This window comes from Streptomyces sp. NPDC000348, from assembly GCF_042898795.1.
GTDB lineage: Bacteria > Actinomycetota > Actinomycetes > Streptomycetales > Streptomycetaceae > Streptomyces.
In genome coordinates this window covers 169109-226231 of the sequence record NZ_JBIAZD010000005.1, presented here as the reverse complement: position 1 = coordinate 226231, position 57123 = coordinate 169109, and the positions used below count along the sequence as shown (strand labels likewise).

The 57123-nt window shown below is 72.0% G+C and carries 45 protein-coding genes, 1 tRNA gene and 3 pseudogenes (1 of these 49 running past the window's edge); 22 read left to right on the top strand and 27 right to left on the bottom strand.

The annotated features are described in order from the left end of the window. Window positions 1-173: 173 nt before the first annotated feature. The 3 genes and pseudogenes from ACFY3N_RS12815 to ACFY3N_RS12805 form a co-directional block, all read right to left on the bottom strand. Window positions 174-347: pseudogene (locus ACFY3N_RS12815) on the bottom strand (amidohydrolase); the annotation flags it as partial. 4 nt (window positions 348-351) lie between these two features. Then, window positions 352-2202 carry an FUSC family protein gene (locus ACFY3N_RS12810; RefSeq protein ID WP_390816660.1) on the bottom strand — a complete coding sequence of 617 codons (1851 nt, stop codon included), beginning with the start codon at window positions 2200-2202 and terminating at the stop codon, window positions 352-354. Continuing rightward, a pseudogene (locus ACFY3N_RS12805) lies at window positions 2199-2567 on the bottom strand (DUF397 domain-containing protein); the annotation flags it as partial. The pseudogene ACFY3N_RS12805 and the gene ACFY3N_RS12810, both read right to left, overlap by 4 nt. 252 nt (window positions 2568-2819) lie before the next feature. Between ACFY3N_RS12805 and ACFY3N_RS12800 the strand changes: the two are divergent. Continuing rightward, entirely contained in the window at window positions 2820-3782 is a 963-nt protein-coding gene (locus ACFY3N_RS12800; RefSeq protein ID WP_390816659.1) for an expansin EXLX1 family cellulose-binding protein, read from the top strand. Window positions 3783-4490: 708 nt separating this feature from the next. Continuing rightward, on the top strand, window positions 4491-6122 hold the full coding sequence (locus ACFY3N_RS12795; RefSeq protein WP_390816658.1) for a right-handed parallel beta-helix repeat-containing protein: 1632 nt from the start codon (window positions 4491-4493) through the stop codon (window positions 6120-6122). Here the strand turns inward: ACFY3N_RS12795 and ACFY3N_RS12790 are convergent. From ACFY3N_RS12790 to ACFY3N_RS12775, 4 genes are all read right to left on the bottom strand, one after another. Then, window positions 6056-7483, bottom strand: coding sequence for a UDP-glucose dehydrogenase family protein (locus tag ACFY3N_RS12790; protein WP_390816657.1), 1428 nt, complete (start codon window positions 7481-7483; stop codon window positions 6056-6058). The two genes, ACFY3N_RS12795 and ACFY3N_RS12790, sit on opposite strands and share 67 nt — an antisense overlap. Window positions 7484-7521: 38 nt before the next feature. Beyond that, complete coding sequence (gene galE / locus ACFY3N_RS12785) at window positions 7522-8544, bottom strand: UDP-glucose 4-epimerase GalE (protein ID WP_390816656.1); 1023 nt, start codon at window positions 8542-8544, stop codon at window positions 7522-7524. 80 nt (window positions 8545-8624) lie between these two features. Beyond that, on the bottom strand, window positions 8625-10496 hold the full coding sequence (locus tag ACFY3N_RS12780; RefSeq protein ID WP_390816655.1) for a glycosyltransferase family 2 protein: 1872 nt from the start codon (window positions 10494-10496) through the stop codon (window positions 8625-8627). Further along, a complete protein-coding gene (locus tag ACFY3N_RS12775; protein ID WP_390816866.1) occupies window positions 10493-11518 on the bottom strand; it encodes a UDP-glucuronic acid decarboxylase family protein in 1026 nt (341 codons plus the stop codon). The genes ACFY3N_RS12780 and ACFY3N_RS12775 overlap by 4 nt, the downstream gene beginning before the upstream one ends. 417 nt (window positions 11519-11935) lie before the next feature. Between ACFY3N_RS12775 and ACFY3N_RS12770 the strand changes: the two genes are divergently transcribed. Together ACFY3N_RS12770 and ACFY3N_RS12765 are read left to right on the top strand one after the other, a co-directional pair. Then, window positions 11936-12349: a RidA family protein gene (locus ACFY3N_RS12770; RefSeq protein ID WP_390816654.1), complete on the top strand. Its 414-nt coding sequence runs from the start codon at window positions 11936-11938 to the stop codon at window positions 12347-12349. Beyond that, window positions 12346-12846 (top strand): GNAT family N-acetyltransferase, encoded by a 501-nt coding sequence (locus tag ACFY3N_RS12765; RefSeq protein ID WP_390816653.1) that lies wholly within the window; start codon window positions 12346-12348, stop codon window positions 12844-12846. Before ACFY3N_RS12770 ends, ACFY3N_RS12765 begins: the two co-directional genes overlap by 4 nt. Here the strand turns inward: ACFY3N_RS12765 and ACFY3N_RS12760 are convergent. Beyond that, complete coding sequence (locus ACFY3N_RS12760; protein WP_390816652.1) at window positions 12819-13952, bottom strand: glutathione-independent formaldehyde dehydrogenase; 1134 nt, start codon at window positions 13950-13952, stop codon at window positions 12819-12821. The two genes, ACFY3N_RS12765 and ACFY3N_RS12760, sit on opposite strands and share 28 nt — an antisense overlap. A 133-nt stretch (window positions 13953-14085) precedes the next feature. On the opposite strand from ACFY3N_RS12760, the gene ACFY3N_RS12755 reads away from it, so the two are divergent. Then, entirely contained in the window at window positions 14086-14277 is a 192-nt protein-coding gene (locus ACFY3N_RS12755; protein WP_390816651.1) for a hypothetical protein, read from the top strand. A gap of 21 nt (window positions 14278-14298) precedes the next feature. Here ACFY3N_RS12755 and glpK read toward each other — a convergent pair whose 3' ends face one another. The 4 genes from glpK to ACFY3N_RS12735 all read right to left on the bottom strand — a co-directional run bounded on the left by glpK (window position 14299) and on the right by ACFY3N_RS12735 (window position 18566). Next, the gene (gene glpK / locus ACFY3N_RS12750) at window positions 14299-15816 is read right to left on the bottom strand and encodes a glycerol kinase GlpK (protein ID WP_390816650.1); all 1518 of its coding nucleotides are present in this window, start codon (window positions 15814-15816) and stop codon (window positions 14299-14301) included. Window positions 15817-15837: 21 nt separating this feature from the next. After that, entirely contained in the window at window positions 15838-16671 is an 834-nt protein-coding gene (locus ACFY3N_RS12745) for an MIP/aquaporin family protein (protein ID WP_390816865.1), read from the bottom strand. 173 nt (window positions 16672-16844) lie between these two features. Next, complete coding sequence (gene pip, locus ACFY3N_RS12740) at window positions 16845-17813, bottom strand: prolyl aminopeptidase (protein WP_390816649.1); 969 nt, start codon at window positions 17811-17813, stop codon at window positions 16845-16847. A gap of 36 nt (window positions 17814-17849) precedes the next feature. Beyond that, on the bottom strand, window positions 17850-18566 hold the full coding sequence (locus ACFY3N_RS12735) for a uracil-DNA glycosylase (RefSeq protein WP_390816648.1): 717 nt from the start codon (window positions 18564-18566) through the stop codon (window positions 17850-17852). Window positions 18567-18640: 74 nt separating this feature from the next. Here ACFY3N_RS12735 and ACFY3N_RS12730 point away from each other — a divergent pair, with 74 nt between their 5' ends. Next, complete coding sequence (locus ACFY3N_RS12730) at window positions 18641-19246, top strand: RNA-binding S4 domain-containing protein (RefSeq protein ID WP_390816647.1); 606 nt, start codon at window positions 18641-18643, stop codon at window positions 19244-19246. Between the two features lie 15 nt (window positions 19247-19261). Here the strand turns inward: ACFY3N_RS12730 and ACFY3N_RS12725 are convergent, their stop codons facing one another. Beyond that, the gene (locus ACFY3N_RS12725) at window positions 19262-19948 is read right to left on the bottom strand and encodes a class I SAM-dependent methyltransferase (RefSeq protein ID WP_390816646.1); all 687 of its coding nucleotides are present in this window, start codon (window positions 19946-19948) and stop codon (window positions 19262-19264) included. Between the two features lie 147 nt (window positions 19949-20095). On the opposite strand from ACFY3N_RS12725, the gene ACFY3N_RS12720 reads away from it, so the two are divergent. Further along, window positions 20096-20359 (top strand): DUF6343 family protein, encoded by a 264-nt coding sequence (locus ACFY3N_RS12720; protein WP_390816645.1) that lies wholly within the window; start codon window positions 20096-20098, stop codon window positions 20357-20359. Window positions 20360-20368: 9 nt separating this feature from the next. Here the strand turns inward: ACFY3N_RS12720 and ACFY3N_RS12715 are convergent, their stop codons facing one another. The 4 genes from ACFY3N_RS12715 to rpsA all read right to left on the bottom strand — a co-directional run bounded on the left by ACFY3N_RS12715 (window position 20369) and on the right by rpsA (window position 24097). After that, on the bottom strand, window positions 20369-20749 hold the full coding sequence (locus ACFY3N_RS12715) for a M48 family metallopeptidase (RefSeq protein WP_004932551.1): 381 nt from the start codon (window positions 20747-20749) through the stop codon (window positions 20369-20371). Between the two features lie 50 nt (window positions 20750-20799). Next, window positions 20800-21411: a dephospho-CoA kinase gene (gene coaE, locus ACFY3N_RS12710; protein ID WP_390816644.1), complete on the bottom strand. Its 612-nt coding sequence runs from the start codon at window positions 21409-21411 to the stop codon at window positions 20800-20802. 18 nt (window positions 21412-21429) lie between these two features. Next, entirely contained in the window at window positions 21430-22368 is a 939-nt protein-coding gene (locus ACFY3N_RS12705; protein ID WP_390816643.1) for a PAC2 family protein, read from the bottom strand. A 235-nt stretch (window positions 22369-22603) separates the two neighbouring features. Further along, on the bottom strand, window positions 22604-24097 hold the full coding sequence (rpsA, locus tag ACFY3N_RS12700; protein WP_030228486.1) for a 30S ribosomal protein S1: 1494 nt from the start codon (window positions 24095-24097) through the stop codon (window positions 22604-22606). Window positions 24098-24323: 226 nt separating this feature from the next. Here rpsA and ACFY3N_RS12695 point away from each other — a divergent pair, with 226 nt between their 5' ends. Next, window positions 24324-25277 carry a class I SAM-dependent methyltransferase gene (locus ACFY3N_RS12695; RefSeq protein WP_390816642.1) on the top strand — a complete coding sequence of 318 codons (954 nt, stop codon included), beginning with the start codon at window positions 24324-24326 and terminating at the stop codon, window positions 25275-25277. A 4-nt stretch (window positions 25278-25281) separates the two neighbouring features. Continuing rightward, window positions 25282-27987 (top strand): ATP-dependent RNA helicase, encoded by a 2706-nt coding sequence (locus ACFY3N_RS12690; protein ID WP_390816641.1) that lies wholly within the window; start codon window positions 25282-25284, stop codon window positions 27985-27987. 16 nt (window positions 27988-28003) lie between these two features. Here the strand turns inward: ACFY3N_RS12690 and ACFY3N_RS12685 are convergent, their stop codons facing one another. Continuing rightward, window positions 28004-29740, bottom strand: coding sequence for a lytic transglycosylase domain-containing protein (locus tag ACFY3N_RS12685; RefSeq protein WP_390816640.1), 1737 nt, complete (start codon window positions 29738-29740; stop codon window positions 28004-28006). Between the two features lie 287 nt (window positions 29741-30027). Between ACFY3N_RS12685 and ACFY3N_RS12680 the strand changes: the two genes are divergently transcribed. Continuing rightward, window positions 30028-30882 carry a DUF4184 family protein gene (locus ACFY3N_RS12680; protein WP_390816639.1) on the top strand — a complete coding sequence of 285 codons (855 nt, stop codon included), beginning with the start codon at window positions 30028-30030 and terminating at the stop codon, window positions 30880-30882. On the opposite strand, the gene ACFY3N_RS12675 is transcribed toward ACFY3N_RS12680, so the two are convergent. Then, complete coding sequence (locus ACFY3N_RS12675; RefSeq protein ID WP_390816638.1) at window positions 30806-31159, bottom strand: hypothetical protein; 354 nt, start codon at window positions 31157-31159, stop codon at window positions 30806-30808. The two genes, ACFY3N_RS12680 and ACFY3N_RS12675, sit on opposite strands and share 77 nt — an antisense overlap. A gap of 453 nt (window positions 31160-31612) precedes the next feature. After that, entirely contained in the window at window positions 31613-34339 is a 2727-nt protein-coding gene (polA, locus tag ACFY3N_RS12670) for a DNA polymerase I (RefSeq protein WP_390816637.1), read from the bottom strand. A 153-nt stretch (window positions 34340-34492) separates the two neighbouring features. Between polA and ACFY3N_RS12665 the strand changes: the two genes are divergently transcribed. The 7 genes from ACFY3N_RS12665 to ACFY3N_RS12635 all read left to right on the top strand — a co-directional run bounded on the left by ACFY3N_RS12665 (window position 34493) and on the right by ACFY3N_RS12635 (window position 44093). Next, a complete protein-coding gene (locus ACFY3N_RS12665) occupies window positions 34493-36772 on the top strand; it encodes an FdhF/YdeP family oxidoreductase (protein WP_390816636.1) in 2280 nt (759 codons plus the stop codon). 51 nt (window positions 36773-36823) lie between these two features. Then, window positions 36824-37306, top strand: a complete 483-nt coding sequence (locus tag ACFY3N_RS12660; RefSeq protein ID WP_390816635.1) for a PaaI family thioesterase — start codon at window positions 36824-36826, stop codon at window positions 37304-37306. A gap of 1096 nt (window positions 37307-38402) precedes the next feature. Continuing rightward, window positions 38403-39635 (top strand): branched-chain amino acid ABC transporter substrate-binding protein, encoded by a 1233-nt coding sequence (locus ACFY3N_RS12655; RefSeq protein ID WP_390816634.1) that lies wholly within the window; start codon window positions 38403-38405, stop codon window positions 39633-39635. A 117-nt stretch (window positions 39636-39752) separates the two neighbouring features. Beyond that, a complete protein-coding gene (locus ACFY3N_RS12650; protein WP_390816633.1) occupies window positions 39753-40682 on the top strand; it encodes a branched-chain amino acid ABC transporter permease in 930 nt (309 codons plus the stop codon). A 5-nt stretch (window positions 40683-40687) separates the two neighbouring features. Continuing rightward, on the top strand, window positions 40688-42514 hold the full coding sequence (locus tag ACFY3N_RS12645) for a branched-chain amino acid ABC transporter permease (protein WP_390816632.1): 1827 nt from the start codon (window positions 40688-40690) through the stop codon (window positions 42512-42514). A gap of 5 nt (window positions 42515-42519) precedes the next feature. After that, window positions 42520-43380, top strand: a complete 861-nt coding sequence (locus tag ACFY3N_RS12640) for an ABC transporter ATP-binding protein (protein WP_390816631.1) — start codon at window positions 42520-42522, stop codon at window positions 43378-43380. Beyond that, window positions 43377-44093, top strand: coding sequence for an ABC transporter ATP-binding protein (locus ACFY3N_RS12635; RefSeq protein WP_390816630.1), 717 nt, complete (start codon window positions 43377-43379; stop codon window positions 44091-44093). Before ACFY3N_RS12640 ends, ACFY3N_RS12635 begins: the two co-directional genes overlap by 4 nt. Window positions 44094-44159: 66 nt before the next feature. On the opposite strand, the gene ACFY3N_RS12630 is transcribed toward ACFY3N_RS12635, so the two are convergent. Further along, the gene (locus ACFY3N_RS12630) at window positions 44160-44816 is read right to left on the bottom strand and encodes an ANTAR domain-containing response regulator (RefSeq protein WP_085574833.1); all 657 of its coding nucleotides are present in this window, start codon (window positions 44814-44816) and stop codon (window positions 44160-44162) included. A 105-nt stretch (window positions 44817-44921) separates the two neighbouring features. On the opposite strand from ACFY3N_RS12630, the gene ACFY3N_RS12625 reads away from it, so the two are divergent. Together ACFY3N_RS12625 and ACFY3N_RS12620 are read left to right on the top strand one after the other, a co-directional pair. Then, window positions 44922-44994: transfer RNA gene (locus tag ACFY3N_RS12625), tRNA-Leu, on the top strand. Between the two features lie 106 nt (window positions 44995-45100). Next, window positions 45101-45873, top strand: a pseudogene (locus ACFY3N_RS12620) (transcriptional regulator). A gap of 21 nt (window positions 45874-45894) precedes the next feature. Here the strand turns inward: ACFY3N_RS12620 and pyk are convergent. Beyond that, complete coding sequence (gene pyk, locus ACFY3N_RS12615; RefSeq protein WP_390816629.1) at window positions 45895-47331, bottom strand: pyruvate kinase; 1437 nt, start codon at window positions 47329-47331, stop codon at window positions 45895-45897. Window positions 47332-47465: 134 nt separating this feature from the next. Further along, the gene (locus ACFY3N_RS12610) at window positions 47466-48137 is read right to left on the bottom strand and encodes an SIMPL domain-containing protein (RefSeq protein WP_390816628.1); all 672 of its coding nucleotides are present in this window, start codon (window positions 48135-48137) and stop codon (window positions 47466-47468) included. Between the two features lie 153 nt (window positions 48138-48290). Between ACFY3N_RS12610 and ACFY3N_RS12605 the strand changes: the two genes are divergently transcribed. Then, the gene (locus tag ACFY3N_RS12605; RefSeq protein WP_390816627.1) at window positions 48291-50096 is read left to right on the top strand and encodes a bifunctional metallophosphatase/5'-nucleotidase; all 1806 of its coding nucleotides are present in this window, start codon (window positions 48291-48293) and stop codon (window positions 50094-50096) included. Window positions 50097-50122: 26 nt separating this feature from the next. Here ACFY3N_RS12605 and ACFY3N_RS12600 read toward each other — a convergent pair whose 3' ends face one another. Next, window positions 50123-51526, bottom strand: a complete 1404-nt coding sequence (locus ACFY3N_RS12600; RefSeq protein ID WP_390816626.1) for a lysine N(6)-hydroxylase/L-ornithine N(5)-oxygenase family protein — start codon at window positions 51524-51526, stop codon at window positions 50123-50125. 174 nt (window positions 51527-51700) lie between these two features. On the opposite strand from ACFY3N_RS12600, the gene ACFY3N_RS12595 reads away from it, so the two are divergent. Next, window positions 51701-52165, top strand: coding sequence for a hypothetical protein (locus ACFY3N_RS12595; protein WP_390816625.1), 465 nt, complete (start codon window positions 51701-51703; stop codon window positions 52163-52165). Here ACFY3N_RS12595 and ACFY3N_RS12590 read toward each other — a convergent pair. Continuing rightward, complete coding sequence (locus ACFY3N_RS12590; protein WP_390816624.1) at window positions 52162-53685, bottom strand: FAD-dependent monooxygenase; 1524 nt, start codon at window positions 53683-53685, stop codon at window positions 52162-52164. The two genes, ACFY3N_RS12595 and ACFY3N_RS12590, sit on opposite strands and share 4 nt — an antisense overlap. Before the next feature lie 57 nt (window positions 53686-53742). Here ACFY3N_RS12590 and ACFY3N_RS12585 point away from each other — a divergent pair, with 57 nt between their 5' ends. Further along, window positions 53743-54354, top strand: a complete 612-nt coding sequence (locus ACFY3N_RS12585) for a TetR/AcrR family transcriptional regulator C-terminal domain-containing protein (protein WP_390816623.1) — start codon at window positions 53743-53745, stop codon at window positions 54352-54354. A gap of 92 nt (window positions 54355-54446) precedes the next feature. On the opposite strand, the gene pepN is transcribed toward ACFY3N_RS12585, so the two are convergent. Continuing rightward, window positions 54447-57023: an aminopeptidase N gene (pepN, locus tag ACFY3N_RS12580; RefSeq protein WP_390816622.1), complete on the bottom strand. Its 2577-nt coding sequence runs from the start codon at window positions 57021-57023 to the stop codon at window positions 54447-54449. 48 nt (window positions 57024-57071) lie between these two features. Then, window positions 57072-57123, bottom strand: partial view of a two-component system response regulator gene (locus ACFY3N_RS12575; RefSeq protein ID WP_390816621.1) — the end only. Its footprint extends 491 nt past the window's final position; only the last 52 of its 543 coding nucleotides appear in the window; its start codon lies beyond the right edge, outside the window — the gene reads right to left on this strand; the stop codon is at window positions 57072-57074.

The following is a 57123-nucleotide window of genomic DNA, read 5'->3' as shown; positions in this document are numbered from 1 at the left end:
TGCTCAGTGACGGTACTGAGACGTAGTTGACACCCGTTCACCGCCAAGTGTGATCGGACTCTCGGCTGATCGCACCAATCGGCCACCCTTCGTATCGGCCGGCGCACTTGTCGTATTGCCCGTGTCGGGTGTCGTACTCCTGGATCCGCCGCCCGTGGCTCCGGTCGGCCGGCCCGGGCCGCCCGCCCCCGGGCCGCCTCGGCGCTCGTCACCTCCTCCACCGTCCCGTCGCGCACGACGATCGCCGCGTCCGGCGTGGATCCGATCCGTTCCCGGTCGTCGTGCGGGAGGACGGTGCATCCGGTGATGACGACGTCGGCCGGGCTCTCCGCGCCAGCGGGCGTCATACCGTCAACGTACGACGCGGTCGTGGCCCGGCGTGAGCCGAACCGCGACCTGCCCGCGCGTCCGTACCCGGTCCGCGAGCTCGGCCAGCCGCTGGACGTGCCGGGGGTCGACGCGGCCGGTGTCGTCAAGGTGGACGGCGGCGGCGGTGACGGTGTCGACGAGCACTTCGAGGGTGGCGGCGATCTCGTCGGTGCCGTCGGCGTGCCGGGCGAGCGGGGGGAGCTCGGCGGAGACGAGGGCGATGGCGGCACGGGCCTCGGCTAGGGTCCGGTAGGCCTCACGGCGCAGCGCCCAGCGGGCGGCGCGGTCGTCGGACTCGCCGAGCACGTGGTCGAGGTACGCCTGGGCGGCGCCGGCCGCTTCGGTGAGCCGGGCGCGGATGGCGTCGCCGCCGCGCTGTCCCGGCATCGGGAGATGTCCCACGACGAGTACGACGACGCAGGCCAGCAGGGTCTCGCCGATACGGCCGAGGGACGCCTGGGGTTCGCCGCCGGCCATCACCAGGGCGAGGACGAGCACGGTGACGACGGCGGTCTGCGCGGCGAAGTGCCGGGTGGCGACGGGGATCAGCGCCCCGCTGACCGCGACCAGCGCGACGAGTCCCTCCGGGTGGGGCACCACGGCTGCGAGCCCGGCGAACAGGAGCGCCCCGAGGACGGTTCCGGCGGCCCGGGACAGGACGCGGGAGGCGAGCGGTCCGAGGTCGGGTTTGACGAGGAAGACGGCGGTGGCGGGCAGCCAGTACCAGTGTTCGTGCTGCCCGTACCAGCGGGCGTGGTACAGGGCCTGGGCGAGGGCGGCGCTCACTCCGAAGCAGAGGGCGACCCGCAGCCCGTACTCCCGGCCCCGGGCGCCGAGGACGGTCCGCATCCCGGCGGCCCGGGACCGCCTGCGGCTGTGCAGGTCGCCGCCCTCGCCCCGGTCGAAGGCCTCGGCGGCGCGCAGGAGGGCGTCGTCGAGGGCGCGCAGGGCGGGGACGGTCCGGGAGGGGGCGGGCAGCGGACCGGTCGGGGTGCCGCCGCGTACGGCGGCGGCGAGGCGCCGGGGTCCTTCGGAGGTGCGGGACGGTACCGGCTCCCCGGCCCAGGCGAGCGCGGTGGCGGCCTCGGCGAGCGGGAGGGCGGCGGCGTACCGGGCGTGCAGCCGGCGCTCGGCGGAGGAGGAGGCGTACCGCCGCAGCCGGGGCCCGGCGAGCGCGTCCTGCGCGTGGTCGAGGGCGGCGGTGAGCGCGGCGCGCCGTGCGGTGGCGGTGTCCGACCCGGTGGCGTCGAGCAGGTCGGCGATGGCGTCGTACACCCCGGCGACGGCGTTCCGCTCCCCGTCGAACCGGAAGCCCCCGGCGAGCGAGCCGGGCGTGGGCAGCGCCAGCCTCAGCAGGAGCAGCCATCCCGCGCCGGCGAGGAAGGCGAGCGCGCGCTGCCAGCCCGGTTCGGGCAGCGGCATCCCGGCGCCGACGGCGGCGCCGACCAGCAGTTGCGTGCCGACGGCGGAGCCGACGGGCCCGAGCGCGCTGACCGCGCCGGCGAGGAGACCGAGCCCGGTCAGCAGCAGGGTGAGCAGGACGGCGGAGACGTGATCCCCCGCGTACGTCCCCACGACCAGCCCGGCCGCCCCCGCGAGCGCGGGACCGCCGATGCGTCCGACGGAGGCGCGACGGCTGCCCGGCCGGTCGTTGATCCCCGCGAACATGGCGCCGATGGCGGCGACGACGCCGAGCGTGGGCCGTCCGGCGAGGACGGCGGCGAGCAGCAGCGGACCGCCGCCCAGTGCGCCGCGCGCGACGGCGTTCCACGGGACCGGTCCGCGCTGGGCGCGCAGGGCATGGGCCAGCCATGGGGGTACGGCACGGGTCACGGGGCTCCAGTCGTCGCATCGGAAACGGGACAGGCTCGCGGGCGACGGTGACCGGGCGGGAGGAAACGTGTCTCCACGGTAATCGGTGGGGCGGAAGGAGAGCGAACGGCCGAGTTTCCGTGATGTGACGATGCGGACGGAAGCGGTCCGGTGTCCCTGTGACCCCGGTCGGCGGTCACGGGGGCACCGCGGTGCTCCTCGCTCCGCGCGGTGTGCCGGGCCGCGGACCCGACGAACCGCACCCACGCCTCCGGCGTCAGGCCGACCACGGGGCCGACCTCGTCCTTCGGGTCACGCACGTGCAGGACACCGCTCCCGGCGGCCACTTCGACGCACGCTCCGCCGTCCCCGGCACCGTGACTGCTCTTGAACCACTCGGGACCGGCCCTTGAACCACTCGGGACCGGCCCTGTCCCCGCTCATCCCCGGTCTCCATCATGGTGAACGGGCCGACGGTCCTGCCTGTTCCCTGCGGGAGAGGACGGCACCCCGCCGGAACCGTGTGGGCGGAGCTCCTCCCGCCACTCCGCCGTCGAAAGCCCGGCAACCTTTCCGGCGGCTGTGACGACCATCCGGTCGGAAGCGTGTGTTCCCCCGCACCACGTAAGGACTCATCCGTGGCATCCCCCTCCCACCGCCGTCCGCGCGGCAAGCGGCGCGGCCTCCTGGCCCCGGCCGTCGCCGTGGCCGCCGTCGGGCTCCTCATATCGCTGGTCGTCGCCCTCACCCACGACGGCGGATCCGGCACCGTGCGGGCCACGGCCGCGTCCGCCACCGGTGCCGGCGCCGCCGCCCGGCCGAGCGCCCCGCCCACGGCGACCGGGGGGACACCGGAGGCGGTGCCGTCCACCGCGTCCCCGGCCGCCCCGAAACCCTCCGCGACGAAGGCGTCGGCCCGCCCGTCGCGCGGCGGCACCCCCTCGGCCACGACCGCCCCGCGCCCCGCTTCCGGCGGGGCGCCCCTGGCGGGCCGGATCAAGCCCGGCACCGCCTACAGCGGAGTCGCCACCCACTACGACGCCGGGGACGGCGACGGCGCCTGTCTGTACGGTCCGAGCCCCGACCGCATGACCGCGGCGATGAACACCGCCGACTACGAGACGTCCAGGGCGTGCGGGGCGTACGTCCTGGTCCGCGCGGCCGGCGGCGCCTCCGTGACGGTACGGATCACCAACGAGTGCCCCGCGCCCTGCGCCCCCGGACAGCTCGACCTGAGCAGGGAGGCCTTCGCCGAACTGGCCGGCCTCTCCGCCGGGAGGATCCCGGTCACGTGGAGCCTGCTCAGCCCCGGCACGTCCGGCACCGTCTCGATCCGCTACAAGACCGGCTCCAGCAGCCACTGGTGCGGCATCCAGGCGATCGGTCACCGCAACCCGCTCGCCCGGCTCGAGGTCGCCACCGGCTCCGGCTGGCAGCGGCTGACCCGCACCGAGTACAACTACTTCCTCTCCCCCGACGGCACCGGCTGCGGCGGCGAGCTGAGGCTCACCGACATCTACGGGGAGCGGTTGACCGTCGACGGCATCGCCGTGCGCCCGGACGCCGTACAGCCGACGCGCGTCCAGTTCGCCCGGCACTGACACGGCACCGCGTCGGCGCACCGACTCCGCGAACGGGGTCTCCGCGTCCGCGACGGCGAGCGACGCCGGGGTGGCCCGCATCCCGGCGACGATCTCGTCCACGCCCCGCAGACCCGCGCGGTGGAGCAGCCCCTTCTCGTTGGTGACCCGCTCCCCGCGTGCCGCCGTCACCGCGTGCGCGGTGTGGGTCGCGGCCACGGCGACGGCGCCCGCGACCGGGGAGAGGGAAATACGGGTGCGGTGGCGGACCGGGAACCGCATGACCGGTGGGTCGTCCGCCCTCCGTTCCCGGACGGTCGGGGCCCGTGCGATCCGGTGCCTCACCGTCCCCGGCATCCTCCCGCCGCCCGTGGACTCCCACGTCTCCGTCGTCGACGCGGACGCCGGGCCGGTGTTCCTCGCCGGGTCACTCCGCTGCCGTTCGTCGTGGGCGGCGCCGGCAGGGGCCCCGTGCGACGGCCCCGGCGCATCCGCGTCCGTGACGGTCGTGGGCGGCCGATCGGGCATGTCCCGGGCCGAGCTCCGCGTGCTGGCCCGCCGGCCGCGGGTCCGCGTGTCACGGTGGGCCCGTGGTGTCCGTGGGCCGAAGGCGGTTCGGCCGTCGAAGAGGCGGGAGCGGTGTTGCGCTGGTGGGACGCTTGCAGCAGAGTCGGTGAGGGCCGGATGCGGGCGGTCGCGCGCCTCTGGCCGTGCCACGTGGTGGTGAGTATGTGCGTAGTGGCGTTGCTGCTGGCCGGGTCCGGTCCGCGTGTTCCCGTACCGGAGAACACGCAGGGCGGACGCACGTTCTACGTCAGTCCGGAGGGCGACGACCACGCCGACGGCCGCACTCCCGAAACTCCCTGGCGCACGCTGCGTCACGCCGACGCCGTGCGGCTGAAGCCGGGTGACCGTCTGCTGCTGAGGGGCGGGGCGCGTTTTCCCGGCTCCCTGAGCATCGGCCCGGGGGAGGCCGGGAGCGCCCGCAGACCCGTCATGCTCGACTCCTACGGAGGCGGCCGCGCGATGATCATGTCTGCCGGCTCGCGCGGCATCGAGGTGCACAACACGAGCGGCGTCGTCGTCCGCAACCTGATCGTCACCGGGGACGCCGCGTCCTACGGGGCGCAGGACGGCATCGCGTTCGTCAGTGATCTGCCCGGCGGCCGCAGGCTGCCCCACCTCCGGGTCACGGGCGTCGACGTGTCGGGCTTCCGCAACGGCATCCGGCTGCACGGTGGTGCCGGCGCGTCCGGCTTCCGGGACGTGGTGATCCACGACTGTGCGGTGCACGACAACCAGGACGCGGGGCTCGTGACGGACGGCCCCGCCTTCGACGCGGACGAGCCGGCCTACGCGCACGAACAGGTCACGGTCTCCAGGGTCGTGGCGTTCGCGAACCGGGGCGATCCCCGGGCGAACGACAGCAACACCGGCAGCGGGATCGTCCTCGGCAGCGTCCGGCGCGGTGTGGTCGAGGAGTCGGTCGCCCATGACAACGGGCGGTCGTCCTCGGCGATCGCCGTCGAGGGTCCCATCGGCATCTGGACGTACGACTCGACGCGGATGGTCATCCAGCGGAACGTCGCCCACGGCAATCACACCGGGTCCCGGGTGGACGGCGGCGGGTTCGGCCTGGACAACAACGTGTCCTATTCGCTGGTGCAGTACAACCTGTCCTACGGCAACGACGGCCCGGGCTTCCAGGTGTACTCCGCGGCCCCGAACACGGCGCACAGTGACAACGAGATCCGGTACAACATCAGCCGCAACGACAGCCGCAAGCTCCAGGACTACGGTGCCGTCGTCGTGTTCGGATCGCACGTCGGGAACGTCGCCGTCCACCAGAACACCGTCCTGGTGACGGCGAACGGGCCGGTCAGGGCCCCCGCGCTGCGGCTCCGGCCCAGCCTCGGGACGGTGTCCGTGCGCAACAACGTGTTCGCCACCGACGGCGCCCCCGTGGTGGTGGCCCAGAAGCCCTTCGCGAGGTCGGAGGTGCTGATGCAGGGCAACGACTACCACAGCCCGCGGGACTGGACCCTGTGGTGGGGCGACCGCCGGTACACCGATCTGGCCGCCTGGCGCGCCGAGACGGGCCAGGAAACGCAGGGCCCACGGGCGACCGGAACCAGCGCCGATCCCTGTCTCGTCGACGCCCCGCTGCCCGCGGACGGCACCGGCCCCCACGCCCACGGCCCGGAGAGGGGCGCACTGGTCTCCCGGTGCGCCCACGCGCTGACCGCCGCGGCCGTGGACCTGCGGACGGCCGGCATCGACCCCGGGCCCGTCGACTACTTCGGAACGCCGCTGACCGGATCCCCCGGTGCGGGGGCCGCGCAGGCCGGGCCGGAAGCGTGAGGAATCGTCACCCGCAGGCCGTCGGTCCCCCCCGGCTGTGGTGCGTGGGCGGGCCGCCCCAGGGCACGGACGTGCCAGCCGGCCGCACGCCAGACCTCCCGGTCCAGGGCGTTGCGCGCGTCGAGCATGAGCGGGGCCCGGACCACCTCCGACAGTTTCACCGGGTCGATCGCCCGGTACTGCCGCCAGTCGGTCAGGTGCAGCACCACGTCCGCGTCCCGGCACGCCTCCATGACGTCCGTGTGGTACGACGGACCGGGCAGCGCGGGCCGTGCGTTGTCGATGCCTTCGGGATCGTGCACGCGGACATCCGCGCCCTGGGCGACGATCTCCGCCACGACGGCCAGCGCGGGTGAGTCCCGTACGTCGTCGCTGTCCGGTTTGAAGGTGACCCCCAGTACCGCGACCCGCCGGTCGGCGAACGTGTCGCCCAGGAGCCGACGGGCGAGGTCGACCGTGCGCCGCCGCTGCCGACGGTTGATCCGGTCGACCTCGTGCAGGAACGACACCGCCTCGCCCACCTGCAGTTCCTCCGCCCGGGCGAGGAAGGCGCGGATGTCCTTGGGCAGGCAGCCGCCGCCGAATCCGAGACCGGCGGACAGGAAGCGGCGTCCGATGCGCGCATCACGGCCGAGGGCGTCGGCGAGCGTCACCACGTCGGCGCCCGTGGCGTCGCAGATCTCCGCCATGGCGTTGATGAACGAGATCTTCGTCGCCAGGAAGGAGTTGGCGGCGGCCTTCACGAGTTCCGCGGTGGCCGGGTCGGTGCCGATGTAGGCGACACCGGCTCGCAGCATCGGCTCGTACACCTGGCGCAGCAGCCGATCGGCGCCGGGCTCGGTGGTCCCCACCACCAGGCGGTCAGGGCGCAAGGTGTCCCGGACCGCGAATCCCTCGCGCAGGAACTCCGGATTCCAGGCGATCCGGGCCTCGACTCCCGGGCGCTGCCCGGCCGCGATCCTCCGGCTGAGCGACCGGGTGGTGCCCACCGGCACGGTCGACTTGCCGACGATCAGGCTGTCACGGGTGAGGAGTGGTACCAGGCCGTCGACGACCGCCTCGACATGGCGCAGATCGGCGGCGAGGGAGTCGGGACGTTGCGGTGTGCCGACGCACACGAAGTGCAGGTCGGCGAAGTCGGCGGCCTCGGCGAGGGAGGTCGTGAAGCGCAGCCGGCCGGCCTGTGTGTTCCTGATGAGGATCTCGGGCAGGCCGGGTTCGAAGAACGGCGCCCGGCCGGCGGCGAGTGCCTCGACCTTCCCCGCGTCGGTGTCGACCCCGAGGACATCGTGTCCGATGTCGGCCATGCACGCGGCGTGCACGGCGCCGAGGTATCCCGTACCGATGACGGTCAACCGCATGGAGGTTCTCCTGTTCTTGTGCCGCCGACGCGGTGAGGTCAGCGGGAGTAACCGTCGGGGTTCAGTTCCTGGAACCGCCAGGCGTCACGGCACATGGCGGTGAGGTCACGCGTGGTGGTCCAGCCCCAGGCACGGGCCACCTCGCTCGCGTCGGCGACGAGCGTGGCGACGTCGCCCGCCCTGCGGTCGGCGATCCGGTACGGCACGGGGCGCCCGCTCGCCTCCTCGAAGGCGGCGACCAGCTGGAGCACGGAGGTGCCGGTGCCGGTGCCGAGGTTGAACACCCGCATGCCGGTGCGGTCGTCCAGGTGCTCGACGGCCACCCGGTGCCCTTCGGCGACGTCCATGACGTGGATGTAGTCCCGTACCCCGGTCCCGTCGGGTGTGGGGTAGTCGGTGCCGAAGACGCTCAGCCGCTCCCGGCAGCCCATGGCGACCTGTGCGACGTACGGCATGAGGTTGTTGGGGACGCCCCGCGGGTTCTCGCCGATCAGGCCGCTCGGGTGGGCGCCGACCGGGTTGAAGTAGCGGAGGGCGAGCACCTTCATCTCCCCGAGGCAGGCGCACACGTCCTCCATGATCCGCTCGCACACCAGCTTGGTGCGCGCGTAGGGATTCGTGGGCGCCACGGGGCTCCGCTCGGTCAGCGGCACGGACTCCGCGTCGCCGTAGACGGAGCACGACGAGGAGAACACCAGCCGGTGCACGCCGTGTTCACGCATGACCGACAGCAGCGTGCAGGTTCCGCCCACGTTGGTGTCGTAGTACTCGACCGGCAGGACCACCGACTCTCCGACCGCCTTGCGGGCCGCGAAGTGGATGACGGAGTCCACCGGGTGGGAGGCGAACACCTCCGACAGCGCCCCCCGGTCGCGCACGTCGACGCGGTAGGCGCCGGCGAGCGGCCGTCCTGCGGTCTTGGCGATGCGGTCCAGCGCCTGAGGGGAACTGTTGGCGTGGTTGTCGACGACCACGACTTCGTAGTCGTGGGCGAGCAGTTCGACACAGGTGTGGCTGCCGATGAAACCTGCGCCGCCTGTCACCAGGACGGTCTCGGTCATGGGGGTACCTCGTTTCGTCGGGAGAAGGAGACGTCCGGACGGGACCGTCCGGACACACGGCGGGTCGTGTGCGGCGGACGTCAGCCCGCGACGAACCCGCGCAGGCGGGGGAGGAAAAGCAGCAGCGCCCAGCCCAGCGGCACGAGCGCGACGAGTCCCGTCGTCAGCGGCAGGGCGGCGGTGTGCAGTGCCCGGTGGACGGGGACACCGGCGGATCGCGCGGCCTCGCGGATGTGCAGGGCACTCACCGCGAGCGTCACCGTCCCGTAGGCCGCGGCCCCCAGGAGGCAGAGGAACACGTAGCCGATCGCGGAGCCGGCCGGCTCCGCGACGAGTGCCGCGCCGGACAGCACGACGGTGATCAGGAGGTAGGGGAGCATCAGGCGCAGGGGCAGCGGCTCCCATCCGTCGCGGGCCTTGGGCGTCACCTTGAAGACGACCGTCTTCGGCCGAGCGCGCTGCACCAGCGCGGCCGCGACCCCCCATGCCACGTACGGCCAGCGCGTCAGACCGAACAGCCAGCCCTCCCAGCTCAGCAGCGGCGCGTCGACGGGCCGCAGCAGCCCGCGTCGGCGCAGCAGCAGGGTGAGCAGGAGCAGGAAGAACGACATGGCCCAGAAGTGCAGGAGGAACGCCACGTAGTTCACGTTGATCCACGGAATGCCGGTGATCGCGGCAACCGGCGGCAGCAGCAGTCCGGTGGTGGTGGTCAGGGCCAGCAGCGGATAGTACGAGAGCGCGAACCCGAACCGGAACCTGAGCCGGCCGGGCATGCGCCGCAGATGCTTCGGAAGCATGCCCAGCAGCATCACCATCAGGCTCCGTGACCACTGGAACTCCTGCGTCACCATGGCGGCGAAGGTGAGGGGGCCGTCGCCGTGCGCCTCGGCGTCGATGGCGAAGCCGCCGTGCCAGCCGGCCGAGTTGAGCAGGAAGCTGGTGGAGAAGTCCTCGGCCAGCTCGGGCCCGAGCCCGCCGATGTCGCGCAGGGCCCGGGTCCGGACGGCGTAGTGCGAACCGATGCACAGCGGTGCCAGGCCGTCGGTGTGGCCGAGTTGCATCGGCCCGTGGAAGGTCGCCTCGCGGTGCAGCCGTCCGCGGGCCGACCAGGACGCACGGGCATTGGCGTCGCACACGCTGGGGGCGGCCACATAGCCGACCGCCGGATCGGCGAACGGCCGGACCACCTCCTTCAGATAGCCGTGCCCGGGCACGTGGTCGACGTCGAGCTGGGCCACCACGTCATAGTCCCGGTATCCCCAGTGATCGTAGAAGTGGGCGAGGTTGCCCTCCTTGCACCGGGTGCGCCGGGGCCATGCGTCCCGGTGGTACGAGGCGACACCGCGCCGGCAGGAAACGCGCACCCCGTGGGCGGTGCACCAGCGGAGGATCTCGTCGTCCGGGTCCTCGTCGCACAGCCACACGTCGTAGGGGTACGGGAAGTCCTGGCTCAGCATGGCGGTCAAAGTGGCGCGGGCGACCTTCCAGGGCTCCGACGGCGCCCGGGTCACGACGAACGCGGTCCGCAGCCGGGGCACCCCGACGGCGGGGTCGACGGCGCGCAGCCGGATCACCACGACGACGAAGTACAGCGGAAGCAGTGACAGGTACAGCAGGAGTGCGCTGTTCACGGCGAATCCCGCCCAGCCGACCCGGTGCTCCGGGCGCAGCCACCACGCCCAGAAGCAGACCAGGGCGATCAGCCAGCACAGCGCCAGCAGGCTCGTCCTCGCCCGGTCCGGCCGCCGCAGCCGGGGGACCCAGAGCCCTGTCCCCGGGATGCGTGTGGGGCGCGGCCTGCCGAAGACCGGTCCGTCGGCCGGAACGCCGACGACATTGCCCGCCGAGAGGGTCAGAAGGTGGGTTCTCAGCGCCTCGTCGGCTGTTTCCTCCTTGTACGGACCCTCGTCGAGGATCGTGCCGGCCGCCGGGCCGGGGCCGTTCCGTGTCACGACGCGGTGGAGGTCACGCCGACCGCGCGGGACTCGGCGACGACACCGTCCTGCTGGCCGCCGCGGATCGCCCTGAGGGCGGCGGTGACGTCTTCGGGCCTGGACGCGAACCACCGCACCGTTCGCCGCAGGCCGTCTTCGATGCCCACCTCCGGATGCCAGCCCAGAGATTCCGACGCCCGGGTGATCAGCGGCCGGCGGCGGGTCGGGTCGTCGACGGGCAGCGGGTGGAACTGGATCCCGGCCGGGGATCCCGTCAGGCCGATGACGAGTTCCGCGAGGTGCAGAACCGTCAGTTCGACGGGGTTCCCGAGATTCACCGGACCGGGTTCGCCGTGGTCGAGCATGGCGAGAATTCCGCGCACCAAGTCGTCGACGTAGCAGAAACTGCGCGTCTGCTTTCCGTCTCCGTAGACGGTCAGCGGTTCTCCCCCGAGGGCCTGGACGACGAAACTGGAGACGACCCGGCCGTCGTGCGGACGCATGCGTGGGCCATAGGTGTTGAAAATCCGGATGATTCCCGTGTTCGCGCCGTGATAAGTCCGGTAGGCCTGTGTCAGTGCCTCGGCGAACCGTTTCGCCTCGTCGTAGACGCTGCGCGGGCCGACGGGGTTCACATGCCCCCAGTACGTCTCCTCCTGGGGATGCACCTCGGGATCCCCGTACACCTCGCTCGTGGAGGCGAGGACGAAGCGGGCCCCGTGCCGCAAGGCGAGACGGAGCGCGTTCTCCGTACCGCGACTGCCCACCGCGAGCGTCTCCAGCGGACGTCTCAGATAGTCGGGCGGCGAGGCGGGGCTGGCCAGATGCGCCACCGCGTCCACGGCACCCCGCACATCGACCGACCGGCTGACGTCGCAACGGACGAGTTCGAAGGCGGGGTCGGAGAGAAACGCGGCGACGTTCGCGGGATCTCCGGTGGAGAAGTCGTCAAGGCACACGACTTCGTTCCCGCGCCGAAGGAGCGCTTCGCAAAGATGCGACCCCAGGAAACCGCCGCCACCCGTAACGGCCACACGCATGAATTCTCCTCGGTTGACCAATGAGTTCCATGACTCCGCGCGACACGAGAAGGAATGGGGCCGTTTACCGGGGCAGGAGACGGCTCGCGCCGAAGTCGCGAATCGACCATATGATCACTGGTAGTACTTTCCTTGGAGTGGCGCGTCGTACTGCGCCGACCGGCCGGTACCGCGAACGGGGGAAACGCTCCTCGTCCGCTCGCCGCCGCCATGGAGAGCAGGCCGAGGACGTGCCCGTGGGGGTTTCATCCCTGAGGGTGAGGACTGTCCGGGGCAGGCGGCTGACACGGCTCCCGCACAGGCAGGGTGTGCGCCGCGGGGACGTCCGGGCAGGCTCGTGAAATACGGATGCGGGGGTGCCGCAGAGGCCTCATGATCAGTGGGTTGTCCGCCGCCCTCCGGCAGAGGGGAACCCGCGTGATACGGCGCGTCACCGCCCCCGGCCTCTTTCCGCCGCCCGCCTGCTCCCACGCCTCCGTCGTGGAGGCGGGCACCCGGCCGGCGTTCCTCGCCGGGGCGGTCCCGCTGGACGCCGACGGGAAGCTCGTGGGCGAGGGGGATCCGGTGCGGCAGGCCCGGCAGGTGATCGCGAACCTCGAGGAACAACTGCGGGCGGCCGGCTCCGGCCCGGACCACGCCGTCGCGACGGACGTGTACGTCGTGAGCGGTGAGCCCGCCGTGCTCTCCGCCGTGTGGGACGTGGTCGAGGCGTCCGGGCTGAGCGCGGGGCCCCACTCGTCGACCCTGGTGGGCGTGGCCTGTCTCGGGTACACCGGGCAACTGGTGGAGATCACGGCCACCGCGGTGGTGCCGGACGCGGGGAACCGGTGACGACCGGCGACCGTACGGTGCGCCTGCGCCGGGCGCTGTCCGCCGACGCCGAGGCCGCGGCCGGTGTCTGGCTGCGGTCCTTCGCCGCCGCGCTGCCCGGCGTGGTCCGGCCGCGCTCCGACGACGAGGTGCGGGACTACTTCCGTCATGTCCTCGTGCCGCTGCGGGAGACGTGGGTCGCGGAGGCGGACGGGGACCTCGTCGGTGTGATGGTGCTCGGGGGCGGGGAGCTGGAGCAGCTGTACCTCGCCCCCGAGTGGCGCGGGCACGGGATCGGTGACCGGTTCGTCGCGCTGGCCAAGAAGCACGGGCCCGAGGGGCTCTCCCTGTGGACGTTCCAGGTCAACACGCCCGCGCACCGCTTCTACGAGCGGCACGGTTTCACGGCCGTGGAGCGGACGGACGGCTCCCGCAACGAGGAGCGGGAGCCGGACGTCCGGTACGTGTGGCGGCCGTGGGCGCGGTGTGCCTACGGGTGCAGTACGACCTTGGTGTAGCCCTCGATCCGCTTGTCGAACTTGTCGTAGGCGGACGCCGCCTGGTCCAGGGGGAGTTCGTGGGAGACCACGAAGCTGGGCCTGGCCCTGCCCTCGATGATCATGTCGCGCAGATGCCGGTTGTAGCGCTTCACGTTGCACTGCCCCGTCCCCACCCGCAGGCCCTTCTCGAAGAGCTTGCCGATCGCGACGAGGAGCATGCCCTGCTTGGCCTGCTCGTCGGGGGCTCCCGGGTCGGACGGGACGTAGAGACCGGGCACGCCGAGCGCTCCGGTGGCCCGGACCGTGCCGACGAGCGAGTTCAGGACCGTCGCCGGTTCCTCGCGGTCCGTGGCGCCCTTCGTCGCCTGGTAGCCGACGGCGTCGATGCCCTTGTCCGTGCCGACGCCCTCGGTCTGCTCCTTGATCTGCTCCGCGGGGTCGCCCTCCGCGAAATTGATCGGGACCGCGCCGATCTCCTCGGCCTTCTGCAGCCGCTCGGCGACCCGGTCCACGACGAACACCTTCTTCGCGCCGCGCAGCAGGGCCGAGTACGCGGCCATGAGGCCGACCGGCCCCGCGCCGTACACCGCGACGCTCTCGCCGGGACGGACCTGGGCGAGTTCACAGCCGTGGTAACCGGTGGGGAAGATGTCGGCGAGCAGGATGAAGTCGGTCTCGTGCTCCTGTCCCGGCGGCAGCCTCAGGCAGTTGAAGTCGGCGTAGGGCACGCGCAGGTACTCGGCCTGGCCGCCCTTCCAGGGGCCCATGGAGACGTAGCCGTAGGCGCCGCCCGGGAAACCGGGATTGACCGTCAGGCAGTATCCGGTGAATCCCTCGGCGCAGTTGCGGCAGAATCCGCAGGCGACGTTGAAGGGCATGACCACGCGGTCGCCCTCTTTCAGCGCGGTGACGCCCTGGCCGACCTCCTCGATGATCCCCATGTTCTCGTGTCCGAAGACGATGCCGGGCTCGGCCGAGGTGCGGCCCTCGTACATGTGCAGGTCGGAGCCGCATATCGCGGTGGAACTGACCTTCACGATCACATCGTTCGGGTGCTGGATGCTCGGCTTGTCGACGTCCTCGACCGCGACACTGAACGGTCCTTTGTACACGACGGCCTTCATGGCGGTGACCTCCGTTCCGCGCGTGACTCATCTCTCATGGTTCCGCGGTCTACCGGGTCGGGCAAACCGGTAATCTGCGAACGAAGGGGTCATACGTGTCCGGTACCGCGCCGAGAACGGAAAGAGGCGGGAAATGGCAGCACAGAGACTGGGAACCCTGCTCGTTCCGGTGCCGGGGCTCTCCGGCACCGTCTACCCGCCGGGGACGACCGTGACGGTCCGCGGTCGCGGCTCGTCCGTCGACGCCTTCGTCAACGGTGACTGGCTCTCGCTGGCGTGGTGGGAGTTCTCCGACGGCCTGCGCGAGGACATCGCCGACCGCTGAGGCACGGACGCGGAGCGCGGTTCAGGTGATCTTGACCCAGTCCAGGGTGCGTTCCACGGCGCGCTTCCAGTCCTGGTAGCCGTCGCGGCGCCGCTCCTCGCTCCACTGCGGCTCCCAGCGCTTCGACTCCTGCCAGTGGGAACGCAGCTCGTCGGTGTCGCGCCAGAAGCCTACGGCGAGCCCGGCGGCGTAGGCGGCGCCCAGCGCGGTGGTCTCGGCGACCACGGGGCGGCTGACCGGGACGCCCAGCACGTCGGCCTGGATCTGCATGCACAGGTCGTTCGCGGTGACGCCGCCGTCGACCTTGAGCACGTCCAGGTGGACGCCCGAGTCCTGCTCCATGGCCTCGACCACGTCACGGCTCTGGTAGCAGATGGCCTCCAGCGTGGCCCGGGCGATGTGGGCGCCGGTGTTGTAGCGGGCCAGCCCGACCATGGCGCCCCGGGCGTCGGAGCGCCAGTACGGGGCGAACAGGCCGGAGAAGGCCGGGACGAAGAACATCCCGCCGTTGTCGTCCACCTGGCGGGCCAGCTGCTCGCTCTCCGGGGCACTCCTGATGATCTTCAGCTGGTCGCGCAGCCACTGCACGGCGGCGCCGGTGACGGCGATGGAGCCCTCCAGCGCGTACACCGCGGGGCTGCCCGCGAACTGGTACGCCACCGTCGTGAGCAGCCCGTGCTCCGAGCGCACCGGTTCCGTGCCGGTGTTGAGGACCAGGAAGTTGCCGGTGCCGTAGGTGTTCTTGGCCTCGCCCGGGGAGAAGCAGACCTGGCCGACGGTCGCCGCGTGCTGGTCGCCCAGTACGCCGGTGATCGGAACGGCGGCGCCCAGCGGCCGGGAGGTGCGGGCCGTGCCGTACGCCTCGGGGTCGGAGGAGGGGTGGATGGCCGGCAGCATCGCGCGGGGGATGCCGAAAACGTCCAGGAGTTCGTCGTCCCAGTCCAGCGTCTCCAGGTTCATCAGCATGGTGCGGCTGGCGTTGGTCACGTCGGTGGCGTGCACGCCGCCGCCCGGGCCGCCGGTGAGGTTCCACAGCACCCAGGCGTCCGTGTTGCCGAACAGGGCGTGACCCGCCTCGGCGGCCTCGCGCAGTCCGTCCACGTTCTCCAGCAGCCACTTGATCTTGCCGCCGGAGAAGTAGGTCGCCGGCGGCAGGCCCGCCTTGTGGCGGATGACGTCGCCGCGGCCGTCGCGTTCGAGGGCGGCGGCGATGCTGTCGGTGCGGGTGTCCTGCCAGACGACGGCGTTGTAGTAGGGGCGGCCGGTGCGCGGGTCCCAGACCACGGTCGTCTCGCGCTGGTTGGTGATGCCGATGGCCACCAGATCGGTGGCCGACAGCCCTCCGTCACGGAGGCCGTTCTGGATCACCGTGTTGGTGCGCTCCCAGATCTCCACCGGGTCGTGCTCCACCCAGCCCGAGCGCGGGAGGATCTGCTGGTGCTCGAGCTGGTGCCTGGCCACCTCGTTCCCGGAGTGGTCGAAGATCATGAAGCGGGTGCTGGTGGTCCCCTGGTCCACGGCGCCGACGAATTCGGGCATCGCTGCCACCTCCTGGTGTGCCTAGGATTCTTCGGTGGCCGGGCCCTCTTCGGGCTCCCCCGCCCTCGTCTTGAGCACCGGGCCGATGAACAGGTCGTACACGACGGTTCCGAGGATCGCGCCGATGAGCGGGCCGACGATGGGAATCCACCAGTACCCGCTGAACCATTCGAACGATCCGGGCAGGGCGATCGACCCCCAGCCCTCGAAGAACGTGAACAGCCGGGGGCCGAAATCGCGTGCGGGATTGATCGCGTATCCGGCGTTGGTACCGAACGTCAGGCCGATGGCGACGACCACCAGACCGATGAGGAACGGATGGAGATTCGACATCGGAGCCGTGTTGCGGGTGTCGATGAGCGCACAGATCAGCAGGAGCAGAATTCCCGTTCCGACGATCTGGTCGAGCAGAGGACCCCACCAGGAATCCCCGAAGTATTCGGCGGGGAACGTGGCGAAGATGGAATAGGTCCCCAGCGACTCCTCCCGCGTGATCCCTTCCTTGGCGTTGGCCGCGTCGATCGCCCACCGGTAGCAGGCGTAGACGAGTGCGGCGGCGACGAAGGCGCCCAGGACCTGTGCGAGCCAGTAGGGAAGCACCTTGCGCCACGGGAAGTCCCGGCGTACGGCGAAGGCCAGCGTCACGGCGGGATTGAGGTGGGCGCCGCTGACACCGCCGGCCACATAGACGCCGAACACGACGGCGAGTCCCCAGCCCCACGAGATGATGAGCCAGTTGGCGGGCCCGAACTCCACCATTTGCCGGCCCGAGCCGGGCAGTCCGACGACGGCCACGGCCACGGATCCGATACCCAGCAGAAGCAGGACGAACGTGCCCAGGAATTCGGCGAGCATATCGCCGGCGATGCCTTCTCGATAGCCTCGTCGTTTCGCGATGCGTTCGGCCACCGGCCCTCCTCGGCTGGAATTACATTTTTCCCTCCCCTCGTCGAAAGCGTAGGTCCACCGTGCGGATCATGCCTGTGGAGAGCCGGATTTCCCTCCCTTGGAGCAAGGGGGGACGGCGCTCATCCGCCGCGGCGCGCGTACCGGTCCGTCGCCGCCACCAGCGCGGCGTCACCGGCGTCGCCCGCGTCGTGACCGGCCTCGTCCACGATCGTCAACTCGCTGTCCGGCCAGGCGTGGTGGAGGCGCCAGACGATGCCGAGGAGGTTGCCGAGGTCGAGGCTGCCCTGGACGAGGGTGCCGGGGACGCCCTTGAGGAGGTGGGCGTCGCGCAGGACGACCTCCTGGTCGTCGCCGCCGTCGCCGAGGAAGTGGTCGTTGCCCCAGTAGTGGGTGACGGTACGGGCGAAGCCCATGCGGAACACCGGGTCCCGGAAGCGTGGGACCGAGTCCGGGGGCGCGGGGATCATCGCCGTCTCCCAGTCGGTCCAGGCCTTCGCGGCCCGTTCCCGGACCCGCGGGTCGGGTGACTCCAGCAGCCTGTTGCAGGCGGCGGCCAGGTTGCCGTCGCGCTCGTCGGCGGGCAGCGCGGCGAGGAGGCGTTCGTGGGCTTCCGGGAAGACCCGCCCCAGCCCGCGGGTCAGCAGGGCCACTTCGGCGTGGGAACCGGTGGCGACTCCGGTCAGCACGAGTTCGGACACGACCCCCGGGTGTGTCTGCGCGTACCGCAGTCCGAGCACCGAGCCCCACGACACGCCCCACACCAGCCACCGCTCGATGCCGAGGTGGGTGCGCAGGCGCTCCAGGTCCGCCATGAGGTGGGCGGTCGTGTTGACGCGCATGTCGGTGGTGTGGTCGCTCGCGGGCGGTGTCGAACGACCGGCTCCGCGCTGGTCGAGCAGCACGATGCGGTAGGCGGCGGGGTCGAAGTAGCGCCGGAGGTTCGGGCCGGCGCCGGAGCCCGGCCCGCCGTGCAGCACCACCGCGGGTTTGCCCCGCGGGTTGCCGCTGGTCTCCCAATGAACGCGGTTGCCGTCACCGACGTCGAGCATGCCGTGGTCGTACGGTTCGATCTCCGGATACCTGGCCATCGGAACACCGTAGTGCCGGCGGCGGGGCCGCTCATCTCATTTCCGCGCGGGCAGTCCCGCCGCCCCGGCCGCCGCGCGCAGGACGTCGCGGAGCATCTCGGGGGTGAGCCGGCCCGTGAACGTGTTGCGCTGGCTGACGTGGAAGCAGCCGAAGAGGTGGAGGCCGGATCCGTCGGGGGCGTCCAGGGTGACGTGGGCTCCGTGCGCGAAGGCGGGCCGGGGCCGGGGCACGGTCCAGCCGGCCTCGGCGAACGCGGGCAGCGCGGCCTGCCAGCCGAAGGCCCCCAGGACGAGCGCGGCCCGTACCGTCGGCCGCAGCAGACGCAGCTCCTGCACCAGCCAGGGCCGGCAGGCGTCCCGCTCCTCGGGGGTGGGCCTGTTGGCGGGCGGGGCGCAGTGCACGGGCGAGGTGACGCGCACGCCGTACAGCTCCAGACCGTCCCCGGCGCGGGTGGAGTCCGGCTGCGAGGCGAGCCCCACGTCGTACAGCGCCTGGTACAGCACGTCCCCGGAACGGTCCCCGGTGAACATCCGGCCGGTGCGGTTGCCCCCGTGGGCGGCGGGCGCCAGGCCGACGATCAGCAGCCGGGCGTCCGCCGGCCCGAATCCGGGCACCGGCCTCCCCCAGTACGTCCAGTCCGCGAACGCGGCCCGCTTGGTCCGGGCGACCTCCTCACGCCAGTCGACCAGCCGGGGGCAGGCACGGCAGCCGGCGATGCGCCGGTCGAGCCGGTCGAGGCCATGGGGGTCCATGGCTCCACGGTAGGTGTTCGGGGCGGGAGAAAACCCCGCACCACCGGCCGGGCCCGGGAGTTAAGGTCGGGACCATGGCTTCTGAGAGTGCCGAGGACCCCAGGACCGCCGCCGCCGTGGCCGCCGCCGAGGCGGCGGGTCCGGGCAGTGGTGAGTCCGTGCGGATCGACAGCTGGATCTGGTCGGTGCGGCTGGTCAAGACGCGGTCGCTCGGCGCCGCCGCCTGCAAGGGCGGGCACGTCCGGGTGAACGGCGAGCGCGTGAAGCCCTCGCACTCCCTCCGCGTCGGTGACGAGGTGCGGCTGCGGGCCGAGACCCGGGAGCGGATCGTCGTCGTCAAGCGGCTGATCCGCAAGCGGGTCGGCGCCCCCGTGGCCGTCCAGTGCTACATCGACAACTCCCCGCCGCCCCCGCCCCGCGAGGCCGTCGCCCCGGCCGGTGTCCGCGACCGCGGCGCGGGCCGCCCGACCAAGCGCGACCGCCGGGAGATGGAGCGGCTGCGCGGGCTGGGCGGGCCCGGCCCGTTCGGCGGGCCCGGGGGACCCGGCGGACCGGGCGGCAGCGGTGACCCGGGCGCCGCGCCCGGCGGAACCGGCAGGCGGGGTGGGTCCGCCGGACGCGGGACGGCAGGCGGACGCAAGCCCCGGGGCAAGGGGACCGGTGGTGCGGCCCGGCCGTGAACGCGGGCCGCGCGCTCAGGTCCCGGACACCGGCACCGCCCTCACCCACACCCGGTCCTCCGTCAGGTACCGGTCCACCTTCAGGCCCGCCTCCGCCAGTGCCTCCTCGAACCGCTCCCTCGTCAGGGGGCGGGCGCGGAACGTCTGGGTCCAGGTCGCGTCCGGGAACACGTACTCCGCGTGCACCGAGTCGACCCCGTCCCCGGCCGGCTCCACCGACACGATCCGCACCGTGAAGCCGGCCGGGTCCACCCGCTCGCGCGGCACATCGGTGTGGTAGTCCTCGCCCTCCCGCTGGATCAGCACGCACCCGCCCTTCGCCAGATGCCGCACGCAGGTGCGCAGCATGCCCCGCCGCACCTCGACGTCCCCCGCGTGCACCAGGAACGACGCGAGCAGCACCACGTCGAACGTCTCGCCGAGGTCGAGCCGCTCCACGGGGCCGCATATCGTCCGCGCCCCGCGCACCCGCGCCAGCATCTCGGCGGACTCGTCCACCGCCGTGACCTCGAAGCCGCGCTCCAGCAGCGCGTGGGTCATCCGCCCCGCGCCGCTGCCCAGCTCCAGGATCCGCGCCCGCGCCGGCACCGCGGCGGCGATGATGTCCGGCTCGTCCCCGACGGGCAGCCGCGCGTACAGCTCCACCGCGCAGCCGTCCGGGGTGATCGCCCCGGGGCCCGTCCCCTCGTAGCCCTCACGCATGTTCCGTTCCATATCCGTCAAACGGCCGGTCTCCGCACGCCCGTTCCCTCTTCGTTCTGGTTCATCCGACCGAGTGACGCGTGGTCCCGGCCCCGGTTCGGGGAACCCGGAACGCACGAGACCGGTGCGGACGGGGTGGTGACCGCGATGCGTACGGGCAGTGAGCCGGCGACCGCGCGCAGTCCTCTGCGGATGCGTTTCTGGCTGAGCGTGTGGGGCGTGGTCTGGACGGTGTCCGGCACGGTGGCGTTCGCGCTCGCGGGGTATCCGGGCTGGGCCCTCGTCTGCGGGCTGCTGTGGCTGGTCGTCACGGTCGACCTGGTCGTCGTCCTGCGGCACATCCGCCAGGGCCCGCATTACCAGCCGGGGCGCGACGTGCCTCCGTACCAGCCGCCGAGGAGCCGCCCGTAGCGCGGGCCGTCACGCGTCGAAGCGGGCCGCCTTCAGGTACTCGGGGTTCGGGTCCAGCGCGGCCGCCAGCCGGAAGTGGCGCTTGGCCGGGTGGGGGCGGCCCTGCCGCTGGTAGGTGCGGGCGAGCGCGAAGTGGGCGAAGGCGTTGTCCGGCTCGCGCTCCAGGACGAGGGAGAACTCCAGCTCGGCGGGGCGCAGCTGGGCCGCCGCGAAGAAGGCACGGGCGCGCAGCAGCCGAGCGGCGGTGTTCTCCGGATGGACGTCTATGACGCCGTCGAGCAGCTTCACCGCGCCCCTCGGATCGCGGGAGGCGAGCAGCTGCTCGGCGGCACGGAAGTCGATGACATGCGTTTCCGGCGTACGTCCGGTCGAACCGCTGGTCTCGGGCACGGCGGGATCCTTCCCTCGCTGAAGGGGTTCAACGCCCCGTCCGGCACCCGCTATTCCGGGTGGGAGGTCCGCGCCCGGCGGACGAGCCCGGACCACACGTCCTTGACGCGCTGTTCCAGCTCGTCGAGGGGGACGTCGTTGTCGATGACGAGGTCGGCGATCTCCCGGCGCTGCTCGCGGGTCGCCTGGACGGCCATCCGCGCGCGTGCGTCCTCCTCCGTCATGCCGCGCCGGCCCACGAGCCGGTCGAGCTGGGTTTCGGGGCTCGCGTCGACGACGATCACGAGGTCGTAGAGGGGGGCCAGGCCGTTCTCCGTGAGGAGGGGGACGTCGTGGACCACCACGGCGTCCTCGGCGGCGGCCTCCTCCAGCTCGCGGGAGCGGGCGCCCACCAGGGGGTGGACGATCGAGTTGAGGACGGCCAGTCTCTCCGGGTCGGCGAAGACGACGGAGCCCAGCTTGGGCCGGTCGAGCCGGCCGTCCGCGGTGAGGACCTCCGGGCCGAAGGCGTCCACGACCGCCGCGAGACCGGGCGTCCCCGGTTCGACTACCTCACGCGCGATCCGGTCCGCGTCGATCAGCACGGCCCCGCACTCGACGAGCAGCCGCGACACCTCGCTCTTGCCGGCACCGATACCGCCGGTCAGGCCCACTTTCAGCATGGGGAGCAGCCTACGGCGTCAGCCGTCGCCCTCCCGCTCCGCCAGGAAGCGTTCGAACTCGCGGCCGATCTCGTCCGCCGACGGGATCTCCACCGGCTCGGCGAGCATGTTGCCCCGGGTCTCCGCGCCCGCCGCGGCGTCGTACTGGTGCTCGAGGCCCTGGACGAGGGCGGTGAGTTCGTCGTCGCCCTCCTGGATCTGGCGGTCGATCTCCGTCTGGGTGCGGTGGGCGTCGGTGCGCAGCCCGTGGGCGACACCGGGCAGGACCAGGCCCGTCGCGGCCGTGATGGCCTCCAGGGCGGTCAGCGCCGCGTCCGGGTACGGCGAACGGGCGATGTAGTGCGGCACGTGCGCGGCGACGCCCAGGACGTCGTGCCCGGCCTGCATGAGCCGGTACTCGACGAGCGCCTCGGCGCTGCCGGGCACCTGCGCCTCGTCGAAGGCGCTGCCGGCCACCGGGACGAGGTCGGCGCGGTTGCCGTGCGGGGTGAGACCGACGGGCCGGGTGTGCGGGACGCCCATGGGGATGCCGTGGAAGTTCACCGACAGGCGTACGCCGAGCCGCTCCACGATCTGCTGGACGGCGGCGGCGAAGCGCTCCCACTCCACGTCCGGTTCGGGCCCGGAGAGCAGCAGGAAGGGCGCTCCCGTGGCGTCCTGGACGAGGCGCACCTCGATGGCGGGCACCTCGTAGTCGCTCCACCGGTCGCGGGTGAAGGTCAGCAGCGGGCGCCGGGCGCGGTAGTCGACGAGCCGGTCGTGGTCGAACCGGGCGACGACCTGGTGGGGCAGCGAGTCGAGCAGCCGGTCGACGATCTGGTCCCCGGTCTCCCCCGCGTCGATGTATCCGTCGAAGTGGTAGAGCATGACAAGTCCGGCCGACTCCTGGGCCAGCGCCATGTCGACGACGCCGAGCCCCTTCGGCTCCCATGCGTACAAACCCTGCGGATCAAGCACAGTGACCGCTCCTCCTCATGTCCGTACAGCACAACGTGACACACGGCACCGACATTCCCGGGCGCGGGCGGCCCGTCGTCAAGGGCGCGGGCGACTCCCCCCAGGGGGCGCGGGGAACCGGGCGGGAGCCCCCACCGGTCCCGCGGCCGGCCCGCCTCCCGAAACGCAGCACTGAGGGGCCGTACCCCGAAAGGTACGGCCCCTCAGTCAACCGCTAGGCGTCAGCGGAGAGCGTTCAGCTCTGTCCACCCGCCAGCTTCTCGCGCAGAGCGGCCAGCGCCTCGTCCGAAGCCAGCGCACCGGACTGGTCGCCGCCCTCGGAGGAGTACGAACCGCCACCGGACGCGGCCGGAGCGGCGGCCTCGCCACCCTCGGCAGCGGCCTTCTCGTCCGCCTCGCGGGACTTGATGACCTGCGCCTGGTGCTGCTCGAAGCGCTGCTGCGCCTCGGCGTACTGGGTCTCCCACGCCTCGCGCTGGGTCTCGTAGCCCTCGAGCCAGTCGTTGGTCTCGGGGTCGAAGCCCTCGGGGTAGATGTAGTTGCCCTGGTCGTCGTAGGACGCGGCCATGCCGTACAGGGTCGGGTCGAACTCGACCGCCGACGGGTCGGCGCCGAAGGCCTCGTTGGCCTGCTTCAGCGAGAGGCTGATGCGACGGCGCTCGAGGTCGATGTCGATGACCTTGACGAAGATCTCGTCGTTGACCTGGACGACCTGCTCCGGGATCTCCACGTGGCGCTCGGCCAGCTCGGAGATGTGGACCAGACCCTCGATGCCCTCGTCCACGCGGACGAACGCACCGAACGGAACCAGCTTCGTGACCTTGCCGGGCACGACCTGGCCGATCTGGTGGGTACGGGCGAACTGCTGCCACGGGTCTTCCTGGGTCGCCTTCAGCGACAGGGAGACACGCTCGCGGTCCATGTCGACGTCGAGGACCTCGACGGTGACCTCCTGGCCGACCTCGACGACCTCGGAGGGGTGGTCGATGTGCTTCCAGGACAGCTCGGAGACGTGGACCAGACCGTCGACGCCGCCCAGGTCCACGAAGGCACCGAAGTTGACGATCGAGGAGACGACGCCGGAACGGACCTGACCCTTCTGGAGGGTGGTGAGGAACGTCTGGCGGACCTCGGACTGGGTCTGCTCCAGCCAGGCACGGCGGGACAGGACCACGTTGTTGCGGTTCTTGTCCAGCTCGATGATCTTCGCCTCGAGCTCCTTGCCCACGTAGGGCTGGAGGTCGCGGACACGGCGCATCTCGACCAGGGAGGCCGGGAGGAAGCCGCGGAGGCCGATGTCGAGGATGAGACCACCCTTGACGACCTCGATGACGGTACCGGTGACGATGCCGTCCTCTTCCTTGATCTTCTCGATGGTGCCCCAGGCACGCTCGTACTGGGCGCGCTTCTTCGAGAGGATCAGGCGGCCTTCCTTGTCCTCCTTCTGGAGGACCAGGGCCTCGATCTCGTCGCCGACGGCGACGACCTCGTTCGGGTCGACGTCGTGCTTGATCGAGAGCTCGCGGCTCGGGATGACACCTTCGGTCTTGTAACCGATGTCGAGCAGGACCTCGTCCCGGTCGACCTTCACGATGACGCCGTCGACGATGTCGCCGTCGTTGAAGTACTTGATCGTCTCGTCGATCGCTGCGAGGAAGGCTTCCTCGTTACCGATGTCGTTGACCGCAACCTGCGGGGTGGTGGCGGTGGTCTCGGTGCTGCTCGTCATGTGGGAAAGGGCTCCGGTACGGACATTGAAGTCGTAGGTACTGCTACGCCGGAGCCCGTTTCGCTCTGCAGAAGCCGGACAGCCAAGGAAGCGTCCCACCGTTGACCAGTGATGACGCCTCGAGAACCGAGGGGACATACAACAGATGCAAGCGCAGCCTGCTACGTCTGAGGTGCGCAGGCTCGCAGCGCAACTTGTAGCATACGGGGGCAGCCGGGCAGGGTCAATGCGCGAAGCACCCACCCGGGGCGGATCGCCGCATAACCGGCACAACTGCGGTGCTCCGAGGCCGTGCGGGGGCGAGGGAGAGACCCCTTCGGCGACACGGCGGGGACCGGCTGGACGGAAGAGTACGACGAGGGAGCCCATCATCCAAGAGCCCGAAGCACCCGAACCGGAGGCGACCCGGCGGCAGGCCGGTGTCACGGAGAGCTCCCGCGCCAACCGGGGCTGGTGGGACCGCAACGCGGACGAGTACCAGATCGAGCACGGCACGTTCCTCGGCGACGACCGCTTCGTGTGGGGGCCCGAGGGCCTGGACGAGGTGGAGGCGGAACTGCTCGGCCCGCCGGAGGAGCTGAAGGGGCGGGACGTCCTGGAACTGGGCGCCGGCGCGGCGCAGTGCTCGCGCTGGCTGGCCGCGCAGGGGGCGCGGCCGGTGGCGCTGGACATCTCGCACCGGCAGTTGCAGCACGCCCTGCGGATCGGCGGGCCGGTCCCGCTGGTGTGCGCCGACGCGTGCGCGCTGCCGTTCGCGGACGGCTCCTTCGACCTGGCCTGCTCGGCGTACGGGGCGCTGCCCTTCGTCGCCGATCCGCGGCTGGTGCTGCGCGAGGTGCGGCGGGTGCTGCGGCCCGGCGGCCGGCTGGTCTTCTCGGTCACGCATCCGATCCGCTGGGCGTTCCCGGACGAGCCCGGCCCGGAGGGGCTGAGCGTGTCCGCGTCGTACTTCGACCGCACTCCCTACGTCGAGCAGGACGAGGGGGGCCGCGCGGTGTACGTGGAGCACCACAGGACGCTCGGGGACCGCGTCCGTGACGTCGTCGCCTCGGGGTTCCGGCTGGTGGACCTGGTGGAGCCGGAGTGGCCGGCCTGGAACACCTCCGAGTGGGGCGGCTGGTCGCCGCTGCGCGGGAATCTGATCCCGGGGACGGCGATCTTCGTGTGCGTGCGGGACTGAGTGCGTGATCCGTCACGACGCCCTGGACGCCCTTCCCGTGCGCGAGGCCCTGCCGGGGCTGACCGGCGCGCTCGACGCGCACGGCACCGCCGTGCTGGTGGCGCCGCCGGGGACCGGCAAGACGACGCTGGTGCCGCTAGCGCTGGCGGGGCTCCTCGGGGACGGACCCGCGCGGCGGGTGGTGGTCGCCGAGCCGCGGCGGATCGCGGCCCGCGCGGCGGCACGGCGGATGGCGTGGCTGCTGGGCGAGCGGGTCGGCGGGTCGGTCGGTTTCACCGTGCGCGGGGAGCGGGCGGTGGGACGGCACACGCGCGTGGAGGTCGTCACGACGGGTGTGCTCCTCCAGCGCCTCCAGCGCGACCAGGAGCTTTCCGGTGTGGACGTGGTGGTGCTCGACGAGTGCCACGAGCGGCACCTGGACGCGGACACGGCGGCGGCGTTCCTGTGGGACGTGCGCCAGGCCCTGCGCCCGGAGCTGCGGCTGGTGGCGGCGTCGGCGACGACGGACGCGGAGGGCTGGGCCCGGCTGCTGGGGGACGCGCCGGTGGTCGAGGCGCGCGGTGCCGCGTTCCCGGTGGAGGTGGTGTGGGCGCCTCCCCCGCGCGCGGTGCGGCCGCCGCACGGGACGCGGGTCGATCCTGCGCTGCTGGCGCACGTGGCGTCGGTGGTGCGGCGGGCACTGGCGGAGCGGGACGGGGACGTGCTGGCGTTCCTGCCGGGGGTCGGCGAGATCGCCCGGGTGGCCGGGCGGCTCGGGGACCTCGGCGGTGTCGACGTGCTCCAGGTGCACGGGCGGGCGCCGGCCGCCGTGCAGGACGCGGTGCTGTCCGCCGGGGAGCGGCGCCGGGTGGTGCTGGCGACCTCGGTCGCGGAGTCGTCGCTGACGGTTCCGGGGGTGCGGGTGGTCGTGGACTCCGGGCTGGCGCGCGAGCCGCGCGTGGACCACGCGCGGGGGCTCGGCGCGCTGACGACGGTACGGGCCTCCCGCGCGGCGGGGCGGCAGCGGGCGGGACGGGCCGGGCGCGAGGCCCCGGGGGCGGTGTACCGGTGCTGGGCGGAGGCGGAGGACGCGCGGCTGCCGCGGTTCCCCTCCCCCGAGATCAAGGTGGCCGACCTGACGGCGTTCGCGCTCCAGGCGGCCTGCTGGGGCGATCCGGACGCCTCGGGGCTGGCGCTGCTGGATCCCCCGCCGGCCGGGGCGATGGCGGCGGCCCGCTCCGTCCTGACGGCGATCGGGGCGGTGGGCCCCGACGGGCGGGCCGGTGAGCGCGGGGCGCGGCTGGCCGGCCTGGGCCTGCACCCGCGTCTGGGGCGCGCCCTGCTGGACGCGGCACCGGTGGTGGGTCCGGACCTCGCGGCCGAGGTGGTCGCCCTGATCGGCGAGGAGCCGCCGCGTGAGTACGGCGACGACCTCGCCGCCGCGCTGCGGGCCGCCCGGCGCGGCGGCGACCCGTACGCCACCCGCTGGCGCAGGGAGGCCGACCGCCTCCGCCGGCTGGTCCCCGCCACCGCCGGCGAGACGGCACGGGGCTCCCTGCCGCCGCCGGAGGCGGGGTCCGACGCCGGTTCCGGCTCCGGCACCGGGGACGGGACCGATGCCGCGGTCGAGCCCGGCGTCCCGCCGGCCGCACAGGACTTCGGCGCCCCGGCGCAGGGTGCCTCTCCCGCGCCGGGGCGCCGCGCCGGGACCGCGCCCGCCGCACGGGCCCCCGGCCGCACCGCACCGGGGCTCGCCGGGGAGGACGGGCGTGCCGGGCTGGTGGTGGCGCTCGCGTTCCCGGAGCGGGTGGCCCGCGCGGAGGGCGGTTCGTACCTGATGGTGGGCGGGACACGGGCGGAGGCGGGGGCGGGATCGCAGGTGCGGGGCGCCGAGTGGATCGCCGTTGCCGTGGCCGACCGCCCGGTGGGGCGGGGGCACGCGCGCGTGCACCTCGGGGGCGTGGTCGACGAGGGGATCGCGCGGGTCGCGGCGGGGGCGTTGCTGGAGCACCGGGAGGAAGTGTGCTGGGGCGACGGGGACGTCGTCGCGCGGCGGGTCGAGCGGCTCGGGGCGGTGGAGGTGGCCGTGCGGCCGTACACCGGCGCCGACCCCTCGCTCGTACGGGCCGCGCTGCTGGACGGGCTGCGGCGGGAGGGGTTCGGGCTGCTGCGGTGGCCGGCCGGGGCGGCCGTGCTGCGGCAGCGGCTGGCCTTCCTGCACGGCCGGCTCGGTGAGCCGTGGCCCGATGTCTCCGACGAGGCGCTGCACGCGCGCGCGGAGGAGTGGCTGGAGCCGGAGCTGAGCCGTGCCCGGCGGCGGGCCGATCTCGCGCGGATCGACGCCGGGCAGGCGCTCGCGCGGCTGCTGCCCTGGGCCTCCGGCGAGGCCGTACGGCTCGACGAGCTCGCCCCCGAGCGGATCACCGTGCCCAGCGGGTCCGGAATCCGGATCGACTACTCCGACCCGGAGCGGCCGGTGCTCGCCGTGAAGCTGCAGGAGATGTTCGGGCTCCAGGAGTCGCCACGGGTGGCCGGGGTGCCGCTGCTGGTGCACCTGCTGTCCCCGGCCGGGCGGCCCGCCGCCGTGACCGCCGACCTCGCCTCGTTCTGGCGGGACGGCTACCAGGGCGTACGGGCCGAACTGCGCGGGCGCTACCCCAGGCACCCGTGGCCGGAGGATCCGGCCACCGCCGAGCCGACCCGGTACACCAACGCCCGGCTCCGGCGGTGATCGGTTCCGCGTTCCGTCAGGCGGTGGGGCTCGCCGACGGGTCGGCGGACGGGGCCGGGGACTCCGCCCCGGCCGCCGCCTCCACGGTCAGTTCGACCGTGACGGTCGCCCCGCCCGCGGTGGTGACGCGGAGCAGGAACGTGCCGGCGGTGTCGTCCGCGTACAGCCGGGGCAGCTTCAGCAGACCGTCCGCGTCCGTCGTCAGACCGCTCAGGGTGCGCACGGCCTTGCCGTCGGCGTCCTCGAAGTAGGGGCCCTTGTCGTTCACGGCCGGGTCGTCGGCCGACTTGATCAGCGTGGCGGTGGCGGCCACCCGGTCGGCGGCGACGCCCTCGTACGTGGCCTTCAGCTCGACCGTGTCCGCGAACTCGCCGCCCGGCGTGCAGGTGAGCGCCTCCTCGCCGGTGCGGACGAGGGTGTCGGCGGCGCGCTCGGTGACCGTCGCCCTGTAGGCGACGCCCTTGACCGTACGGCCGGCCACCGTGGCCTGGACGGCGACGGGACCGGTCTTCTCGCCCGCCTGGAGCGCGGGGGCCACGGCGACGCCCGAGCCGTTGGTGACGACGACGGCCATGCTCTCGCCGCCGGTGAAGGTGGTGTCGGTGTCGCCGACGATGGTGAACCGGATCCGCACCTTGGCCACGGCCTTGCCGTCGTCCGTCTCCGCGCGGGTGCTGATCCGCTCGGTGAACGCGTCGCCCGCCATCGCGGTGAGCGTCGCGGTGCCGGCGTCCTCCAGGTGGTCCACCGTGTCGGTCGCGGTGGGCGGAGTGGTGCCGGTCGGCGGCGGGCTCGGGTTACCGGAGTCGACCGGCGGCTTGGAGTCCGGGACGGACGGCTTGGCCGGCTTGGACGGCTTCGTGCCGGGCTTCGGCGTCACCGGCGTGCTCGGCGTCGTCGGGGAGGTCACCGTGGCGCTGTCGCTGCGGTCCGTGGGCAGTGTGCCGGTGCCGTCCGGGATCTCGTGGGTGCCCCTGCGGTAGTACTCCAGCCACGACATGACGGTGTTCAGGTACTCCGTCGAGTTGTTGTAGCTGAGGATCGCCCGGTCGAGGTCGCGCTGGTCGGACAGGTCCCAGTCGAAGCGGCACAGGTAGTGGCCGGCGGCGAGGGCGGCGTCGTAGATGTTGTTGGGGTCCTGACGGCCGTCGCCGTTGCCGTCACGGCCCGCCCACTCCCAGGTGGAGGGGATGAACTGCATGGGGCCGACGGCCTGGTCGTAGGAGCTGTTGCCGTCGTAGGCGCCGTCGTCGGTGTCCTTGATGAGGGCGAAGCCGTTGCCGTCGAGCTGGGGGCCGAGGATGGGCGAGAGGGTGGTGCCGTCGGCGTCGACGCGTCCGCCGCGGGCCTGACCGGACTCCACCTTGCCGATGGCGGCGAGCAGTTGCCAGGGCAGGTTGCAGCCGGGCTTCTTCTCGCGCAGCGCGGCCTCGGCCTTCTTGTAGGCGTCGAGGACGGTCGCGGGTATGCCGGCCTCGGTCACGCCGGACACGTCCGTCCCGGTGCTCGCGGACGGGGCGGGGTTCGGGCTGTTGAGCGGCGGCAGGTCCGTGTAGTACGGCGAGTTGCCGGTCGCACCGGCGGCGTCGGCGGCCTCCTCGGGCGAGGGCGTGGTGTCCGAGGTGGTCCGTCTGCCCTGGTCGTCGGTGGTCGCGCCCGGAGCCTGGGAGGCGGCGAGCGCCGCGACCGCCGCCGCGGCGACGGCGGTGGTCGTCACTCCCTTGCGCAGCCTCCTGCCGAATTGCGCCGCCATAGAGTGAACCCCTCCCGTGGACGCCGTGGCGTCCGTCAGCCTGTGTTGTGTTCGCCCTGGTGTGACGATCCGACCGCCCCTCTGGTTGCCCTCCTGTGGGCGTCCGGCGCGACGGTTCTCGTGACCCTACGACAACTTCCTTTGCTCCGGCACCCGTTCCTGCCCGGTATTCACCGGTTGGCCACGTTCCCGCGTGGCGGGGGGTCGGTGCGGGGCGTCCCGCATACTGGGGCCTGCCGATCGGGCGGGTCCACGGGTCCGGTCAACCACCTTCGTGAGGAGCCCCGTTGCCGTTCACGCTGAGCCATGCGGCGGCGGTGCTGCCCGCCGTGCGCACGGACGGGAGCGGACGGGGCTCCCTGGTTCCGGCCGTGCTGGTCGCGGGCAGCTTCGCTCCCGACATGACCTATTACGCGGCGAGTGTCCGGTCCGGGGCGATGGAGTTCGGTGACGTCACCCACGGGTTCCGGGGTGTGTTCACGGTCGACGTGCTCATCGCCTGGGTGCTGGTGGGGCTGTGGCTGCTGGTGCGGGAACCGCTGGTGGCGCTGTTGCCGCGGGCCCTCCAGGGGCGGGCGGCGGCGCTGCTGCGCTGTGGGGCGCCGCGTGCGCGGGTGCGGCCGTCACTGGTGGCGCGCTGGTACGTCTCGGCCGTGGCGGGGGCGACGACGCATGTGGTCTGGGACGCCTTCACGCACCTCGACCGGTGGGGGATGCGGGTGTTCCCCGTGCTGGGCGAGGAGGTGGCCGGGTCGCCGCTGTACTGGTACCTGCAGTACGGCGGCTCGGCGGTGGCCGCGGTCGTCATCGCGCTGTTCGTGGTGCGGGCGCTGCGGCGGGTGCCGGACGGCGCCGGGCCCTCGGGGGTCCCGCCGCTGTCCGCCGGGGACCGCTGGTGGGCCGTGGCGCTGCTCGGCGGGTGCGCGGTGGTGGCGGCGGTGCAGCGGGCCTCGCGGTGGTGGGATCACTGGGGCTCGACCGCGAAGCCCTGGGAGCTGGTTCCGACGGTGTGCTTCGGCGCGGGCGCGGGGCTGGTCCTCGCGCTGCCGCTGTACGCGGTGGCCGTCAGGGTGTGGCGTCCGGCCACGGGGGTCCCTGCGGGCGCCGGTGCGCGGCGGCCGCATCGTACGGGCGCACGCTGAGGGTGTCGCTCGCCGCGACGAACACGGTGACGGTGCGGACCGGGCGGGGCCGGGGCAGCAGGGTGAGCGCCAGGGTGAGGTAGGCGCGGGCCAGCTCGGCCCACAGCCGCCACGGCGGCTGCTCGCCCGCGGGGCCCACGGCGGTGGGGGTGCGGGCTGTTCTCCGGCGGCCGTCGGCGACCCGGCGGCCGAGGTGCGCCGTGACGTTCCGCAGCGCGGTCGCGGGGGTGCGGGCGGTGCTTGCGGCGGCCGCGAAGACCGGAACCGGTGGGGACACCGGATGTCCGCCGGGGCGCGGGGGTGCGTTGCCTGCCGCTGTGCGGTGAAGCATGCGTATGCCCATGCATGGCATGGTGTCCGCCCGTCCCGGCGGCGGCTTTTCCGCGGGGGCCACGCGAGTGAAGGTCCCTCCGGGGCGGCGGGGTCGGGCGGCGGGCTCGCGCAGGGGGTACGGGCACGCCCGGCACCGCCGGACGTCATCGCGGTGACCCGCCAGGACCGGACCGGCCCGGCACCGCCGGACTGCGCCCTGGCGGTGCTCCCCGTCCCGGCGACGACGGCGGAGACGGCACGGGCGGGCCGGTCACGGGGCGCTGCCCCCCGGGGGCCGGCTCGGCGTCGCCGGGACGCGCCGTGGTGTTCGTCGTCGCGGCGGGAACGGGGGGACCGGGTCTCGCTCGGCGAGGGCGAGGGCCGGGGCGTCCCGGCCCCGGCCCTCGCCTGCGGCGGGTCAGTGGGCCGCCGACTCCCAGTCGGCGCCCGCGCCCACCGAGACACCCAGGGGGACTCGGAGCCGTACCGCGGCGGACATTTCCCGGCGGACCAGGTCCTCCACCGCGGCGCGTTCGCCGGGGGCCAGTTCCAGGACGATTTCGTCGTGGACCTGCAGGAGCATGCGGGAGCTCAGGTCCGCCTCGCGCAGCGCCCGGTCCACGTTCAGCATGGCGATCTTGACGATGTCGGCCGCCGTGCCCTGGATCGGCGCGTTCAGCGCCATGCGCTCCGCGGCCTCGCGGCGCTGGCGGTTGTCGCTGTTGAGGTCGGGCAGGTAGCGGCGGCGGCCGAAGAGCGTCGCCGTGTAGCCGGTCGCCCGGGCCTCGTCGACGACCCGGCGCAGATAGTCCCGTACGCCGCCGAAGCGCTCGAAGTACGCGTCCATCAGGGCGCGCGCCTCCGCCGCCTCGATGTTCAGCTGCTGGGAGAGGCCGAAGGCGGACAGCCCGTACGCCAGCCCGTACGACATCGCCTTGATCTTGCGGCGCATCTCCGCGTCCACCGCGGACCGCTCGACCGAGAACACCTGTGCCGCCGCCGTGGTGTGCAGGTCCTCGCCCGAGGTGAACGCCTCGATCAGGCCGGCGTCCTCGGAGAGGTGGGCCATCACGCGCAGCTCGATCTGGCTGTAGTCGGCGGTGAGGAGCGACTCGAAGCCCTCGCCGACCACGAAGCCGCGGCGGATCGCGCGGCCCTCGTCCGTGCGGACCGGGATGTTCTGGAGGTTGGGGTCCGTCGAGGACAGACGGCCCGTCGCGGCGACGGTCTGGTTGAACGTGGTGTGGATACGGCCGTCCGCGGCGATCGTCTTGATCAGGCCCTCGACGGTGACGCGCAGCTTCGCCTGCTCACGGTGGCGGAGCATGATCACCGGCAGTTCGTTGTCGGTCTGTGTGGCGAGCCAGGCCAGGGCGTCGGCGTCCGTGGTGTAACCGGTCTTCGTCCGCTTCGTCCTCGGCAGGGCCAGCTCGCCGAAGAGGACCTCCTGGAGCTGCTTGGGCGAGCCCAGGTTGAACTCGTGGCCCGCCGCCGCGTGCGCCTCCTTCACCGCCTGCTGCACGGCACCCGCGAACATCTGCTCCATCGCCTGGAGGTGCTCCCGGTCGGCCGCGATGCCGTGCCGCTCCATGCGGGCGAGCAGCGCGGACGTGGGCAGCTCCATGTCACGGAGCAGGTCCGCCGCGCCCACTTCCTCCAGGCGGCCCCCGAACGCCCCGCCCAGGTCGAGGACGGCACGGGCCTGCACCATCAGCGCCTCGGCCTGGGCGCCGTCGTCGGCGCCGAAGGCCAGCTGGCCGTCGGGCGCGGCGGCGGGCGCCAGCTCGCGGTGCAGGTACTCCAGGGACAGCGCGTCCAGGTCGAAGGAGCGGCGGCCCGGCTTCACCAGGTACGCGGCGAGCGCGGTGTCCATGGTGACGCCCTCGATGGTCCAGCCGTGCTCGGCGAAGACCCGCATCGCGCCCTTGGCGTTGTGGAACACCTTGGGCCGGTCCGCGTCGGCGAGCCAGGCCGAGAACGCCCGTTCGTCGGCCTCGTCCAGCTCGGACGGGTCGAACCAGGCGGCCGGTCCGGCGGACGTGGCCAGCGCGATCTCGGCGACCGAGCCGGTGCCGAGGGCCCAGGTGTCGACCGTGGCGACGCCGAGCGGGCCGGTGCCGTGCTCGGTGAGCCAGCCGGCCAGCTCGCCGGTGCCCAGCACCGTGCCGTCCAGCTCCACGCCGGCCTCGGCGACCGGGGTGGCCTCGGCCTCCTCCGCGCCCGGGTCGACGGCGAACAGCCGCTCCCGCAGCGACGGGTTCCTGATCTCCAGGGTGTCCAGGATCATCGTCACGGCCTTGCGGTCGTAGGCGGCCCGCTCCAGGTCGAGGACGCCCTTGGGCAGCTCGACCGCGCGCTCCAGCTCGGTGAGCCGGCGGTTGAGCTTGACGGACTCCAGGTGGTCGCGCAGGTTCTGCCCGGCCTTGCCCTTGACCTCCTCGACGCGCTCGACCAGCTCGGCGAAGGAACCGAACTGGTTGATCCACTTCGCGGCCGTCTTCTCGCCGACGCCGGGGATGCCGGGCAGGTTGTCCGACGGGTCGCCGCGCAGCGCCGCGAAGTCGGGGTACTGCGCGGGGGTCAGGCCGTACTTCTCGAAGACCTTCTCCGGGGTGAACCGGGTCAGCTCGGAGACGCCCTTCGTCGGGTACAGCACCGTGGTGTGCTCGGAGACCAGCTGGAAGGAGTCCCGGTCGCCGGTGACGATCAGCACCTCGAAGCCCTCGGCCTCGGCCTGGGTGGCGAGGGTGGCGATGATGTCGTCCGCCTCGAAGCCCTCGACGGCGAAGCGGTCGGCGCGCATCGCGTCGAGCAGCTCGCCGATGAGCTGGACCTGGCCCTTGAACTCGTCCGGGGTCTTGGAGCGGTTCGCCTTGTACTCGGTGAACTCCTCCGAGCGCCATGTCCTGCGGGAGACGTCGAAGGCGACGGCGAAGTGGGTGGGGGCCTCGTCACGGAGGGTGTTGGCCAGCATCGACGCGAAGCCGTAGATCGCGTTCGTCGGCTGGCCCGTCGCGGTGGTGAAGTTCTCCGCGGGCAGCGCGAAGAACGCGCGGTACGCGAGGGAGTGCCCGTCCATGAGCATCAGGCGGGGGCGGGTTCCGCCGGGGGTCCGTTCGGTCTTCTTCGATGCTGTCTCTGCCACGTGTCCGATCCTGCCACGTGGCACCGACAGTCGGTCCCGTCCGCGGCCGGCGGAACGGGTCCGCCCCCGTCCCTTCCCGCCCCGTTCCCGGGACACGGGCCGCGTGACAGGATCGGAGGCGTACCTCACACGTGCGGGAACAAGGAGTGCGCGATGGCGACGAAGCCGCCCCAGGGTGATCCGGTCCAGGACGCGCCGCAGGTCGCCGAGCCGAAGCACGCGGCCGCGGGGCTGCCGGCGATCGGGCACACCCTGCGGATGGCCCAGCAGCAGATGGGCGTGAAGCGGACGGCGCTGACGCTGCTCAGCGTGAACCAGAAGAACGGCTTCGACTGCCCGGGGTGCGCCTGGCCGGAGCCGGAGCACCGGCACCGCGCGGAGTTCTGTGAGAACGGGGCGAAGGCCGTGGCCGAGGAGGCCACCCTGCGCCGGGTCACCCCGGAGTTCTTCGCCGCGCACCCGGTCGCCGACCTGTCCGGCCGCAGCGGCTACTGGCTGGGCCAGCAGGGCCGGCTGACGCACCCCATGTACCTCCCCGAGGGCGGCGAGCACTACGAGCCGGTCACCTGGGAGCGGGCCTTCGACATCGTCGCCGAGGAGATCGCCGCCCTCGGCTCCCCGGACGAGGCCGTCTTCTACACCTCCGGACGCACCAGCAACGAGGCCGCCTTCCTCTACCAGCTGTTCGCCCGCAGGCTCGGCACCAACAACCTGCCCGACTGCTCCAACATGTGCCACGAGTCGTCCGGTTCGGCCCTGTCGGAGACGATCGGCGTCGGCAAGGGCAGCATCCTGCTGGAGGACCTCCACCAGGCCGACCTGATCATCGTCGCCGGCCAGAACCCCGGCACCAACCATCCGCGCATGCTGTCCGCCCTGGAGAAGGCCAAGGCGAACGGAGCGCGGATCATCAGTGTCAACCCGCTGCCGGAGGCGGGTCTGGAGCGCTTCAAGAACCCGCAGACCGCCAAGGGGCTCACCACCGGCGCCGCCCTGACCGACCTGTTCCTGCAGATCCGCATCGGCGGCGACCAGGCCCTGTTCCGCCTCCTCAACAAGCTGATCCTCGACACGCCCGGCGCGGTCGACGAGGAGTTCGTGCGCGAGCACACGCACGGTTACGAGGAGTTCGCCGAGGCCGCGCGCGCCGCCGACTGGGCGGAGACGCTCACCGCGACCGGTCTCACGCGCGGGGACATCGAGCGGTGCCTGCGGATGGTCCTCGCATCGGAGCGCACCATCGTGTGCTGGGCGATGGGGCTCACCCAGCACAAGCACTCCGTGCCCATGATCCGCGAGGTCGTCAACTTCCTCCTGCTGCGCGGCAACATCGGCCGCCCGGGTGCGGGCGTGTGCCCGGTGCGCGGTCACTCCAATGTGCAGGGCGACCGCACCATGGGCATCTTCGAGCGGCCCGCGCCCGCGTTCCTGGACGCCCTGGGGAGGGAGTTCGGCTTCGCACCGCCGCGCGAGCACGGTTTCGACGTCGTACGGGCCATCCGCGCCCTGCGCGACGGGAGGGCGAAGGTCTTCTTCGCCCTGGGCGGCAACTTCGTCTCCGCCTCCCCCGACACGGAGGTCACCGAGGCCGCGATGCGCCGGGCCCGGCTGACGGTGCACGTGTCGACCAAGCTGAACCGCTCGCACACCGTGACGGGCGCGCGCGCCCTGATCCTGCCGACGCTCGGCCGCACGGAGCGCGATCTGCGGGGCGGCGGCGAGCAGTTCGTGACGGTCGAGGACTCCATGGGCATGGTGCACGCCTCGCGCGGACGCCTCGAACCGGCGAGCGGGCAGCTGCTGTCCGAGCCTGCCATCGTGTGCCGGCTGGCCCGCCGCGTCCTCGGCGAGGACGACACGGTGCCGTGGGAGGAGTTCGAGAAGGACTACGCGACGATCCGCGACCGCATCGCGCGGGTGATCCCCGGCTTCGAGGACTTCAACGCGCGCGTGGCCCGTCCCGAGGGCTTCGCGCTCCCGCACGCCCCGCGCGACGAGCGCCGCTTCCCCACCGCCACCGGCAAGGCCAACTTCACCGCCGCGCCGGTGGAGTACCCCGAGCTGCCGAAGGGCCGGCTGCTGCTGCAGACGCTGCGCTCGCACGACCAGTACAACACCACGATCTACGGTCTCGACGACCGCTACCGGGGCATCAGGAACGGCCGCCGCGTGGTGCTGGTCAACCCCGAGGACGCGCGGGAGCTGCGGCTCGTGGACGGCAGTTACGTCGATCTGGTCGGCGAGTGGAAGGACGGGGTGGAGCGCAGGGCGCCCGGTTTCCGCGTCGTGCACTATCCGACGGCGCGGGGCTGCGCGGCGGCGTACTACCCGGAGACGAACGTCCTGGTGCCGCTGGACGCCACCGCGGACACCAGCAACACCCCGGCCAGCAAGTCCGTCGTGGTGCGTCTGGAACAATCGGCGACCGACTGAGCGTTCGCTCAGCAGAGAGCCGTACCGACGCGCGACGAAGGAGCCGGGCCCATGGGAGAGCAGCAGCAGGTGAAGTTCCCGCAGGAGGTCGTCGAGGAGTACGCAGCGCTCGGTGTGGACCTGCCGGCGTTGTTCTCGGCGGGTCACCTGGGCACGCGCATGGGCGTGCAGATCCTGGAGGCGTCGGCGGAGCGGGTCGTCGGGACGATGCCGGTGGAGGGCAACACCCAGCCGTACGGGCTGCTGCACGGCGGCGCCTCCGCCGTACTGGCCGAGACGCTGGGGTCGGTGGGGTCGATGCTGCACGGCGGCAGCTCCAGGATCGCCGTCGGCGTCGACCTCAACTGCACGCATCACCGCGGCGTCCGCTCCGGCCTGGTCACCGGGGTCGCCACTCCGGTGCACCGGGGGCGGTCCACGGCGACGTACGAGATCGTCATCACCGACGAGGCGGACAAGAGGGTGTGCACCGCGCGGCTGACCTGCCTGCTGCGGGACGTCCGGCCCGGCGACGGGGAGCGGGCGGCGGACTGACCGCGGGCGGTGCGGGGAGCGTCCGCCCCGCACCACCGCTGCCGCCGGGCGCCGGCCGTCCCGCCGTGCGGGCACGGGGCGGCCGGGGCTCCTCGGACGCGTCTTCCCCGGCGGCGTTCGTGACGGGCCCCGTGGTGACCGGCTGCGGCGCGTCCGGTTCCGGCCACGCGTCCGGCGGGCGCACGGGCACCGTGTCCGGCAGGCGGACCGGCGCCGTGCCGCCGTCACCGCGCGCCGCCTCCGACGAGGAACCGTGCGCGCGGCCCCCCGGGCCCCGCTCCCGCGGGGCCCGACGACGGCCGCCGGCCCGTGGGCCCGCCCAACGGACAGCAGGACACCCCGCGCGGCCGTGGACGCCGCACACCCCGCCGGGAAACGTCAAGGCACGGATGAGGCAGGGAAGTTGACGGTTCGTCAGGTACTCGGGGAGTGCATCGACCGATACCGCGGCGACAGACCGTGGCGATGTCCCCGAATCCGCCCGGCGGTTGATGAAGAACCGCAGGCCAAAGCCTATGGACCGATAATCCGGAACGCCGAATTCAGCGTCCGGCGCGGTACGGAACCCCGGATTTCAGTGGCCATTACACGGAATTCTCCCTCCGCCCCCATACCCCACACGGCGCCCTCCGTCACCCCATCCGCGGCGGAATGGGAGAAAGAACCGGAAACGCCGGACCCCCTTTCCCGGACGTAACTCTGTGTAATACGCGCGCAATACGGCCACCCGCCCCACCTCCGCCGACCCTGGGGCGCACACCCCTCCCCCGGGCCCCGGGAGTCGCTTTCGGCAACACTTCCGGGTCATTACCAAAACCCTCGATACACCTGAACGCACCGCGCCGGGTCCTGCGGTTTCTCACCATGCGGACAGGGCAAAACGGCGAGAATTCCGCCGTTCCCCCCAGGCAGTACCGCTCTGCAATACGTCGTGTCATAACAAGAGAGTCACAGCCTTGGCCAGACCCTCCTCCCCGTTCCCCCCACCCGCTTAGAGTCACGGCCAGTCACCGCGCCAGCCCGATTGTCACGTCGGCCCAGCGCTCGACTCGGCCATTTCCATCGGGGAACGGCCGTCAGGGGAAAGGACTGGATCGTGCGTCAACGTTCGCTCATCGCCCTCACCGCGGCACTCGCGGCGGGATCGCTCACCCTCACCGCATGCGGGTCGCGCGACGACAGCAGCAACGGCAGTGGCGGCGGCGACAAGACCACTGTCGTGATCGGCATCGACGCCCCGCTGACCGGCGACCTCTCGGCCCTCGGTCTCGGCATGCGCAACTCCGCCGAGCTCGCCGTGAAGACGGCCAACAAGGAGGAGTACGTCAAGGGAGTCGAGTTCGAGCTCGAGCCCCTCGACGACCAGGCGCAGCCCTCCGTCGGCCAGCAGAACGCCCAGAAGTTCATCAGCAACAAGGACGTCCTCGGCGTCGTCGGCCCGCTGAACTCCAGCGTCTCCCAGCAGATGCAGAAGCCGTTCAACGACGCCGGCCTGGTCCAGGTCTCCCCGGCCAACACCGGCACCGAGCTGACCCAGGGCGACGGCTGGAAGACCGGCGACTCGGTCCGCCAGTTCGACACCTTCTTCCGCACCGCCACCACGGACGAGATCCAGGGTGCCTTCGCCGCCGAGTACCTCTACACCAAGGCCGGCAAGAAGAAGGTCTACCTGATCGACGACCAGAAGACCTACGGCGCGGGCCTGGCCGCCTCCTTCAAGACGAACTTCACCAAGCTCGGTGGCAAGATCGTCGGCAACGACCACATCAACCCCGACGACCGCGACTTCAACGCCGTCGTCGCCAAGATCAGGAAGACCGGCGCCGAGGCCCTCTACTACGGCGGCGAGTACCCGGCCGCCGCCCCGCTGAGCCAGCAGCTCAAGGACAGCGGCCAGAACATCCCGCTGATGGGCGGCGACGGCATCTACTCCGGCGAGTTCCCGAAGCTCAACAAGAAGGCCGAGGGCGACCTCGCCACCTCCGTGGGCAAGCCGGTCGAGCAGCTCCCCTCCGCCAAGGAGTTCATCGCGAACTACAAGGCCGAGGGCTTCGAGGACGCGTACGAGGCCTACGGCGGCCTCACCTACGACGCCACCTGGTCGATCATCGAGGCCATCAAGCTGGCCGTCGACGGCAACGACGGCAAGGTCCCGACCGACGCCCGCAAGGCCGTCCTGGACGCCATGAGCAAGGTCAAGTTCGACGGCGTCACCGGCACCGTCTCCTTCGACGAGTTCGGTGACACCACCAACACCCTGATGACCGCCTACAAGGTCAAGGGCAACGCCTGGGCTCCCGAGTACAGCGCCTCGCCCAAGGTGGACTGAGCCAGGGACCCCCACCTGAGGACACTCCCCCTCACACATTGACCCCAGGCCGCGCGGGAGCGCCCACCAGCGCTCCCGCGCGGCGCCGTATCCGAACCACTCCACGGAGGCCCTGCGGTGAACGAACTGCCGCAACAGCTGGCCAATGGACTCATCCTCGGCGCGATGTACGGACTCATCGCGATCGGCTACACGATGGTCTACGGCATCGTCCAGCTCATCAACTTCGCCCACGGCGAGATCTTCATGGTCGGGGGCTTCGGGGCCCTCACCGTGTTCCTGATACTTCCCGACGGCTTCGCCCTCGGCGCCGCCATCCCGCTCATGATCCTCGGCGGCGTCATCGTCTCGGTGGCCTTCGCCACCGCGGCGGAACGCTTCGCCTACCGGCCCCTGCGCACCGCGCCACGGCTCGCACCACTGATCACCGCCATCGGCCTGTCCATCGTCCTCCAGCAGATCGTGTGGATGTGGTACCCGGAGGCCAAGAAGGACCGCTCCTTCCCGCAGTTCGAGGGCGAGGCCATCGACGTCCTCGGCGCCACCATCCAGCGCGGTGACCTCTTCGTCATCGTCGCCGCCCCGCTGTGCATGATCGCCCTCGGCCTCTTCGTGTCGAAGACCCGCTCCGGCCGCGGCATGCAGGCCACCGCCCAGGACCCCGACACCGCCAAGCTGATGGGCGTCAACACCGACCGCATCATCGTGATGGCGTTCGCCATCGGCGCCGCGTTCGCCGCGATCGCCGCCGTCGCCTACGGCCTCAAGAACGGCCAGGTCGGCTTCCGCATGGGCTTCCTGATGGGCCTCAAGGCCTTCACCGCCGCCGTCCTCGGCGGCATCGGCAACATCTACGGCGCCATGCTCGGCGGCATCGTCCTCGGCGTCGCCGAGGCCCTCGCCACCGGCTACGTCGCCAACGTCCCCGGCATGGACCTCTTCGGCGGCGGCGCCTGGAAGGACGTCTGGGCGTTCGCCCTGCTCATCCTCGTCCTGCTCTTCCGGCCACAAGGCCTGCTCGGCGAACGCGTCGCGGATCGGGCGTGATACCCATGACCACGAAGACTCCCACCACCGGCACCGCCACCACCAAGGCGGCCACGGCACCGGCCGCCCCGGTCGTCCCGCTGCCGCCCGCCGCGGCCCGTGCGACCACCGTCGCCGGCGCCGCCGTCGCCCTCGCCGGCACCTTCCTCGCCTGGACCTGGACCGACGAGTTCCCCGGCGACCTCACCGTCACCGGCTACCCCGGCGGCCTGCAGGTCCTCACCCTCGTCGGCGCCCTCCTCACCCTGCTGTTCGCCCTGTCCGGCCACGGCATCCGCGGACTGGGCTGGCTCACCCCCGGCGGCACCAACAGCCCCGCCCTGCTGAGCGCCCTCGGCGTCCTCGGCACCACCGGCTACGCCATGGGCGCCATCAGCCAGGAACTCGGCGGCCTCGTCAACCTCGAACCGGGCGCCTGGGTCTCCGGCGTCGGCGCCCTCGTCGCCGTCGTCGGCGCCCTCGGCCTCCCCGCCGACCAGCCGTACGACGCCGACGAGCCGCACCCGGGCCTGTGGGGCCGCATCCGCCACTCCCTCACCGCCCCCGAGCCCGGCCGTCCCCGGGACCTGCCCGCCTGGGCCGAGATCCTCATCATCGCCGCCGGCTTCGGCACCGGCCTGTACGTCTTCGCGTACGGCATCGGCACCGAGTACTCCGAGCTGTTCATCGGCTTCCTGATCACCGCCGCGTTCGGCTTCACCGCGGTCATCCGCGCGGGGCTCCTCAAGCGGCTCTCGGCACTCACCGCCAAGCACCGCAACGTCACCCTCGCGGCCGCCTTCGCCGCCGCGATCTGCTTCCCCTTCACACAGAGCAACGACCAGTTCGCCCTCATCGGCGCCAACATCCTGATCTTCGCCACGGTCGCCCTGGGCCTCAACGTCGTCGTCGGCCTCGCCGGCCTCCTCGACCTCGGATACGTCGCCTTCCTCGGCGTCGGCGCCTACGCCGCCGCCCTGGTCTCCGGCTCCCCGCAGTCGAGCATCGGCGTGCACTTCCCGTTCTGGGCGGCCGTCCTCACCGGCGCCCTCGCCTCGCTGATCTTCGGCGTGGTGATCGGCGCACCCACCCTGCGGCTGCGCGGCGACTACCTCGCCATCGTGACGCTCGGCTTCGGCGAGATCTTCCGCATCACCATGAACAACCTCAACGGCAACAGCGGACCCGACGTCACCAACGGCTCCAACGGCATCCCGAACATCCCCGACCTGGAGATCTTCGGATTCAACCTGGGCCTGCCGCACGACGTCCTCGGCCACGAGCTCACCCGCTCCGGCAACTACTACCTGCTGATGCTGCTGTTCACGGCCGTCGTCGTCCTGGTCTTCCGCCGCTCCGCGGAATCCCGCATCGGCCGCGCCTGGGTCGCCATCCGCGAGGACGAGACCGCCGCCACCGCCATGGGCATCAACGGCTTCCGCCTCAAGCTCCTCGCCTTCGCCCTCGGCGCCTGCCTGGCCGGCCTCGCCGGCACCGTGCAGGCCCACGTGTCCTACAGCGTCACCCCCGAGCAGTACCAGTTCGCCGGCTCCGTGCCGCCGAACTCGGCCTTCCTGCTCGCCGCCGTCATCCTCGGCGGCATGGGCACCATCAGCGGCCCCCTCATCGGCGCCGCGCTGCTCTACCTGATCCCGGCCAAGCTCCAGTTCATGGCGGAGTACCAGCTGCTCCTCTTCGGCGCCGCGCTCATGCTCCTCATGCGCTTCCGCCCCGAAGGACTGGTCGCCGACCGCAGGAAGCAGCTCGAGTTCCACGACACCGGACAGCTCGACGTACCGGACGACAAGCCGCTCCCCGACGGCGCGACCGGCGTCGCGAAGGCAGGGGCGTGACCGCCATGACCACCACCGCACCCACCACCACGACCGTCCTCGACGCCACCGACGTCACCATGCGCTTCGGCGGTCTCACCGCAGTGCGCTCCGTCGACCTCACCGTCAACAGCGGCGAGATCGTCGGCCTCATCGGACCCAACGGCGCCGGCAAGACCACCTTCTTCAACTGCCTCACCGGCCTGTACGTCCCCACCGAGGGCAAGGTCTCCTACAAGGGCACCGTCCTGCCGCCCAAGCCGCACCTGGTCACCCAGGCCGGCATCGCGCGCACCTTCCAGAACATCCGGCTCTTCGCCAACATGACCGTCCTGGAGAACGTGCTCGTCGGCCGGCACACCCGCACCAAGGAAGGCCTCTGGTCCGCCCTGCTGCGACTGCCCGGCTTCAAGAAGGCCGAACAGGCCTCCCGCGAACGGGCCATGGAACTCCTGGAGTTCACCGGCCTTGCCGCCAAGGCCGACCACCTCGCCCGCAACCTGCCCTACGGCGAACAGCGCAAGCTCGAAATCGCCCGGGCGCTCGCCAGCGAGCCCGGCCTGCTCCTCCTCGACGAGCCCACCGCGGGCATGAACCCGCAGGAGACCCGCGCCGCCGAAGAACTCATCTTCGCCATCCGCGACCAGGGCATCGCCGTCCTCGTCATCGAGCACGACATCCGGTTCATCATGAACCTCTGCGACCGGGTCGCCGTCCTCGTCCAGGGCGAGAAGATCGTCGAGGGACCCGCCGAAGTGGTCCAGGCCGACGAACGCGTCATCGCCGCCTACCTCGGCACCCCCTTCGAAGGCGCCCCCGGCCAGGAGGAAGCCGCCGAGGTCGAAGCCGCCGAGGCGCACAGCACCACAGAAGGGGACGACAAGTGACCGCACTGCTGGAGGTCGAGGACCTCAGGGTCGCCTACGGCAAGATCGAGGCCGTCAAGGGCATCTCGTTCAAGGTCGACGCGGGCGAGGTCGTCACCCTCATCGGCACCAACGGCGCCGGCAAGACCACCACGCTCCGGACCCTGTCCGGACTGCTCCAGCCGGTCTCCGGCCGGATCAGCTTCGACGGCCAGTCGCTGAAGAAGATCCCGGCACACAAGATCGTGTCCCTGGGGCTCGCCCACTCCCCCGAGGGCCGGCACATCTTCCCCCGCATGACCATCGAGGACAACCTCCGCCTCGGCGCCTACCTCCGCAACGACAAGGAAGGCATCGAGAAGGACATCAAACGCGCCTACGACCTCTTCCCCATCCTCGGGGAACGCCACAAGCAGGCCGCGGGCACCCTCTCCGGCGGCGAGCAGCAGATGCTCGCCATGGGAAGGGCGCTGATGTCCCAGCCCAAACTGCTCATGCTCGACGAGCCCTCCATGGGCCTCTCCCCGATCATGATGCAGAAGATCATGGCGACCATCGCCGAGCTCAAGTCCCAGGGCACCACCATCCTGCTCATCGAGCAGAACGCCCAGGCCGCGCTCTCCCTCGCGGACCACGCCCACGTCATGGAGGTCGGCAAGATCGTCCTCTCCGGCACCGGGCAGGACCTCCTCCACGACGAGTCCGTCCGCAAGGCCTACCTCGGCGAGGACTGAGCGGTACGACGAGGCCCGCGCCCCCTGCCGTACAGGGAGCGCGGGCCTCCGGCCGTGTGCGGGCCCTCAGCCCTTCGACGCCTTCTTCTCCTCGGCGTCGTCGATGACCGCCTGCGCCACCTGCTGCATCGACATCCGCCGGTCCATCGACGTCTTCTGGATCCACCGGAACGCCGCCGGCTCCGTCAGCCCGTACTGCGTCTGCAGCACCGACTTCGCCCGGTCCACCAGCTTCCGCGTCTCCAGCCGCAGACTCAGGTCCGCGACCTCGCGCTCCAGCTCCTTCAGCTCCGTGAACCGCGACACCGCCATCTCGATCGCGGGCACCACGTCACTCTTGCTGAACGGCTTCACCAGGTACGCCATCGCGCCCGCGTCCCGCGCCCGCTCCACCAGGTCGCGCTGCGAGAACGCGGTCAGCATCAGCACCGGGGCGATGCTCTCCTCCGCGATCTTCTCCGCCGCGGAGATGCCGTCCAGCTTCGGCATCTTCACATCGAGGATCACCAGGTCGGGCCGGTGCTCGCGGGCCAGCTCCACGGCCTGTTCGCCGTCACCGGCCTCACCGACGACGGAGTACCCCTCCTCCTCCAGCATCTCTTTGAGATCGAGCCGGATCAGCGCCTCGTCCTCGGCGATCACGACACGGGTCGTCATCGGAGGCACGTGCGACTTGTCGTCATCGGGCACGTCAACAGGCTGGGGCGACTCGGGGGCGCTCACGTGGGCTCCTTGGTGCGGGGCAGACCGGTACTGCTGACAAGAGCGTACCTAGCTGCGGTAAAGTGGGGGCACGGCGGGTAACCGCCAACCTTTGATTCAAAGGATGCCCCGGTAGTCCAGCGGTAGAGACACGGTGCTCAAACCACCGACAGCGTGGGTTCGAATCCCACCCGGGGTACTTTTCCTTCAATCGCAAGGTCGACACGAAAAGCGGATGTCCACGTTCCCGTGAACATCCGCTTTTTGCCGCATGCGATCACGATGAGCGACCCAAAGTGGTCGGTATGTACGACATGGGCACGCGTAAGCGGGCGCTGGCGTTGGTGGCACAAGGACGCAGTCTGAACGCTGTCAGCAAAGAGACAGGTATCTCCAGATACGCCATCCGCTCCTGGCAGACACGCATCGAGCCGCTCAGACACGCAGGTACACCCTGCCCTCGCTGTCAGGACGCCCCCAGCGCACCCGACGACCCCGCGGCCACGCCTATCTTCTCGGCCTCTACCTCGGCGACGGCTGTATCAGCGCCCACCGCAGAGGCGTGTACTTCATGCGCATCGTCCTGGACAACGCTTGGCCGGGCATCATCGACGAGTGCGAGACGGCACTGCGCACCACCCGCCCGGACAACAGCGTCTTCCGCGTGCAGAAACAGGGATGCGTCTCGGTCACCAGTACCAGCAAGCACTGGCCTTGTCTTTTCCCCCAGCACGGCCCGGGCATGAAGCACACCCGCACCATCGCCCTCGAGCCCTGGCAACAGGCCATCGTCGATGACCACCCCTGGCGGTTCGTCCGCGGGCTCATCCACTCGGACGGCTGCCGCGTCACCAACTGGACGACCCGCATCATCGCCGGAGAGCGCAAGCGCTACGAATACCCTCGGCACTTCTTCACCAACACCTCGGCCGACATCATCCGTCTCTTCACGGACACCCTCGATCGCGTCGGTGTCGAGTGGAAGCCGCTCAACCAGAGCCGCGCCGCGGTCACGATCTCCATCGCCCGCAGAGCCTCCGTAGCCCTCATGGATCTCCACGTGGGCCCCAAGTACTGACCGCCCCGGGGCCCGGCCCGGTCACTTCGGGCTGTCGTCCTCGCCGATGTGGTGGACCCGGACCAGGTTCGTCGAGCCGGAGACGCCCGGTGGGGAGCCCGCCGTGATGACGACCGTGTCGCCCTTCTCGCAGCGGGCGTACCTCAGGAGGAGTTCGTCCACCTGGTCGACCATCGCGTCCGTGGAGTCGACGTGGGGGCCGAGGAAGGTCTCCACGCCCCAGGTGAGGCTGAGCTGGGAGCGGGTGGCGGGGTCGGGGGTGAAGGCGAGGAGGGGGATCGGGGAGCGGTAGCGGGAGAGGCGGCGGGCGGTGTCGCCGGACTGGGTGAAGGCGACCAGGAAGCGGGCGCCGAGGAAGTCGCCCATCTCCGCCGCCGCGCGGGCGACCGCGCCGCCCTGGGTGCGGGGCTTGTTGCGTGCGGTGAGGGGCGGGAGGCCCTTGGCGAGGATGTCCTCCTCGGCGGCTTCCACGATGCGGGCCATGGTGCGCACCGTCTCGACGGCGTGCTTGCCGACGCTGGTCTCGCCGGAGAGCATGACGGCGTCGGTGCCGTCGATGACGGCGTTGGCGACGTCGGAGGCCTCCGCACGGGTGGGCCGGGCGTTGTCGATCATCGAGTCGAGCATCTGGGTGGCGACGATGACCGGTTTGGCGTTGCGCTTGGCGAGTTTGATGGCGCGCTTCTGGACGATGGGCACCTGTTCGAGGGGCATCTCGACGCCGAGGTCGCCGCGGGCGACCATGATGCCGTCGAAGGCGGCGACGATGTCGTCGATGTTCTCGACCGCCTGGGGTTTCTCGACCTTGGCGATGACGGGGAGGCGGCGGCCCTCCTCGTCCATGATGCGGTGGACGTCCTTGATGTCGCGTCCGCTGCGGACGAAGGAGAGGGCGATGACGTCGAAGCCGGTGCGCAGCGCCCAGCGCAGGTCGTCCTCGTCCTTCTTGGAGAGGGCGGGTACGGAGACGGCGACGCCGGGGAGGTTGAGGCCCTTGTGGTCGGAGACCACGCCGCCCTCGATGACGGTGGTGCGGACGTGGGGGCCGTCGACGGCGGTGACTTCGAGGGTGACCCTGCCGTCGTCGACGAGGATGCGTTCGCCGGGGGTGACGTCGGTGGCGAGGCCGGCGTAGGTGGTGCCGCAGATGTCGCGGTCGCCTTCGGTGCCCTCTTCGACGGTGATGGTGAAGGTGTCCCCGCGTTCGAGGAGTACGGGGCCTTCGGTGAAGCGGCCGAGGCGGATCTTCGGGCCCTGGAGGTCGGCGAGGAGGCCGACGCTGCGGCCGGTTTCGTCGGCGGCCTTCCGCACCCGTCGGTAGCGCTCCTCGTGCTCGGCGTGTTCGCCGTGGCTGAGGTTGAGTCGGGCGACGTCCATTCCGGCGTCGACCAGGGCTTTGATCCGGTCGTACGAGTCGGTGGCGGGGCCCAGGGTGCAGACGATTTTCGCTCGGCGCATGTTTCCGACCCTAGGGCTTACCCGCCGGTAGTGATCCGGTTGCGTGTGACGACTCAACGGCCATTGGCTGAAGGGTTGTTGACAAGTGCTGAAGTGTGCACCGAGTCGCTCCGACGAGCGCTCGAACTCCGGTTCTACAGGCGGGGCGGCTGGAGCGTGAAGCTGGCGGTGACCTCGGCGTGGACGGGCTGCCGCCGGGGTTCGAGGTCGAGGGGCGGGGCGTCCTCGGTGGCCGTGGTGAACGCCGTGGTACGGGCCCGGGCGAAGGGTTCGGGCCCCGTCCCGGTGTCGGTGAGTTCGATGAGGGCGGCGAGGGTGGTGCCGAGTGCCTCGGCATACTCACGGGCGCGCCGGACGGCGTCGCGCACCGCCTGCTGCCGGGCCTCACGGTGCACGGGGGAATCCGGGCGGAGGGCCCACCAGGGGCCGTCGACACGGGTGAGGTCGAGATCGGCCAGACGGGTGACGAGTGCGCCGAGGGCGGTGAAGTCGCCCAGTCCGGCGGTGAGGTGGACGGTGCCGTGGTGGGTGCGGACGCGTTCGCCGCGGCCGTGGGCGGTGAGTTCCGGGGTGACGGTGAGGGCGCCGGTTTCGAGGTGTTCGACGGCGTCGCCGTAGGACTTGAGCACGTCGAGGGCGGCCGCGTTGCGGCGGGTGAGGTCGTCGAGGGTGGTGCGCCGGTCGCGGCCGCGCGCGGTGAGGGTGACGGTGACGCGGGCGAGGTCGGGGGCGGCTTCGAGGTGGGCCTCGCCGCGGACGGCGAGATGGGGTGCGCCGGGGGTGCCGTACGGGTGAGGGGTGGTCATACGCTCCACTGTGTCACCGGTCGTGCGGGTGCGGGGCGGTTGCCGGACACCGGATCGCAACCTGGGGGGACTGTTCCGGATGGGCGTGTTCAGGTCAGAATCATCGGGCGAATCTACGCGCGTTGTTCCGTTGTTGTGCGAGGAGAGCCTGACATGCCGTTGAACCGCCGGAAGTTTCTGAAGAGGTCCGCCGTGACGGGGGCGGGGGTGGCCCTGGCGGGTACGGCGGCGGTTCCCGCGGCCGAGGCCGCCGGGGCGCAGCGGGGGAGGAAGCCGGTGAAGCGGTACGCGCTGACCGTGATGGGCACGACCGATCTGCACGGTCACGTCTTCAACTGGGACTACTTCAAGGACGCGGAGTACGCGGACGCGGCAGGCAACGCGCAGGGGCTGGCGCGGGTGTCGACGCTGGTGGAGCAGGTGCGCGAGGAGAAGGGCCGGCGCAACACGCTGCTGCTGGACGCGGGCGACACCATCCAGGGCACCCCGCTGACGTACTACTTCGCGAAGGTGGACCCGATCACCGCCGAGGGCGGTCCGGTGCACCCGATGGCGCAGGCGATGAACGCCATCGGGTACGACGCGGTGGCGCTCGGCAACCACGAGTTCAACTACGGCATCGAGACGCTGCGGAAGTTCGAGGAGCAGTGCGACTTCCCGCTGCTGGGCGCGAACGCGCTGGACGCGAGGACGCTGAAGCCGGCCTTCCCGCCATATTTCATCAAGACGTTCCGGGTGAAGGGCGCTCCCCCGGTGAAGGTGGCGGTGCTGGGGCTCACCAACCCCGGTATCGCGATCTGGGACAAGGCGTACGTGCAGGGGAAGCTGACGTTCCCGGGTCTGGAGGAGCAGGCGGCGAAGTGGGTGCCGAAGCTGCGGTCGATGGGCGCGGACGTGGTGGTGGTGTCGGCGCACTCGGGGTCGTCGGGCACGTCCTCGTACGGTGACCAGCTGCCGTACGTGGAGAACGCGGCGGCGAACGTGGCGCGGCAGGTGCCGGGGATCGACGCGATCCTGGTCGGGCACGCGCACCAGGAGATCGCGGAGCTGCGGGTCGTCAACGAGGAGACCGGCAGGGAGGTCGTGCTGTCGGAGCCGCTGTGCTATGCGGAGCGGCTGACCCTGTTCGACTTCGAGCTGGCCTTCGAGCGGGGCCGGTGGCGGGTGGAGTCGGTGCGGGCGTCGCTGCGGGACGCGGCGACGGTGAAGGACGACCCGGCGATCACCGAGCTGCTGTCGGACGAGCACGCGGTGGTCGTGTCGTACGTCAATCAGGTGGTCGGCACGGCGACGGAGACCCTGACCACGGTGGAGGCGCGCTACAAGGACGCACCGATCATCGACCTCATCGCCAAGGTGCAGGAGGACGTGGTCAAGGCGGCCCTCGCGGGCACCGAGTACGCGTCGCTGCCGGTGCTGTCGCAGGCGTCGCCGTTCTCGCGGACCTCCCAGATCCCGGCGGGCGAGGTGACGATCCGGGACCTGTCGAGCCTGTACGTGTACGACAACACGCTGGTGGCGAAGCTGATGACGGGCGCGCAGGTCCGGGCGTACCTGGAGTACTCGGCGGAGTACTTCGTGCAGACGGCGGCGGGTGCGCCGGTGGACGTGGCGAAGCTGACGAACGCGGGCGGCCGTCCGGACTACAACTACGACTACGTCTCGGGGCTCGCCTACGACATCGACATCGCGCGGCCGGCGGGCTCGCGCATCGGGAACGTCACGTTCGGCGGTGCCCCGCTGGACGACGCGGCGCGGTTCGTGTTCGCGGTGAACAACTACCGGGCGAACGGGGGCGGCGCGTTCCCGCACGTGGCGTCGGCGAAGGAGCTGTGGGCGGAGTCGACGGAGATCCGGACCCGGATCGCCGAATGGGTGACGGCGAAGGGTGTGCTGGACCCGCAGGACTTCGCGTCCGTCGACTGGAGGCTGACGCGGGACGGCACGCCGGTGTTCTGACCGGCGTTCTTCCGTACGGGTGATGCTCAGGTCCCGTCCGCCAGTGGGGTGAGCCGTGCGGCTCGCCGGGCGGGCGGGACCTGTGGCGTGCGGGGGTGGAGGCCGAAGGTGGTGAAGGCGGTGCGGGCGGGCAGGGGGTAGACCCGGCGGCCGGTGAGGTGGTTGAGGATCGTGGCGCTGCGCCAGGCGGCGAGTCCGAGGTCGGGGGCGCCGACGCCGTGGGTGTGGAGTTCGGCGTTCTGGACGTACACGCTGCCGGTGACCGAGGGGTCCAGGTCGAGGCGGAAGTGTGCGTCGACGCGGGGCCGGCCGGCGCGGTCGCGGCGCAGGTGGGGGGCGAGGGGGGCGAGCAGGTGGTCGAGGGGGCGCCCGCGGTGGCCGGTGGCGAGGACGACGGCGTCGGTGGTGAGGCGGGTGCGGGTGCGCTGCACGGTGTGTTCGAGGTGGAGTTCGATGCGGGCGGGGCCGGAGCGGCCGGCGGCGTGGACGCGGACGGCGGGGGTGAGGACGGTGTCGGGCCAGCCGCCGTGCAGGGTGCGCCGGTAGAGCTCGTCGTGGACGGCGGCGACGGTGCCGGCGTCGATGGCCTTGTGGAGCTGCCACTGGGCCGGGACGAGCCGGTCGCGGACGGGTTCGGGCAGGGCGTGGAAGTAGCGGGTGTGGTCGGGGGTGAAGTGCTCCAGGCCGAGTTTCGAGTACTCCATGGGGGCGAAGGCCCCGGTGCGGCCGATCCAGTGGAGGCGTTCCCGGCCCACGGGCCGGTGGCGCAGCAGGTCGAGGAAGATCTCCGCGCCGGACTGTCCGGTGCCGACGACGGTGACGTGGTCCGCGGCGAGGAGGGTGTCGCGGTGGGCGAGGTAGTCGTCGGAGTGGACGACGGGGATGCCGGGAGCCTCGGCGAGGGGCCGCAGCGGCTCGGGCACCCAGGGCTCGGTGCCGACGCCGAGGACGAGGTGGCGGGCCTGGACACGGCCCGCGGAGACGTCCCGCCCGTCCGGGTCGGTCCGGGTGAGGTCGGCTTCGAACAGGGCGTGTTCGGGGTTCCAGCGGACGGAGTCGACGCGGTGGCCGAAGTGGAGCGCGGGGAGGCGCTCGGCGACCCAGCGGCAGTAGGCGTCGTACTCGGTGCGGCGGATGTGGAAGTGCTCGGTGAAGTAGAACGGGTAGAGGCGTTCGCGGGCTCTGAGGTGGTTGAGGAAGGTCCAGGGGCTGGTGGGGTCGGCGAGGGTGACGAGGTCGGCGAGGAAGGGCACCTGGAGGGTGGCGTCGTCGAGGAGCAGACCGGGGTGCCAGGTGAAGTGGGGGGACCGGTCGTAGAAGGCGGTGCGGAGTCCGGGGAGGGGGTGGGCGAGGGCGGCGAGGGAGAGGTTGAAGGGGCCGATGCCGACGCCGACGAGGTCGCGGGGTGCGTCTGGGGACGTGGGGGTCATCGGGGTCCTTCCGCGTGGGCCTGGTGGACGGGGGCGAGGAGGCCCGCATGGCCGCCGGGGCGGGTGGCGGGGCCCCAGCCTGTACGCGCGGGAGGACGCCACGCCCGAAAGGCCCGGGAATTGGACCCGAAAGGGGGTAGGCCCGGAATGGTGAGGTCTGTGCGGGGTGCCTCCGTGTCTCTCGCCGGGACCGAACGCCCGGCCCGCCGGGCGGAGGAGCGCGCCGCACGGGAGCGGCGACTGCACTACGAGCGGTGGCAGTGGGGCGGGCGGCTGCCGAGCGAGGGACTGCGCGGTGCCCGCGGGAGCAACGTCCTCGGTCTGCTCCGCTTCGACAGCGACCCGGTGCACGCCCTCGACGACACCGGTCCCGACAACCAGCGTGCGGTGGCGTTGCCGGCCGCCCGACTGGCCTGCGAGGCGGCGGGCCCGACCGACGTGCCGTGGGTCACCGAGGCGCTCACCGCGTTGACGCGGAAGCGTCCGTTGCCGCCGCCGTTCGACGACGCGGCACGCGGTGGGCACGTACGGCGAGCACTGCCCGGAGCCGCTGGAGGAGATCAGGTCGATGTGCGGCGAGCAGGTCGGGCACGGGCGCCGGGCGGGAGACGGCACGCCTTCCGGGGCCGCCGCGTCTAGCGGCCGCTCGGCGCGGCACGGCCCGCCTCCCGCTGACGGGCCGCGGCTCGGTGCACGGTGGCGATGGCCTTGTCCGCGGCCGTGCGCAGTGCGGTGTCCTCCCGGTCGGTGCCGGCCCAGGCGACGTGCCCGTCGGGGCGGATCAGGGCGGCGCGGACCCCGGCCCAGGCGCCCGGGGTCCGCGCCAGTGTCCCGGTGTGGACGGCGAGCCCCGGCAGCGCGCGGTCACCGAGCGCGCGGTCGGCCGTGAGGTCGAGCAGGAGGTGGGCGTCCGGGGGCAGCAGGGTGAACAGGGTGTCGTCCGTGTCGGCGAAGGCGAGGTCGAAGGCCCGGGTGCCGGTGAGTGGGTGGGCCGTCGGGTCGGGGCTGGGGAAGGTGACCGCCAGGGCGGTGAGCCGTTCGGCCAGCGCGCGGTTGAACTCGGGTTGTGTGGCGATCAGTTCGCTCAGTACGGCTCGCAGGTCGAGGCCCTCGGGCGTGAAGGTGGTCATCAGGGCGGTCTGGGCGCGGCTGTGTGCCGTCAATTGGGCGCCGACCGGGTGGCGTTCGCTGTGGTAGGTGTCCAGCAGACCGTCCGGGGCCCTGCCGTTCAGCGTCGCGGCCAGCTTCCAGCCGAGGTTGTGCGCGTCCTGGATGCCGACGTTCATGCCGACTCCCCCCGCGGGGAAGTGCTGGTGGGCGGCGTCGCCGGCGAGCAGGACGCGTCCGCGCCGGTACGCGGCGGCCAGCCGGGTGGCGTTGCCGAAGCGGGAGAGCCACGACGCGTCGCGCATGCCGAAGTCGTCCCCGGCGATGGCGAGGGTCTTCTCCCGCAGCTCGTCCAGGGTGAGGTCGCCGGGCCGCCCGGTGGTGAGGCTGTCGGGGCTGACGCCGACGACGCGGAACCGGTCACCGGGCAGCGGCGCGACCATCACCCCGCCGCGGAGCGTGAAGGCGCTGAAGCCGGGCTGCGGCGGGCGGTCCAGGGTGACGTCGCCGAGCCAGCCGAGGACGGTCGACGGTGTGCCGGGGAAGTCGATGCCGGCGGTGGTGCGCACGGTGCTGCGGGTGCCGTCGCAGCCGACGACGTACGACGCCCGGATCCCGTACGGCCCCTCGGGGCCCGTCACCCGTACGGTCACCGCGTCCGCGTGCTCGGTGAACCCGGTGAGGCGGTGACCCCGCACGATCCGCGCGCCCAGGCCCAGCGCGCGCTCCTGGAGCAGTTCCTCGGTACGGGCCTGGGGCAGGGCGAGGGTGTACGGGAACGGGGTGTCCAGTGCCCGGAAGTCGAGCCGGTCGTCGAGCATCGCGAAGTGGCCGCCCCGGATCGGCAGGCCCTCGGCGAGGAACGGCCGGTGCGCCCCGCGCGAGGCCAGCACCTCGATGGTGCGCGGGTGGATGGTGAGCGCCTTGGAGCGCCCGTCGATCCCGGTGCGCTCCTCGACGACGGTCACGGAGATCCCGCCCAGCCGCAGTTCGGCGGCGAGCCAGAGCCCGACGGGGCCCCCTCCGGCGATGACCACCTGCTGCTGTTCCATGAACCCACCCCTTCTTGGTCAGTGACCAATCTCTTGGGGACGCAGTAAACTAGGTCAATGACCAATAGGCAAGCGGGTGGTCGTCTCGATCCGGGCACCGTGATCCGTACCGCGCTGGAGCTCCTGGACGAGAAGGGCCTCGACGCGCTGTCCACGCGTGCGGTCGCCGACCGGCTCGGCGTACGGATGAACACCGTGCTGTGGCATGTGAAGACCAAGGCCCGGATGCTGGAGCTGATGGCGGACGCCGTGCTGGGCGAGATCCCGCTGGACGGGCTGCCGGCCTCACCGGACGAGCGCGTCCGCGAACTGCTCCGCCGCTACCGCCGCGCCCTGCTCACCCACCGTGACGGCGCCGCGCTCGTCGTCGGCACCTATGCCGCCGAACCGCACACCCTTCGTTTCGCCGACACCCTGGTAGGCGCGCTCCTGGAGGGCGGCCGGGGCGAGCGCGAGGCCGCGTGGACCTCATGGACGGTCGTCTACTTCGCCCTCGGTCTCGTCCAGGAGGAGCAGGCCGCCGGGCACCGGGCGCCGGGCGCCGGACTGGCGAACGCGGTCTCGGAGACGGCCCACCCCGCCCTCCACCGCGTGCTCGGCCATCTCGCCCCGGGCGCCTTCGACGAGCGCTTCGAACACGGCCTGACCGCGATCCTCGCCCGGCGGTGAGCGGTGAGGGGCGCGCGCCGGGGCTCGGGCTCCGGGCGCGGAGCCCACCCGTCCGCGCCCACCGGGCGGACGGGCGGGGCCCGCGCGCCCGGTTACGCCTGCTGGACGCGCAGGGCGCGGGCCAGGTCGTCGAGCTGGTCGACGAGCTTGCGGCGCAGGGCGGGGATCGGGTCGGCCTTGCGCAGGCACTTCTGGCCGAGCTTCAGGGTCTCGGCGTCGACGGCGTGGGCGGGGAAGGCCCAGCGTCCGGCGGCCTCGGCGATGGCGGGTCCGCGGCGGGCGGCGACGGCGACGGCGTCCTTGAAGTAGCGGGACACGTAGGGCCGTACGAGGTCGGCCTGTTCGGGCTGCCAGAAGCCCTGGGCGGTGGCGGTGAACAGGTAGTTCGACAGGTCGGCCCGGTCGTCGGAGCCGAACATGGCCTCCCAGGCGCGGGCCTTGGCCTCCTCGTCGGGCAGGGCGGCGCGGCAGCGGGCGGCGCCCTCCTGGCCGGTGGCGCTGGGGTCGCGTCGCAACTCCTCGGCGATGGCGGCCTCGTCGGTGGCGCCGAGCACGGCGAGGCGGGCGAGGACGCGCCAGCGCAGTTCGGGGTCGAGTTCGGGGCCGCCGGGGACGGTGCCGTCGGCGAGCCAGGCGGCGATGGTGTCGGGGTGGGCGGCGACGTCGATGAACTGGCGTACGGCGATGAGGCGCAGGCCGGGGTTGTCGCCGTCCTCGGTGCGGCGGATGAAGTCGCGGCACAGGTGGGTGAGGGTGGTGAGCGCGGCCGGCCGCCGGTCGGGGGCGAGGTAGCGGTCGGCGATGTGGACGGAGGCGAAGGTGAGGACGCCCTGGACGAGGGCGAGGTCCGTCTCGTGCGGGAGGTGGGTGCGGGCGACGTCCAGGTAGTCGGTGGCGGGCAGGTCGCCGTCGCGGACGGCGTCCCTGAGCGCGTTCCACACCACCGCGCGGGTGAGGGGTTCGGGCAGGCCGGACAGGTGGGCGCGCAGGGTCTCCAGGGACTCGGCGTCGAAGCGGATCTTGGCGTAGGTGAGGTCGCCGTCGTTGAGGACGACGAGGGCGGGGCGGGTGCCGCCGGTGCTGATGGCGATGTCCTCGTGGGCGGGGACGTCCGCCTCGAAGCGGTCGCGCAGGGTGAGCCGGCCGGCTTCGTGCAGGTCGTGGTCGTAGACGCCGATGGTGATGCGGTGCGGGCGCGTGCCGCCGGCGTCGGCCGGGCCGGGGACGTTCTCGTCGGGGCCGGGCCCGGGCCGGGCCCCGGGGCTGCCGTCGTGCCCGATGCCGAGGTGCCAGTGGCCGTTGTCGCCGCTCCTCGGTTCGGGGGTGAGGGTGTCGACGCCGGTGGTGCGCAGCCAGGCGTCGGCCCAGGCGTGGACGTCGCGTTCGGTGGCGGTGGCGAGGGAGTCGATGAAGTCGGCGAGGCCGGCGTTGCCGAACCGGTGCCGGGCGAAGTGGGTGTTGATGCCGGCGAGGAAGTCCTTCTCGCCGAGCCAGGCGACGAGCTGGCGCAGCGCGGAGGCGCCCTTGGCGTAGGAGATGCCGTCGAAGTTGAGGAGGGCGGAGGCGGTGTCCTCGACGTTCTCGGGGGCCACGGGGTGGGTGGAGGGCCGCTGGTCGGCGTCGTAGCCCCAGGGCTTGCGGGTGACGCCGAAGTCGGTCCAGGTGTCGGTGAAGCGGGTCGCCTCGGTGAGGGTCTGGTAGCCCATGTACTCGGCGAAGGACTCGTTCAGCCAGATGTCGTCCCACCACGTGAGGGTGACGAGGTCGCCGAACCACATGTGGGCCATCTCGTGGGCGACGACCATGGCGCGGGTCTGGCGCTCGGTGTCGGTGACGGCGGAGCGGTAGACGAACTCGTCGCGGAAGGTGACCAGTCCGGGGTTCTCCATGGCGCCCGCGTTGAACTCGGGGACGAAGGCCTGGTCGTAGGAGTCGAAGGGGTAGGGCTCCTCGAACTTCTCGTGGTAGCGGTCGAAGCAGGCCCGGGTGATGTCGAGGAGCTCGTCGGCGTCCGCGTCCAGGTGGGGGGCGAGCGAGCGGCGGCAGTGGATGCCGAAGGGCAGGCCGCGGTGCTCGGTGCGCACGGAGTGCCAGGGCCCGGCGGCGACGGCGACGAGGTAGGTGGAGATCGGCGGGGTGGGCGCGGCCCGCCACACGCCTTCGCCGGTGTGCTCGGTGACGCCGTTGGCGAGGACGGTCCAGTGCCGCGGGGCGGTGACGGTCAGCTCGAAGACGGCCTTGAGGTCGGGCTGGTCGAAGGCGGCGAAGACACGCTGCACGTCGTCGAGGAACAGCTGGGTGTAGACGTAGGTCTCGCCGTCGGTGGGGTCGGTGAAGCGGTGCATGCCCTCGCCGGTGCGGGAGTAGCGCATGCTCGCGTCGACGCGCAGCTCGTGCTCGCCGGCGGTGAGGTTTCTCAGCGGCAGCCGGTTGCCGTCGAGGGTGCCGGCGTCCAGGGGCTGCCCGTCGAGGGTGGCGGAGCGCAGCTCGGCGGGCTTGAGCTCGACGAAGGTGTCCGCGTCCGTGCGGGCGCTGAACCTGATCAGGGTGCGGGAGTCGAACGTCTCGTCCCCACCGCTCAGATCGAGTTCGATCGTGTAGCGGTGGACGTCGAGGAGCTGTGCTCGGTTCTGCGCTTCGTCGCGCGTCAGTACGGACATGCGGGCCATGCTGCCTGATGCGGTCGCCGAACCACAGGGGCGGATCGGGTACGCGCCCTATGTCCGGTCCCGTTCGAGCTCCCCGGTGTGCGCCCCGGCGGGCTGTCCG

Coding starts and splice junctions, on each gene's coding strand:
- galE (WP_390816656.1), bottom strand. CDS start 8,544: ATGACCGAGACCGTCCTGGTGACAGGCGGCGCAGGTTTCATCGGCAGC.
- ACFY3N_RS12665 (WP_390816636.1), top strand. CDS start 34,493: ATGGCGACGAAGCCGCCCCAGGGTGATCCGGTCCAGGACGCGCCGCAG.
- pyk (WP_390816629.1), bottom strand. CDS start 47,331: ATGCGCCGAGCGAAAATCGTCTGCACCCTGGGCCCCGCCACCGACTCG.
- ACFY3N_RS12605 (WP_390816627.1), top strand. CDS start 48,291: ATGCCGTTGAACCGCCGGAAGTTTCTGAAGAGGTCCGCCGTGACGGGG.
- glpK (WP_390816650.1), bottom strand. CDS start 15,816: ATGCCCGAATTCGTCGGCGCCGTGGACCAGGGGACCACCAGCACCCGC.
- ACFY3N_RS12685 (WP_390816640.1), bottom strand. CDS start 29,740: ATGGCGGCGCAATTCGGCAGGAGGCTGCGCAAGGGAGTGACGACCACC.
- pepN (WP_390816622.1), bottom strand. CDS start 57,023: ATGGCCCGCATGTCCGTACTGACGCGCGACGAAGCGCAGAACCGAGCA.
- ACFY3N_RS12760 (WP_390816652.1), bottom strand. CDS start 13,952: ATGAAGGCCGTCGTGTACAAAGGACCGTTCAGTGTCGCGGTCGAGGAC.
- ACFY3N_RS12745 (WP_390816865.1), bottom strand. CDS start 16,671: ATGCTCGCCGAATTCCTGGGCACGTTCGTCCTGCTTCTGCTGGGTATC.
- ACFY3N_RS12695 (WP_390816642.1), top strand. CDS start 24,324: ATGCGCGAAGCACCCACCCGGGGCGGATCGCCGCATAACCGGCACAAC.
- ACFY3N_RS12660 (WP_390816635.1), top strand. CDS start 36,824: ATGGGAGAGCAGCAGCAGGTGAAGTTCCCGCAGGAGGTCGTCGAGGAG.
- ACFY3N_RS12730 (WP_390816647.1), top strand. CDS start 18,641: ATGGCTTCTGAGAGTGCCGAGGACCCCAGGACCGCCGCCGCCGTGGCC.
- ACFY3N_RS12775 (WP_390816866.1), bottom strand. CDS start 11,518: ATGCGTGTGGCCGTTACGGGTGGCGGCGGTTTCCTGGGGTCGCATCTT.
- ACFY3N_RS12640 (WP_390816631.1), top strand. CDS start 42,520: ATGACCACCACCGCACCCACCACCACGACCGTCCTCGACGCCACCGAC.
- ACFY3N_RS12645 (WP_390816632.1), top strand. CDS start 40,688: ATGACCACGAAGACTCCCACCACCGGCACCGCCACCACCAAGGCGGCC.
- ACFY3N_RS12720 (WP_390816645.1), top strand. CDS start 20,096: ATGCGTACGGGCAGTGAGCCGGCGACCGCGCGCAGTCCTCTGCGGATG.
- rpsA (WP_030228486.1), bottom strand. CDS start 24,097: ATGACGAGCAGCACCGAGACCACCGCCACCACCCCGCAGGTTGCGGTC.
- ACFY3N_RS12790 (WP_390816657.1), bottom strand. CDS start 7,483: ATGCGGTTGACCGTCATCGGTACGGGATACCTCGGCGCCGTGCACGCC.
- ACFY3N_RS12600 (WP_390816626.1), bottom strand. CDS start 51,526: ATGACCCCCACGTCCCCAGACGCACCCCGCGACCTCGTCGGCGTCGGC.
- ACFY3N_RS12735 (WP_390816648.1), bottom strand. CDS start 18,566: ATGGACCCCCATGGCCTCGACCGGCTCGACCGGCGCATCGCCGGCTGC.
- ACFY3N_RS12795 (WP_390816658.1), top strand. CDS start 4,491: ATGTGCGTAGTGGCGTTGCTGCTGGCCGGGTCCGGTCCGCGTGTTCCC.
- ACFY3N_RS12725 (WP_390816646.1), bottom strand. CDS start 19,948: ATGCGTGAGGGCTACGAGGGGACGGGCCCCGGGGCGATCACCCCGGAC.
- ACFY3N_RS12610 (WP_390816628.1), bottom strand. CDS start 48,137: ATGACCACCCCTCACCCGTACGGCACCCCCGGCGCACCCCATCTCGCC.
- ACFY3N_RS12755 (WP_390816651.1), top strand. CDS start 14,086: ATGGCAGCACAGAGACTGGGAACCCTGCTCGTTCCGGTGCCGGGGCTC.
- pip (WP_390816649.1), bottom strand. CDS start 17,813: ATGGCCAGGTATCCGGAGATCGAACCGTACGACCACGGCATGCTCGAC.
- ACFY3N_RS12585 (WP_390816623.1), top strand. CDS start 53,743: ATGACCAATAGGCAAGCGGGTGGTCGTCTCGATCCGGGCACCGTGATC.
- ACFY3N_RS12590 (WP_390816624.1), bottom strand. CDS start 53,685: ATGGAACAGCAGCAGGTGGTCATCGCCGGAGGGGGCCCCGTCGGGCTC.
- coaE (WP_390816644.1), bottom strand. CDS start 21,411: ATGCTGAAAGTGGGCCTGACCGGCGGTATCGGTGCCGGCAAGAGCGAG.